We start from the raw sequence: 57,671 nt of genomic DNA, 5'->3' as shown, positions 1-57,671 counted from the left end.
ATAGCAAAATCTGCCCGCTCTAGGCCTAATCTAATATTGGTCGTTCTAGAGCCAGTATTATCGGTATGACCTACAACATTGCATGTGGCGCCATCTACCTTGTCTAGATAACGTGCTATCTTGGCCACTTTTTCACGTTGCTCAGGCGTTAAATTAATAGCTGCTTCACCCGTATTAAAATATAATACTAAGGGGTTCGCCTTGATATCATCATAAAGTGCTTTTAGCGCTTCGCCAGCATCTTCGGCCTGTGTATTAATTTCATAGGTAATTGGGCCCAAGAGCGTGTCCTCGAGAGGAATTAAATCATCCATCAATTTTCCGAACGTATTTGTCTGTGCAGAAGGAATACCTTGTGAAACAAAGTAGTTTTTTACTTTGTTTGCTCGGGCTAAGCCTAAGTTTGGGAAAGCCGTATTATTGGTTTCTTCACTTTTGTATAAGCCTGTGATGTTAATCACTTTGTTAGTGTTTTCTGCCAAATAACCCTTTAATCCTTCTATTCCACTGCCGATAGTATCGGATAGGGGAGTTAAAAAAGAGGCTGAGGAAAGTTTAAAATTGAAATTTTCTTGAACCTCAAAAGCGTAATCTCCATCTTTAAAAGAAAAGGGGAAAGTAGTGGCTTCTGGTTCTTTGGGAGGAACTATCTCTTCTTGTGCTGCTTCAGCATCAGTATCGGCCACTTGGGTTCCGCATTCACTGCAACAGCTTAGATAAAAATAGATTCCTGCTAAGATCGTAATGATCATACCTAATAGATAGGACAGGTTTCTAGTCATGTTAATAGTAATTAGTGTTTAAGACCCCAAAGTATTAAAAATCTCTTAAAAAAAGTTAAATTTTTCAAAGGAATTTCTTAGAAACCAATTAGTTGGATGAGAAAAGGAATCAACCCAATTTTTATTCTAGGCGCAAAAAAGGATAAAAAATGACCAAATACACAATTTTCTCTACAAGTTATATGAGTGTTAATTGACCTAAAACATAACAGTAAGAAATTAGAACAAAATTTTGGTAATAACCCTATTTCTCCCGACAAAGTTCCGGCACTGAGATAGGGTTTTCAAATATTAAGTTTGAGTTAGTTAAGTTGGTTTTAAACCGTTGTTCTTAGTGGGGCAGCGGTTTTACTTTTAAGAAGGCCATAGCCTTACCTGATAAAAAAGCTTCCCATCTAAAACTGAATAGGAAGCTTTTTTTAAAGTGTTATATGGTAATAAATATTACAAGTCAAACTTAATTCCCTGTGCTAGGGGCAGCTCTGTTGTATAGTTAATGGTGTTGGTTTGTCTACGCATATAAATTTTCCATGCATCAGAACCGCTTTCGCGGCCTCCCCCCGTTTCTTTTTCACCACCAAAAGCACCGCCAATCTCAGCTCCTGAAGTACCAATATTAACATTGGCGATACCACAATCGCTACCTGATGCAGATAAAAAACGCTCAGCTTCCCTTAGATTGTTTGTCATGATAGCCGAAGACAAGCCTTGTACAACACCGTTTTGTTGTGCAATGGCGTTTTCTACTTCACCAGAATACTTAAGCAAATATAATATCGGTGCAAAGGTCTCTTCTTGAACAATATTGAAGCTATTATCTGCTTCTACAATTGCAGGTTTTACATAACAACCACTTTCATAGCCATCTCCTGAGAGTATACCGCCTTCAACTAAAACAGACCCCCCTTCTTCTTTTGCTTTTTCTAAAGCATCCGTATACATTTTTGCTGCATCAGTGTCTATTAAAGGCCCGACATGATTGTTTTCATCTAAAGGATTTCCAATGCGAAGTTGCTTGTAGGCATCAACTACGGCGTTTTTAACATTATCGTAAACGGATTCATGAATAATTAATCTTCTGGTAGAGGTACAGCGTTGACCGGCCGTACCGACTGCTCCGAAAACAGCGCCTATAACCGTCATTTTTATATCTGCATCGGGGGTAACGATTATAGCATTGTTACCACCAAGTTCCAATAGTGATTTTCCCAATCTTGCAGCTACAGCCTGAGCAACTATTTTACCCATTCTTATAGAACCGGTTGCAGAAATTAAAGGAACTCTCTTATCATTGGTCATTAACTCACCTACTTTGTAATCACCATTTATCAAACATGAGATTCCTTCCGGTAAATTGTTTTGCTTTAAAACATGTGCAATAATATTTTGGCAGGCTACACCGCATAATGGTGTTTTTTCCGAAGGTTTCCAAACACAAACATCTCCGGAAATCCAGGCCAATGCGGTATTCCAAGCCCATACCGCTACCGGAAAGTTAAAGGCAGAAATAATACCTACAACACCAAGTGGGTGATACTGCTCGTACATGCGATGCCCCGGTCGTTCAGAATGCATGGTAAGGCCATGCAACTGCCTTGAAAGCCCTACGGCAAAATCGCAGATATCAATCATTTCTTGTACCTCTCCAAGACCTTCTTGATATGATTTACCCATTTCATAAGAGACCAATTTACCTAATGGTTCTTTAAGCTCTCTTAGTCTTTCTCCGAACTGACGGACCATCTCACCTCTTTGAGGTGCGGGCACCGAGCGCCAATCTATAAAGGCTTTAGTAGCTGTATTCAATACTTTTTCATAGTCATCTTTGGTGGTGCTTTTCACTTTTCCGATAAGCGAGCCATCGACCGGGGAATATGATTCAATCAACTCTCCAGAACCAAAATTATTGGAACCTGTTGAGGTTCCTGAATTGATTTCTTTTAGGCCAAGTTGTTCAAGGGCTTTGTCTAAGCCGAAAGTAGCTGCGATTTTTGACATTTTATAACTTTTAAAAAGTGTATTGTTAGATTTTTCACAAAACTACAAAGAATAGTATTGTTAGTTGCGAAGTAGGTAATTCAATATTTAGCGGATGAAAAGCCAAAGAACGATACCGATTAATGCTGGAACTGCCTGGACAAAGAATATTTTCTTTGACACCGAAAACCCGCCATAAATTCCCGCAATTGCAACGCAGGCAAGAAAAAATAAAGCCACGTTGGCCGCCCATAAGGGATTGCCTATAAAAATTGACCAAATTAGACCGGCAGCTAGAAAGCCATTATAGAGCCCTTGATTGGCAGCCATACTTTTGGTAGGCTCGAATAAGTCTGCAGGAAAGTTTCGAAATACCTTTTTCCCTTTCGTAGTCCAAGCAAACATCTCTAGCCATAAAAAATAGAAATGCATTAAGGCGACGATTACGGTTATAACTTTAGCTAATATGAGTATCATTCTTCTTTTTCAGAAAGGTATAAAATTATTCTCACAGCAGGTTTTTGCAAATAAAAAGGTCTGCATCACCACAGACCTTTTCTCCAAACCTCAATACTTAATTTAAAACATGTATCTATTTCTTAACCTTATTTATATCTTGAAAAATAATTGTGTGTAGTATAATTTCCCTTTGTCATCGGCCTTTACGCTTATAGTGGTATGTGTAAAGTCACCTTCTATTGCATCTCTATGTGATTTGCTGTTTAACCAGCCTTTTAATGCTTGTTCGGCTTTTGGATAGTTTTTGGCTACATTTTCTTTTACAACAGAGGCACCCGTTTCGTTAGCTACTCCATTTGCTCTTGAATTAAAGTTGTCATGGCTAATTTTTCCTTCAGCAATCATATAGCTATTATGCTCTTCGGCATACTTATAGGTTTCGTTGCTATATACCAATTTGGTCAAGCCCATTTCTTCTCTGTGTGAATTGATTGCTTCAAAAACTTCTTTCTCTACGGTAGAAGCATTTAGCGTTGTACTTTCTAATGCGGTGTTCTCATTTTCGTATAAGGCTTCTTCATTTTCTATTGAAGGTGACGAACAAGAAGCAAGAACAATTATAATAAGTAATAAAAAGATGTAATTTGATTTCATGATTTGGGGGAATCTTTGAATCGTTTTTGTTATTTTTTTGCTCAGCGAAACTACAACTGAACTCCACTTTACGCATTAAAAAACCTTTATCGTGGTTAAAAATTTCGATAAGCTGCAAAATAAGAACCTATAAGGGCTTATCGATGAAAGACAAGGGTTTTTTCATCGTTAAAAAGCTGCTTTTCATGGCATTTTTAACACTTTATCGCCGTTAATGCCCCTTTCAAGGATGTAAGAAAATACTTGCTATAGAGAAACTGCAAAAAACATCGTTCATTTACAACAATGTAGTATTCATTTTATTAGTTGAAGAAGATTTGTGTAAAGTAAAGGTCGCCCTCAGAATTTCTCTTTACACTAATTGCGGTATGCGTATAAATGTCTTCAATATTTTTTTTATGTGATTCGCTCTTTAACCAACCGTTGAAAACCGATTCTGCAGATGAATAATCTTTGGCTACATTTTCGCCAACCCTTTCTGCATTTGCTTCTGACGAAATTCTCGACGCCCGTCGATTAAAATTATCGTGGCTTAGACTGCCTTTCGCAATCATATAGTCATTATGTTCACCAGCATAAGTATAGGCAACCTCGTTGAAATTTAATTTATCTAGCCCTAGTGTACTTCTGTGAGAATTGACAAGTTCCATTATTTCGGCTTCTAATCTGGTGTCGTTAAGGGCCTCGACGGTATTGGGTTCTGCTAGTTCTTCGGTTGTGCAAGACAAGGCAAATAGTGCACATGTAAATAAAAGTAGTCTTAAAAATAGTGTCCTGCTCATTCGTATCTTACTTGATAGCGGCAGTTCATAATGAAGATATGGGGTAAACTTCAATGCTCTAAGAAGAGCAGGTTTAAATGTAGCCTCTTTGGCAAATTCAAACTAAGGTACTCTTGTGATTTTCGATGTAGTGTATGATTTATAGGAAGAAATACCTAATAAAGCTATTTTTTGGCCTCATCATCAACTTTTTCCTCTTTAAAAACCTGACTAAAAACAAAAGCGCCGATATCTCGAACTGGTCTATAAAGTATCGATTCATTCTGGGTGTCTTTATTAATAAAGTTAAAAGATGATGTCGCCTTTTCAAAAAACACGAGCATTGCGCCCAAAATTATAGCTACTTTCAAGGCCCCAAAAATTCCACCGGCAATTTTATTCAGAATCCCTAGCATGGCAAAATCTGCTATTTTGGTAAGTAATTTCCCTGCCAGGCCGACGAGTACAATTATGGCCACAAAAGTGATCAAGAAAGCCGTCACCTTAATATACTTTTCGTTCCATTCCATATTTTGCCATAGATAGTCCCCAGCGATATAAGAAAAGTGAATAGCGCCATAAATTCCGGCTACAAGGGCGACCAGAGAAGCAAGTTCTACAAAAAGGCCGTTTTTTAAGCCTTTATAAAGTCCCCACACGAGAAGAATGCCTAAAACGATGTCGAGAAAACTCATGATAATGGTGTTTTGAACAAATATAGGATATTGAATTTGTACCTTTGAATTTTATCTTTTTATGGCCAGAGATACAGTTTTAAAAGAACGATGGGATGTACTTGTAGAAAAACTTTCTGCGCAATTTGCAGATGGTGACCTGTTGGAGTTGGACGCTATTATTTATTTAGTAGGAGTACAAGAATTAGGGCAATATGAAAAAAAGTATAAGAAAGACGAAAAGGTAAATTTAATGCATATTGCAATTTGTAGATTACTCGAACCTTATGGGTATTATGAGTTCGATTTTTTTGATGACGATGGCTGGCCGCACTACAATATAAAGGCAGAACTACCTCCTTTAAAGGCCGGTGAGCAGACCGTTTTAATGAAAGAGGCGATTGTAAGTTATTTTTTAGAGAAAGAATATATTCAATAATGGAATTAAAAAAGCCTTACTACGCCGTGATTTTTACCAATACAAGAACATCAGGTGATAATGGTTACAGTGAAACCGCGATTAAAATGGAAAAGCTTGCCAGGGAACAACCCGGATTTTTAGATTTTGAAAGTGCTCGTTCGGGTTTAGGAATCGCGATAAGTTACTGGGAATCGCAAGAGGCCATCGTAAACTGGAAGGCTAATTTAGAACACCTTACGGCGCAAGACAGGGGCGTAAAAGAATGGTATTCTTGGTATAAAGTAAGGGTCTGTGTGGTAGAACGAGAATATGACTTTGGCCATAAGCCCAGTATGTAAGGGAACAAAAAATTAATAATAGCATAGTGTAGCATACATATTTTTGCATCTTTGTATAAAATTTATGAAAAAGAACAGCATGATTAGATTTTCTAACCTTGATCGAAAAGAAATTATTCAAGAACTTTCTACTCAAACTTATGATTTGGTTGTAATCGGCGGTGGAATAACAGGAGGGGGAATCGCCTTGGATGCAGCATCTAGGGGAATGAAAGTAGCTTTGGTAGAAAAGGGAGATTTTACTTCTGGTACCAGCAGTAAGTCGACCAAATTGATACATGGAGGTTTACGTTATCTAAAACAGTTCGATTTTTGGTTGGTAAAAGAGGTGGGTTCGGAGCGCGCCATTGTGCATAAATTGGCCCCACATTTGGTATTGCCCGAGAAAATGCTTCTACCCCTAATCGATGGTGGATCTTACGGTAAGTGGTTGACGTCTATTGGGCTCAAAGTCTATGATATTTTGGCTCAGGTGACGGGAGATGATAAAAGGCAAATGCTTGAAAAGAAAGAGGCCTTAAAACTAGAACCTCTTTTGCCTAAAAAGATTCTAAACGGTGCAGGTTATTATGCCGAGTACCGCACCGATGATGCAAGATTGACAATCGAAAATATTAAAACAAGCCTTAATTACGGTGCAAAGGCCTTAAACTATGCTGAAGTTGAGAATTTTATCTATGAAGATGAAAAAGTAGCCGGAGTACAGGTTATGGATGTGGCCACAGGCACACAGTTCAATATCAAGTCGAAATATGTAATAAGTGCCGCTGGCCCTTGGGTTGATGAGTTACGAAGTACTAACAATTCTAAAAAAGGAAAGCGCTTACATTTGACAAAAGGGGTACATCTGGTATTTCCTTTTGAAAAACTTCCAGTAAAACAATCCGTGTATTTCGATATTCCCGATGGTAGAATGATGTTTGCCATCCCTAGAGGAAAAATCACCTATGTTGGTACCACCGATACAAACTTTAATTTGGATAAGGACAATGTTAAAACAGATATCGCGGACGCCATTTATTTGATTTCGGCCGTGAATAATATGTTTCCGGATATCGAATTAGAATTGGATGATATCATTTCGTCATGGGCAGGTCTTAGGCCATTAATTCATGAAGAAGGTAAATCGGCTTCAGAGTTATCTCGTAAAGACGAGATCTTTACTTCAGATACTGGATTAGTGAGTATTGCAGGAGGAAAGCTTACAGGGTATCGTAAGATGGCCGAGCGTGTGGTAAATCGTATTTCGAAAAAAATGGAAGAAGAATATGATTTAGATTTCAAGGAATGTACTACGGATAAAATTCCGCTGTGTGGAAGTCAATTCAAAAAATTCAAACATGTTAAAAAGTATATCGAGGAAGTCTTTTCAAAAATAGAGCCCGATGGCTTTGTGCACTATGATGCTTGGTATCTCGTGACTAATTATGGAAAGCAGACCGAAGAAATACTTGAAGCGTATAAAACCTTCAAAAATAGTGATGCTGGGTTGCGGATGCTACGTGCAGAATTAAAATTTGGTATCGAAAATGAAATGGTTCTCAATCCTATGGATTTCTTTATTCGTAGAACCGGGCGTTTATATTTTGATATAGACAGTATTAGAACCTATATGGAACCTGTACTGGCAGATTTTAAAAAATCATATGACTACGATGATGCTGAAATTCTAAAGTTTAAGGAAAAGTTGGAAGAAGAGCTGGATTCCCACTCTAATTTCTCCCTAGAAAGGGCTTAATCAATTTTATCAGTTAACTTTTTAAAGACTTTTTTTGGGTTTTTATTTTCATACAGAATATCGTAAACCGCATTAATTATAGGAGTTTTACTTTTTTTCTTGTGCTTTTGATTAAGTAGATGTGCACTTTTGCTAGCGTAGTACCCTTCGGCAACCATATTCATTTCCATTTGGGCACTTTTTACAGTATAGCCCTTGCCGATCATATTACCGAACATACGATTACGGCTAAAAGTGGAATATCCGGTAACCAATAAATCTCCTAGATATGCAGAATTATTAATGTTTCGTTTCATTTTATGCACACGGTCAATGAAACGTTTCATTTCACGAATTGCATTGCTCATCAAAACACTTTGAAAATTGTCTCCATAGCCTAAGCCATGGGCAATACCAGCTGCAATTGCATAGATATTTTTTAGCATGGCGGCATATTCGGTACCAATAATGTCGTCTGATATTTTGGTCTTTATATAATGGCTTTGCAAATGAGAGGCGAGCAGTTTTGCTTTTTTTTCATCGGCACTGGCGATTGTAAGATAAGACAAACGTTCTAGAGCTACTTCTTCTGCATGGCAGGGTCCGGTAATGACACCAATATTTTCAAAAGGAATATTATAGTGGTCATGAAAGTGCTCTCCAACAATTAATCCGGTTTCTGGCACTATTCCCTTAATAGCCGAGAAAACAATTTTATTCTCGAGAGATACGGTCAGTTTTTTCAGTTCCGTCTCTAAAAAGGCCGATGGAATGGCAAAAACAAGTACTTCTGAGGCTGCTACGGCTTCATCTATTACATCGGTCAGCGTAATTCTTTCATTGTGTAGTTCCACAGAACTTAAATAATTGGGGTTATGCCCCTCTTTTCTGATATGTGCTATAGCATAGATACTTCGCATATACCAATGCACATCATCAGAATTTTCCGTTAACATTTTTACGATAGCTGTGGCCCAGCTACCACCCCCTAAAACTGTAATCTTCAAATGGAATGTATTAACATCGATTAAAGAGTTAAAGGTAGGTAAATCAAAAAGAATTCATATTAAGCATTGATTTTCAAATAGTTATGTTTTTTGGCATGATGCTTGAAATCGTATTATCAAATCATTAAAACCAAAAGATATGGGAACAAAAAAACTACTATTCGGATTATTAGGGATCGGACTTTTGGCAAGCTCTTGCTATACAGAAGTTATTTTAGATGATACTATAATTGTAGAGTCTGCTTTTAATACAGATCAGGCATTGCAGTCTTATGACTTATGGTATGTAGATATTAATGCAACTGAGGGCAATGGAGAAGTACCATTTTTGCAACGTGCATTCACCATTTCTTTTGATAGGGGCATTATTTATGCAAATAATAATATTGTTGGTATAGGCAAGACGGGTAATGGGCTTGGTATTGATGTTGGTTCATATTCAACATTAAGCGGAGTGGTAGATATTGACCATGATGTAGATGGTTTATGGGCGCTAGAGGTTTTTGCCGTAAACAATTCGACTTTAGAACTTTATGATGCACGCTCCAATACATCGTACTTTTTAAACGGGTATCGACGTAATAATTTTGATTACGACAGGGTGTTTTATGAAAATATAAACTTGTTTCTGCAAGAATATGGCGCATGGGAGAAAACTTTTACAAGTGAAGTTGGTGCAATAAATGAATTTGATGATGAAAATTACTTGCAGTTCTTTTCAGATAATGGAGGGTATTTTAGATCTTCAATAGACGCATCTAATACTCCTTTGCAGAATCTTCAGTGGGATTATGAGGGAGACTATGAAGTTTTTGATACCAATGATGAAACTTTAAAAACTTTAACACTCGATTATGACTTTTTGGGCAATGATTATTTTGAGTTGTACGTTATTGATGATAGTACAATTGAACTGTACCACGTTGCCAGTGAAACGGTTTATGAATTTGGAGGCAGAGGGTTTATTCAGTTCTTAAAATCAGATAGTAAAACAGGTAAAAAGCGTGTAAAATCTTCAAATAAAAAGATGAATGTAACGCGAAAACGTAAAATGTAAGGAATATAAATAGTCTACGACTATTAGAACAAGTTTTTTGGTTGGTTATTTAGTTAGGAACCGCTCCGAAGTGTCTAAGACTCGGGGCGGTTCTTTTTTTAAATAAGTTTTCCTAAATTCTGATGGATTCTCACCAGTGACTTTTTTGAAACTTCGATTAAAATACGAAAGGCTTTCAAAACCACATTCAAAACATGCTTCGGTCACATTTTTACCTTTTAAAAGTAATCGCTTTACCTGGCTTATGCGATATTGATTTAAAAACGCAATAAATGTACTTCCGGTAGCTTTTTTAAAATATCGACAGAACGCAGGTTTGGTCAAATTACATAGCGAAGCTACTTCTTCAAGTAAGATTTTAGACTGGTATTGTTCGTCAATAAAACCATAGATTTTACGGATTCTTTCTTGTTCTTTGCTACTATACTTATTAACAAATGGGGTTTTATGCAACAATTCAAATTCGTTGCTGCCGGCTAATAATTTTAAAAGATTCATAATGGTCATAAAGTAATCAAAAGGCTCAAGGGAGTGTAAGGTTTTCATGAGTTCTCCCACCTTCTTTTTAGTGGTTCCAAAGAATGCAATTCCATACTTAGACAGTTCCAGTAGCCTATCAATTTGGTGCAACTCTGGCAAACTGTCTAGTATCTTATCCCTAAAATTAGATTTAAAGTGTAGAACTTCTTTGCGATAGGTCGTTGTTACTCCGTGATCAAAGTTGAGGTGTGGTATATTGGCGCCGATTAAGACTAGGTCACTTTCGCTGTATTCTGATATGTGATTTCCTACATGTCTTTTTGCACTAGCTCCTTCAATATAAACAAGCTCAAGCTCTGGGTGAAAATGCCAATAAAATAAATGATTCAATTTAGGATTGTGCAAAAGTCTGAAGGGACTTTTAGCATCTGGGGAGATGGTTTCCAATTGAATTTTCATAAATGCCTTTTTATTAGATATAGCACAAAATTGTCATTAAAAATAAGTAATGATATTCAAAAAGTTAAAATAGTACAAATTTATGTCAATATTAGCATCAAATTGTAATGGTCACTCTACTACATTTGAACCAGTAAAACAAAACTTACGACTATGAAGAATGCTGAAAAATTAGAAATGGCAAATAAGGTGCATAAAGAGATTCCCGGAAATCCTTCTACGGCCACCACTAGTAAAAAAAGTTTAAATAAACGCTTTAATAAAGAAGCATTAAGAGTACTCTCTGAAGATGATTGGAGTTTTTGGATTCATAATGGATATATCGTTATTAAAAATGCGGTATCTAAAGAAAAAGCAAAGGCAACTGCAGATTTTCTTTGGGAATTTGACGAGAAAAATCCTAATGATCCTAGCACTTGGTACGCACCACCTCGAGCAGAAATGCAAATGAAGGAGTTAACGGGAACAGGAATGGTAGAGGTATACAATCATCAATATTTATGGAACAATAGGCAGACCCAAAGGGTATATGATGCATTTGTAGATATTTGGGGTACTGAAAAACTATGGGTCACTATTGATCGAGCAAACTTGAATTTTCCACAACGGCCTGGAGACAACAAAAAAGGATTTATCCATTGGGATTACGACCCTGAGACCAGACCGCAAAACGTTCAAGGTGTTCTCGCACTGGCCGATCAGACAGATGAGGATATGGGAGGTTTTCAATGTATCCCATGGCTATATAGAAATTATGATACCTGGAAGTTGACACAACCTGAAGACCGAAATCATTTTCAACCAAGTTTGGATGGTATAGAAGACAAGATTGTAAAGGTTAAAATGAATGCTAGAGATTTGTTGATTTTTAATAGCACAGAGCCCCACGGTATTAGACCTAACAAATCAAAGGATAAAGTGCGTATTGCTCAATATATTTCAATGATGCCTGCGGAAGAAGACAATGAGGCGTTACGCAATTGGCGTATTAATTCTTGGAAAAACAGAATTGCTCCAGAAGGCTATGCTTTTCCAGGCGACCCGAGAAATTGGGAGCAAACAAAATACGAAACTGCTAAATTAAGTCAGTTAGGAGAGAGGTTACTAGGATTAAAAACCTGGTAGTTTAGCAAATTCTTAAAAATTTGATTTTCTGATGCTTACTTAAGGAATAGTGTTATTTTTGCGCGCTTCAAACAGTACCCATGAAAAAGTACCTGAACCTATTCGATTTTAAACAAAAAGTAGATTACAAGACTGAAATCCTTTCAGGACTAACAGTTGCACTGGCTCTAGTTCCAGAAGCTATTGCTTTTGCACTTATTCCTGGATTTTCTCCATTAACAGGACTTTATGCCGCTTTTATTTTGGCGTTGGTGACCTCGATTTTAGGCGGTAGGCCAGGAATGATATCTGGTGCAACAGGGGCGGTAGCAGTTATTTTTGTTGGGCTAATTTTAGAATTAAAAAAAACTTTTCCAGGAATAGAACCAGAAACGATTTTGAACTATGTTTTTGCTACCGTTATTATTGCGGGAGCATTTCAGATTCTTGCTGGAATACTTCGATTAGGTAAGTTTATTCGTTTAGTACCGCATCCCGTGATGTTCGGATTTGTAAACGGTTTGGCCATTATCATCTTTATGGCCCAGTTTCCTAATTTTTATCAAAAAGGAACAGATGAACTGCTATCAGGTTCTTCGTTATATATTATGCTTGGCTTAACCCTATTGACCATGTTAATTATTTGGGGTTTACCAAAATTGACAAAAGCAGTACCATCTTCGTTAGTGGCCATTGTTATTGTTTCGGCAATAGTTTTAGGTTTTGGTGTAGACACGCTTACCGTTGCAGATACGATGCGTGAAGGAGAGACTATAAAAGGAGGATTTCCCCCGCTTTCCATTCCCCAGATACCGTTTACTTGGGAGACTTTTATGATTATTTTACCTTATGCAGGTATCGTAGCTGGTGTTGGCCTTATCGAAAGTTTACTGACCTTAAATATTATAGATGAAATCACCGAAACACGCGGCCGAGGTAATAAAGAGTGTGTTGCACAGGGAACGGCGAATATCCTTTCAGGGTTTTTATCCGGTATGGGTGGCTGTGCCATGATTGGGCAGAGTTTGATCAATACCTCTTCTGGTGCAAGGGCAAGACTATCTGGAATAACGGCAGCGGTAATGCTTCTAGTATTTATTATGTTTGGCAGTAGCCTTATTGAGCGCTTACCTATGGCAGCATTGGTAGGTCTAATGTTTATGGTGGCTATCGGAACTTTTGAATGGGCGAGTTTTAAGACCTTTCGTAAAATGCCCAATTCTGATGTTATTGTTATGATTTTGGTCACTTTAATAACTGCAATTACCCATAACCTTGCGGTTGCGGTTTTATTGGGGGTTATCATTTCGGCATTGGCCTATTCATGGGAGAATGCAAAACGCATTCGTGCCAGAAAACATGTTGATGAAGATGGTATAAAACATTATGAAATCTACGGCCCTTTATTTTTTGGATCCACCACCTTATTTGCCGAAAAGTTCGATATTCAAAACGACCCCGATGAGGTTATAATTGATTTCCAAGAAAGCCGTGTAGCTGATATGTCGGGTATTGAAGCATTAAATAAAATTACCGAGCGTTATGCAAATGCAGGTAAAAAAGTGCATTTAAGGCATTTGAGTAAAGACTGTGTGCGTTTGTTAAAAAATGCGGAAGACATTATAGAGGTCAACCTTATGGAAGATCCGACCTATAAAGTGGTTGCCGATAAAATTGTGACCAAATCAGAGGCCGACACCAATAATCCTTTTAAACTATGGGGATTATAACTTTCTAAGAAAACAAGCGATATAGCCCAAAAACAATTAGGCATAAGAGAAGGAGTGAAACTAGCCCCATTTTTATATTGTAGGCTTTATCTCTTTTAGCTTGAGCAATTATTTTATCCCGAATTTTTTGTTGCTCAAAAGGAGTGAGTTCTTTAAATCTAAGCTTAGTTTCGCCTGCATATCCTATATAGTCTTTTCGTAGTTCTTTAAAACTTTTCCTTTTTTTTAATAATGATCGGTTGTATTTAACAACTAACATTGGTTGACTAGCTGAACCCATAATCTTCTGCTTTTATTATGGGTAGTGAAAAAAGTGGTTTTGTTACAAGAGAAGATATTAATCCACTTTGGTTTTTCCTAAAAATACATTCACTTTTGGGTTTTGCGGATTGCCGTTGGCCCTTCGCATGGTAACGATTTGCCCCGTATGATGAATACAGTCAGACAGCATTCCATTAAGCATATTCCAATATGGAAAATCGGTTTGTTTGCCACCTCGCTCGAAAGTCACCTTAAAATCGGAAACTTCATTGGCGTTTTTGCCTTTAACAAGATTACTCGCTGCCTCCAGATTCTCCAAGGTTTTTTTTCGTAATTCTTCAAAAGAATAGCTACTAAAATCTTTGGGGCGGATACTTGGTTCTCCTTTTGGGGCTTCTAAAATCATTTCAGACATACCATAAATATGCTGTAAAGTTTCTAGAATAGTTCTTCCCTCCTTAGAAGCTTTATAGTCTAAATCTGCTTTTGTAAGGTCTTTTGTGGCCCAGTGAAATCGATACCCTAGACCATCAATCATTCTACCTATAACATTTCCGGTGGTGTAATCTGATGGCGCTTCGGGAATTTGTTCATATGGAACCTTCATATCTTGGGCTTCTAAATGATAAACTGATACAAGAACTACGATTAAAAATAATCTTTTCATATTTAGTTTTAATAATTTTACTGCCTACTGCCTACTGCCTACTGCCTACTGCCTACTGCCTACTGCCTACTGCCTACTGCCTACTGCCTACTGCCTACTGCCTACTGCCTACTGCCTACTGCCTACTGCCTACTGCCTACTGCCTACTGCCTACTGCCTCAAACTCCAAATTTCATAGAGCGGATCACCCTTACTGCTAAAACCAGAATGGTGCCAATCCCCTTCCTTTAATTCAAAATCAAATTGTAAACTAGCACCAACTCTAGAATCGTCCTTCGAAAAGAATTTAATATTCTCGGTGTATTTGCCATTAACGGTGGTGTAAGTGCCGCCACCAGTACCCATAAACTGCTTTGTTTCGGTATTGTATGCAATCCATTGAAAGCGAGTGCCAGAAAGTATTTTCATGGTTTTACGTGGTCTATTGGTATCCCTACTTTGAAACTCCCCATTACGTTTACGGCCAGACATTAACCAAGCTCCGGCAAGTGCACCTGGGCCACCACTATCTATGCGTTTTAGTTTAATATTATCACCTTTCAAGTGTAATGAATTAGCGGTGAGTTCTATCTCATAAGACTTGGTCTTGCCAATTCTATCAGGATTTTGGGAATCAAATTCAATTGTTTGGGAAATGGAATTACCATCAGTAGACCAACTCCCTCCAAATGTTGCCATAAAAGCACCTGTTTTAGTATTATACGCTGAGGCAACATGATGATTCTTAGAAAAAATAAATACAATTTTAAAGCCTTTTGTGATTGAATCGGTCTTTGCGGATTTCTCTGCTTCCCAAGCACCGATGAGAGACTGAGACTGCAGTGCACAAAACGAAAACAGTATGAATACTATTGAGAAAAAGGTTTTCATTTGGAGTTGCTTTTAATTAAAAATGCTGTTAAGCCAACCTTTTGGCAGCATAACAGCATTTAAATTAGGTAAAAAAGTTTTATAAAGTACGCAGATACTCGGCAACATCACGAGCTTCATCTTCACTTAAATTTTGATTGAGCATTATTGCGTTGTTATATTCTTTTAATAAGGCCTTTGCAATAGGATCTTCTTTTAACATGCCATCAGGGTTTAAAATCATGTTCATTACCCATTCTGGGCTCCGACGTTCGTACACTCCTTTCATAGCGGGCCCAATCATTCTGCCTTCTATCATATGGCAAGCTACACAGATGGCATTGAATTTGGCTTCTCCTCGAGCCGCCATTTCTGTATCGATATCAGCGGCAAAGTCCACATTTTTAATAGGCCCAACACCTTTGTTATCTAAATCTACCGGTACCCCGGCATTTTCCTCTTTTTTATCTGCAGATTTCGTTCGGCTTACCTCAAATCCGTCTTTCTTTTCTTCTTTCTTTCCGCCACAACTTGCTATAAAAGCTCCTAAGGCAATGAACAGAATTACTTTTTTCATCTTGCTTTTTGTTTAATCGTTACGTTGATTAGAGCCACTAATATAAGTCAAACTTTGCCCCTTAACAAAAGCAACTTTCTTTTTGTAACAATAAGCTACAACGAGTTTAAAAATTCTACTCCCCGCTTTTCGGCATAGCTAATATTTTTTCTTCCCCAAAAGCCTACATGTCCTCCAAAGTCAGGTACTTCTAGAAATAAATGGGAATTTTCAAGTGCTTCTTTATAGGGGTAGCATGCTTCACCCAAAAAAGAATCGTTCTTGGCATTTAAAATGAGACTGGGTATTTTAATGTTAGGTAAAAATTGTTGGCAACTACATTTTTCGTAATAGTCTAGCGCATCTACAAATCCGTGTGCTTTACTGGTATAGACATCATCAAAATCTTTTAAGGTAGTTATCGATTTAATATCGGTTTCTGATATTTTTTGAGGGAACAATTGCTTTTTTTCATGCAGTTTGGCCAGTAAGTGTTTTTTAAACCGTTGCGAGTAAATCGCATTTTTTGATTTTAACAATTCATCACTCGCACTTTTTAAACTGCATGGTACAGATACACCGACCGCACCTTTTAGTTGCGGTGGAATTTTATTGACCTCACCTAAATATTTAAGCAAAAGGTTGCCGCCGAGGCTATAGCCCATAAGAAAAATGGACTCGTAAAATTTTGTCTTTAACACATGCTGAATTACTTCTATCAAATCATCTGAAGCGCCAGAATGGTAGGTCCGGTATAATCGATTTTGTTCTCCACTGCATCCTCTTAAATTTATGGCACAAGCATCAAAACCGTTTTGATTGAATCTTTTCGCACTCCCCGTGATGTAATGACGTTGCGCGTTACCTTCAAGACCATGTATTAAAATAACTACTTTGTTCGTGTTTGACTTACTTTCACTCCAGTCTAAATCTAAAAAATCTCCATCGGCGAGTTCGATGCGCTCGCGTTTTTGTACCAGACCGTGAACCTTTCTAAAAACCCCGGAGTATATAGTAGAGAAATGACCATTTCTAAACGGAAATGGAGGTTTATAGTTAGAGGGAACTAAAGGCATTAGTACAATATATTATGTATTGGTTTTGTTTTTTCGGGAAGACTTTCCTCATCTAGCATGTCCCTTAAATCAATTTCTATGGTTTTGCAAAGTGCTGTCATAGGAACGTCATTAATACGGCCTTCAAAAGGATCTTCACTATTACTGCCTACTTTTTCCATGGTTGTAAAAATCCAAGAAATCAAAACTGAGAAGAAAATCATTAATACCATGTGCCACCAATTATTTCCTTGTTCCAAGGCTATCAGTTGAGACTCAAAAACATTCAATAGTCCAAAAGGAACCAAAAGCACAAAAATCCATGTAAAAACAGTGCTAAAATAGGCATATTGCCTAGGAAAAGGAGTGTTTTTAATGCGCTCGCACTTTCCCTGTAAGTTGTACATTTCTTCCAGATTATTATGAAAAACCTGTTTGTCAAACTCGGTTATTTTTTTTTCGGCCAACAACTGCTTTAGGTGAAGACCTTGATTTTTTATTAAATGGGTGGCCACATTTTTTCTTTCCTCCAAATCTGCTACTTCTTTTGGGTCAAGTAAGAGTTCAAAACCATTGCAGACAGGATTTCGCTCTCCATGCCTGTCGAACATACGTTCTACGGCACGATTTTCTTTTTTAGAAAAACTGTTGGGTTGGCGCAGTTGAATACGCAAGGCGTTGATCCATGCAATATGCCTGTAGATCAACGTTACCTGTGCGGCACGGTCATTTTCAACAAAACTCAAAACATTGTTCGCCCACGTGCGGGAGTAGTTCACGATACCGCCCCATATTTTACGCCCTTCCCAAAAACGATCATAACTTTGGCTGTTTTTAAAACCAATATAGAAAGCAACAGCAATTCCTATGACCGATAATGGCTGAAAGGGAATATCTATATGCTTCCATTCTAAGATGTGATAGAACGAAAAAATGACCCCGGCATATATGATAAAAAACAAGAGATTTTTCCAAGCAAAGCGCATGATTATGCCCCAGCTTATATTTCTTTTAATGTACATGGTTTGTGAATTGGTAGTTTAAAGCTCCAATTTACAAAAAGAACGGTCCAATTATTACTCTTTAGGAAAACGGTTTAAAAGTTTACCTTGCTCCTCAATTACCTCTTTAAATTCCGTTTTGAGATTACCAATTAGTTCAGCAACCGGAATTGTATTTTCTATAGTAGTTACCCCTTGCCCTGCGGACCAGATAGTTTTCCAGGCTTTGGCTTCGGTATCCAATTCTTTTCCAAAATCGATTTTGGTGTCTTTCTTTAAATCTTCTTCTGTAAGCCCTGCAGCTTTTAAGCTTGCAGCTAAAAAGTTGGCATGCACACCAGATATGGCCGCGGTATAGGTGACGTCACTGGCCCCTGCTGCTATAATCATATCTTTGTATTCTTGTGGTGCCTTGCTCTCATTGGCATTGATAAAGCGGGTGCCCATATATGCGAGATCTGCACCCATTTGCATTGCTGAAGCAATATCACGACCTGTAGATATACAACCTGAAAGTAAAATGGTCTTATCAAAGAATTTTTTAACCTCTGCGACTAAGCTCATCGGGTTTATGGTGCCTGCATGGCCACCTGCCCCGGCCGCGACCAATATTAAACCATCGACTCCCGCGCCAGCGGCTTTTTCTGCGTGGCGTTTTTTGATTACATCATGAAAAACCAATCCGCCATAACTATGTATGGCATCGATTACCATAGAAACAGCTCCTAGAGAGGTTATTACTAAAGGGACTTTGTGTTTTATACACAGTTTTACATCGGCCTCTAATCGTGGATTAGTAGGGTGAACAATAAGGTTTACCCCAAATGGAGCTGGTTTTTTACCCGTTTCCTCTTCGAATTTTTTTAATTCAGCTTTAATTTCAATAAGCCATTCTTCAAAACCTTCGCTGGTACGTTGGTTTAATGCCGGAAAAGTACCTACAATACCGTTTTTGCAACATTCGATTACCAGTTTAGGTCCGGAAATCAAGAACATAGGTGCGGCTACAGCTGGTAATGACAAATCGTTAATAAAGGAAGCTTTTTGACTCATTGTTATTAATTTAGATATATTCAAATCTAACGTATTTTTGTCAATTGTTATGCGTGCATAATAAACTTAACTTTGACGCTACGAATGGAAGCAAAAGTTAAGAATCAATAGTTAGAACAGAAAAGTTTAGTCTCTTGATTCTACTAGCGTAGCGGTCTAACATCTTAAATCTATGTTTTTAAAGGAATTTGAAATTCGTTGGAGTGATATTGATGCCAATCGGCATTTGGCCAATGCGGCTTACTTAAACTATACGGGGCATACTAGAATGTCGCATTTGGCGCAGTTGGGCTTTAACCAGAAAACAATGGCGAAGCACCAAATTGGCCCAGTGGTCTTCTATGAACATATCTATTATTTTAAAGAGGTCTTTATTGGTAAACCCATTAAAGTTTCTTCAGAATTAAAGGGTATGAGCGAGGATGGGATGTTCTTTGAGTTTCATCATGATTTCTACGATACGGACGGCAAAAATTTTGCCCATTCTGAAATGATGGGCGCTTGGATAGATCTTAAGGCCCGAAAACTGACCATTTTGCCCGATGAGTTTATGACAGCAGTTGATTTAATAGAACGGGCAGAAGACTTTAAATATTTAACCAAAGAAGATACCCGAAAGTTCGCCAGAACTCCTAAGGATTTGACTTAGACCTCTTGCTCGCCAAATACACGCCCAACAAGACCAAAGCTGCTGCACCGATTTTAACCGCTGTTAAGCTATCCTTTCCTGTAAGTAAAGCGAACAAAATTCCGAATAAGGGCTGTAAATAGATAAAAGCCCCTATAGTCGAAGCTTTAAGTTGTGTCATGGCAAAAATGTTAAAAAGATAGGTCATAAAGGTGGTACAAATGATGACAAAGGCTATCGTGCCATATGCCCAGAGCGGCATAGTACTCCACTTAATTTCAAGGACCTGGGGTAAACCGATAGGAATGTTAATAACAACCGCAATAAGAAAAAGCCATCGCATTAATGTGAAAGGGTGGTATTTTGCCAAAAGTGTTTTTGCAACGATTAGATAGCCTCCATAAGCTGTTGCGTTTACAATGAACAGTATATTACCAAAAGGAATATTAGGTGCATCTTGCCTTAGCTCGGCACCAAAAAGAACCAAGGCCAGGGCTCCAATAAAACCTAGGGCAATACCAAGACCTTTATTAAGGGTAATACGTTCTTTGAGGTACAATGCGGATAGTACAATTACAACGATAGGACTTATCGTCATTAAAACCGAACTGTTTATTGGGGTCGAGAGCTCAAGACCTTTAAAATAGGCCAGCATATTTACAACCATTCCCAATAACGAGGCCAAAACTATTCTGCCCCAATCTTTACGATCAATCTTTTCTTTTGGGCCTAAAAATGAAATGCTCCAAAAAAGAGCTGCAACCCCAATGACCCTAAGCAGAATAAATCCGAAGGGTTTAATATGGTCGGGCATTACCCCTTTAGCCACAGTGTGATTAATAGCATAGATGGTCGTCGCTGCAAGTGCCGCTAAAAAAGCAAGCGTACGTTTGCTCATTTATGTAAGGCTTCTTTAGCTGCTTCAACCTGCTTTTTAGCATTACCGATGAATATTTGGTTGTCAACAACGACCACCGGACGTTTTAGAAAAGTATAGTGTTCTAAAATAAGATTCTTGTAATCTTCTTCGCCCAATTCTTGGTTGTTCAGACCTCTTTGACGAAATAACATTGCCCTACGACTGAACAAAACCTCATAACTCTCGGTTAAAGCTCGCATTTCTTGTAGTTCATCTGGAGTCACACCTTTTGACTTTATCTCTCTTAGCTCAACACCATCAAGCGGTTCTAATTCTTTTAGGATTTTTTGACAGGTTTTGCAGGTTTCTAGATGGAATATTTTTTTCATTCAATATGTTATTTGGAATTGCAAAGTAACAGCTTTCCTATGTATTAAAAGAATTTAATGCCTAGCTTAAAGCAAGGTTTACTGCTTCTTGTGAGTGAATTAAAGTTGTATTAAAAGAAGGAAGAAATAACTCCTTATTAGGTATTAAAATAGGAAGTTCAGTACAACCTAAAATTACTCCTTCGGCACCCTTCTTTTGTAACTTTGAAATAATATTTAGACACTTTTCTTTTCCCTCTTTTGTGAACTTACCCTTAACTAGTTCATCATAAATTAAATCTTGAAGAAAATCTCTATCATTTTGTTCTGGCAATAAGACTTCAAGTTTATAATTATCCTCCAATTTTTTAGTATAAAAATCTTCTTCCATAGTAAATTTAGTGCCTAGCAGCGCTACTTTTTTGAGACCCTGTTTTTGGATAGCTTTACCAGTTGCTTCTGCAATATGAAGAAATGGAACTGTAATCGTTCCAGTTATAGCATCACTGACTAAATGAATGGTATTGGTACAAAGAATGACCATGTCTGCTCCAGCTTTTTCTAAAATAGAAGCGTGTTCACCCATTAGTTGACCAATTGCACTCCAATTACCCTCAAAACTCAATTTTTCAATCTCGGCAAAATCTACGGAGCTCATAATAATCTTTGCCGAATGTGTGCCACCTAGTTCTTGTTGTACTAATCTATTCATATATTCATAATATACTTTAGAGGATTCCCAACTCATACCCCCAATCAATCCGATTGTTTTCATAGTTATTTTGTTTTTGACATTTCTTCGGCCCCCAATATCTTTAGACTTAAAAACCAATTTAAAATAGCCTTTAGGGTAAGCCAACTTTTTGACTCTTCTTGTGTCGAACAACAAATTTCCGTTGTATTCATTTTTAGATTTCGCTAATTATAGATATGTTTATTTAAAAAATTACAATTCTTTACTTAAGCTTTGGGTATATGCTTTTATGACCTCTTCATTTCTTCTGTAATAGGTCCATTTTCCGTGCCTAGTAGGGATTACCAATTTGGCATTCTGCATGGAATTTAAATATGTTGAAATTGTAGATTGGGATAAACCAGTTTTATCTTGAATAAAACCTACACAAACCCCATCATCAAAATGGTCGATATCTTGATGAGGCGGAAAATTGTCCTCTGGATTTTTCAGCCATTTTAAAATATCAACCCGGGTTTGGTTTGCCAAAATCTTGCTTATTTCTACTATATTCACAGGGTAAAGATAATAATTATATTTATATATCTAGAATATTAGATATGTTTTAACATTAAAAGCAGCATTCTTGGAAACCCAATTCACAATTATCACTCAAAACCGGAAATTACTTTATCATTTTTTAAAACATACCCCACAAGAAGAATTGTTTAAAATACCTGAAGGATTTAACAACAACATTTGGTGGAATATTGCCCATGTGGTGGTCACAGAACAAAAATTGGTTTATGGATTGAGTCGATTACCACTTAACATTTCTAAAGTATTGGTGGAAAAGTATCAGAAAGGTACTGCACCTAAAGGGCACCCACCTGCAACCGAAGTGGAAGAAATCAAAAAATTACTTTTTTCACTTCCAGAAAAAACAAAATCGGATTATAATAATGGTATGTTCACGGATTTTAAAAGTTATATGACCACTCCCAAAGTAGAATTGAACTCTGTAGAAGATGCTATTGCCTTTAATGCATTTCATGAAGGGTTGCACCTTGGCAGCATTATGGCCTTGGCAAGAGTATTAAAGGTGTAGTTTTTATTTTAAGAAAGCACTTCGACAGGCTCAGTTTCACGCATAGTACTTGAAACTAAATTAGCACCCTGTACTTTTCTTTTAAGAACTGATTGGCATCCGTATAAGGAATTAGCAATTCAATCGCCCCATCGGCGTATGAAGCGACTTCGTACTGGTTGTAAATAAGTTGAATGCCTTCTTTGGTGAACCCTAAGTTTTTGGGTAGGTGAAAAACTTCACCAGAAAACATAAATCCCGTAGCGTTTATGGAGCCTTGTTCCGGAATTTCTTGATCATTTCTAAACTTTATTTCGGCAAAATCAATAAAACCTTCCAAATCTTTAAAAAGCTGGTAGTTTTCTAGTTCTACACTTTTTTCTTTATCGAAATTCAAAAAAATAGATTCGCTATGCCCATGGGCCCCACCAGTATAAGTATAGGTGTCTAAAATTATCGATAGCAAGAATGCGTTCTCGTAACGTATTTCTCCATTCGCCTTTGCTTCCCAGCCAATAGCTTCGTCATTAAATTCGTTCTTAAAACTTTGGTAGCCCTTACTAAATGAGGCCATGGCCTGTTCTACTGTATTTACATTACTACTATCCTCAAATTTTAAATGGTAGATGAGTTCTTCGTTGATTAAAGTATTAACTTTTTTGGCAATTCTTGTTTCGTTTAAAGCCCTAGGGATGGTAATATTAATTTTTGGGCAGTCATTGCAAGAATTATTTTTAAGTTCTGTAGTTTCGAACGTAAGCTTTGCTTCTTTTTCACAACCAATCAGAAGCAATATTATTAATAGGAAAACGGAAAGGTTTTTCATTAGGGCAAGTTAGATGTCAAAAATAAGCACTTGTCTTCAGTTATGGTAAGATTGATTACTCCAAAACTTAACAATACCTTTGTAATCATAATTTTATAGAATGAGCAAACAAGATTTAAAATTCAATAGTAAAACAATTCACGGAGGTCAAGAGCCAGATGCAGCTTATGGAGCAGTAATGCCGCCAATTTATCAAACCTCTACATATGCCCAAAGTACCCCTGGGGGTCATAAAGGATTTGAGTATTCACGAAGTGCCAACCCAACAAGAACAGCTTTGGAGAATTCGTTGGCCAGTATTGAAAATGGTTCGTATGGATTAGCTTTTGCAAGTGGATTGGCAGCTATCGATGCGGTAGTAAAATTGTTGAATCCTGGAGATGAGGTGGTTTCTACCAATGATCTCTACGGTGGCAGCTATCGAATTTTTAAGCAGATTTTTGAAAAATATGGGATCACCTTCCATTTTATAGGCATGCAATCCCTAGATAAAATAGAAGCTAAAATCAATGCAAACACCAAACTGATTTGGGTAGAAACACCGACCAACCCGATGATGAATGTTATTGATATTAAAGGAGTTTCTGCTTTGGCAAAAAAGCATGACTTGTTGTTGGCTGTAGATAATACTTTTGCTACACCCTATTTACAAAGACCTTTAGATTTGGGGGCAGATATTGTGATGCATTCCGCTACCAAATATTTAGGTGGCCATAGCGATGTTGTGGTAGGTGCTTTAGTTGTTAAAGACAAAGATTTGGCAGATAAATTATATTTTATCCAGAATGCCAGTGGTGCGGTTTGTGGCCCTATGGACAGTTTTTTAACCCTTCGCGGAATAAAGACGCTTCATGTGCGAATGCAGCGGCATTGTGAAAATGGAAAGGCGGTAGCAGCGTATTTGGCGAATCACCCTAAAATTGGAAAAGTGTACTGGCCTGGTTTTGAAAGTCACCCGAACCATGATGTGGCCAAGAGTCAAATGGATGATTTTGGTGGTATGATTTCTTTTGTGCCTAACGGTAGCAGTTATGAAGATGCTATCAAGATTGTAGAAAAACTAGAGATTTTTACGCTCGCCGAGTCACTCGGTGGAGTAGAAAGTTTGGCAGGTCATCCGGCGAGCATGACGCATGCAAGTATCCCGAAAGAAGAGCGTGAAAAGAGTGGTGTTGTAGATGCCTTAATAAGGCTTAGTGTTGGTATTGAAGATGCAGATGACCTTATTGCAGATTTAGAGCAGGCAATAGGCTAATCTTTTTTTGAAATATTTTCAAAAATAAGGTCTTCAAATTATACAAATAGCATAATTTTGCCGTTGAATTCCTAATTCAATAAAATATGCCCTTTTAAGGGTTAACAAATTATCAATCCTTTATGGAAGCAAAGATTAAAGCATTTATGGATGAGGTGAAGTCTAGAAATGGACACGAACCTGAATTTATTCAAGCTGTACAAGAGGTTGCAGAAACTGTAATTCCGTACATCGCGAAGCACAAAATTTATAACGGCAAGAATATTCTTTTACGAATGGTTGAGCCAGAACGCTTATTATCGTTTAGAGTGGCATGGGTAGATGATAATGGTGAAATTCATGTAAACCGCGGATACCGCATACAGATGAACTCTGCCATTGGCCCATACAAAGGAGGACTTCGTTTTCACCCTACGGTAAATGCAAGTGTATTAAAGTTTTTGGCTTTTGAACAAGTCTTTAAAAACAGTTTAACTACACTACCCATGGGTGGTGGTAAAGGAGGTTCGGATTTTGACCCTAAAGGAAAATCTGATGATGAGGTAATGCGCTTTTGCCATGCCTTTATGTTAGAATTGAATAGACATATAGGGCCTAATACCGATGTACCTGCCGGTGATATTGGTGTCGGAGCACGCGAAATTGGTTTCCTTTTCGGAATGTATAAGAAAATCAGAAATGAATTTACCGGGGTATTAACAGGTAAAGGTCGCTCTTGGGGCGGTTCTTTAATTCGCCCAGAAGCTACAGGTTACGGCACCGTTTATTTTGCCGATAGTATGCTGAAAACCAAAGGAGAATCTTTTAAAGGTAAAAAGGTTGTAATCTCAGGTTCAGGTAATGTTGCGCAATATGCTGCGGAAAAAGTATTGCAGCTTGGCGGTAAAGTATCGACACTTTCAGATTCTGGAGGATATATTCATGATAATGACGGTATTGATGCCGAAAAACTGGCTTTTGTGATGGATTTAAAGAACAACCGTCGCGGAAGAATTTCTGAGTATGCCGATAAATACGATTCAGCTACTTACCATGCTGGAAAAACGCCTTGGGAAGTGGCATGTGATATTGCATTACCCTGTGCTACACAAAATGAACTAGGCGGAGACGATGCCAAGACACTAATTAAAAATGGTTGTATATGCGTAGCAGAAGGTGCTAATATGCCATCGACACCTGAAGCTATTCATGAGTTCCACGAGGCGAGAATACTTTTCGCACCTGGTAAAGCTTCAAACGCTGGTGGGGTTGCTACTTCAGGGTTAGAAATGTCACAAAACTCTCTTCGTATTAGTTGGTCTCGTGAAGAGGTAGACCAAAGATTGAAAGACATTATGGAAGATATCCACAATTCTTGCGTAGAATTTGGAAAAGACGCTGACGGTTATTGCAACTACGTTAAAGGGGCAAATATCGCCGGATTCGTAAAAGTGGCCGATGCGATGCTAGCACAAGGTGTAATATAGGTTACCCTAAAAGATTGATTAAATGGCACAAGGATAATTCCTTTGTGCCATTTTTTGTACCTTCATTTTATATAAAATTATACCTTATGCGAACTATATTGGTTGTTTTAGCCACACTATCCATGTGTTCTTTACTTGGTCAAAAACCGACGAAACCAATATTCAACCAAAAGTCTTACCCCAAATTTAGGATAATGGATTCTTTGACGATAGGATCAAAGGACTCAAACTATATGAATGACTTATTCAATTTGCAAAAGAATGATAAAGTATTGGCGCAAAGCAACAATAGTATGCCGGTTTTTAAACCTAGCTACAATAATACTATGCCTATACATAAAATAGATACTGCCAGTATCTATTTTATAAGAGTTTATCCGAACACCAAAGACTAGCATGTTTCGCATGATGATATGCAGGTAACTACCAAAGCAATTATACTTTCGTCATTAAAATATGGCGATACCAGCCTTATTGTAAAAGCATTTACGCAATCAGACGGCTTAAAATCGTATCTCCTCAAGGGAGTTCTGGCTTCGAAAAAAGGAAAATTAAAAACCGCCTATTTTCAACCTTTAACACAGTTAGAATTAACGGCAAGCCATAAAAATAAAGGGACTTTAGAAACCATTAGGGAGGTTAAAGTATTATACCCTTATAAGACTTTGCACACCAATATTGTAAAGAATAGTTTGGTGCTTTTTTTAGCCGAAATGTTGGGCAGCAGTATTCAAGAAGAACAGCAAGACACGGGTTTATACGATTATCTCGAAAATAGTTTTCGGTGGTTGGATCGTAATGAAAAAATTGCCGATTTTCACTTGTTGTTTTTAGTGAATCTGACCAAGTTTTTGGGCTTCTATCCAGAGGAATCAGAGGGTACAGCAGCCTATTTCGATTTGTTAGAGGGGCAATTTGTTTCGAGCCCTACATTGAACCCTTTAATTGAAAATGAAAATACGACATATTTCAAAAAACTTTTGGGCATAAAATTTGATGCACTTAAAGAGATAAGAATAACCAAAGGTGTCCGTGAATCACTTTTAAAATCAGTAATTCTCTATTTTGAATTACATTTGCACGGATTTAGAAAACCCAAGTCTTTGGCCGTTTTAAATGCAGTTTTTGACTAGTATGCGCAATGTAGCTCTGCTTATTTTTTTCCTTCTAGTTTCTTTAGCGACCATGGCCCAACAGGCGGTTGTTTTAGATGCCGATTCTGGCAATGAGATAGTCAATGTTGCTGTTTTTAATCAAGATAAATCAAAAACAGCGGTCACCGATTTTGACGGTAGCTGCGACCTTTTCATTTTTGGCAAAAACGAGCGTATTACCTTTAAACACATAAGTTATGAGGCTATTACAACCACTATTGCCCAACTTTCAAAAAGAGGAAATCGGGTTTATCTAAATTTAAAACCGGAACAATTAGAAGAGGTGGTGATGTCTGTTTCAAAGTGGGAACAACAACGCAAAGATGTCCCACAAAAAATAGTGGCTATAGACGCTAGGACTATTGCGTTTACAAACCCGCAAACCTCAGCGGACCTATTACAAAATAGTGGTAAGGTCTTTGTTCAAAAGAGTCAGTTAGGCGGTGGCAGCCCTTTAATTAGAGGTTTTGCAACCAATCGATTACTACTCTCTGTAGACGGCGTACGTATGAACAACGCCATTTTTAGGGGCGGAAATGTTCAAAACGTTATTTCGATAGACCCTTTTACCATTAAGAATACCGAAATTATATTTGGCCCAGGTTCTGTTATTTATGGTAGTGACGCCATTGGTGGGGTAATGAATTTTTTTACGCAAGACCCTAGGTTTTCATATACCGATAGCCTTACTTTTTCAGGTAAGGCGGCCTATCGGTTTGCTACTGCAAATAATGAGAATACCGTACACCTAGATTTTAACTTGGGGCACCAAACTTGGGCCTCGTACACTAGTTTCACTTACAATAGTTTTGGTGATTTAATGATGGGTGAACATGGCCCTGACTCGTATTTGCGAAACAATTTTGTCGCCCGTGAAAATGGTCAAGACATCTTGGTACAGAATAACGACCCTAAAAAACAAGTGCCTTCGGGCTATGACCAGATTAATTTTCTTCAAAAATTTAGATATCGACCTAACAGAAATTGGAATTATGATTTAGGCCTGTATTATTCCGAAACTTCTGATTATTCACGTTACGACCGTCTAATTAGACCAGACGACGCTGGTACTGGCCTTCGTTCTGCAGAGTGGTTCTACGGTCCGCAAAAATGGTTTATGACCAATTTGCGAGCAACGCAGCAGGGAAAAAATCGGTTTTACGATGGTTTAAAAATTACGGCGGCTTATCAGTTTTTTGAAGAAAGTAGAATTAGTAGAAACTTTCAAGAAGTTGTTCGAAATACGACAACCGAACAGGTAGATGCCCTATCGTTAAACCTTGATTTTGAAAACAAGAAAATCGGGAATCTTCGTTTGTATTATGGTGCCGAATATATTTTTAATAAAATAGGCTCTACCGGGCAAAATCTAAACATTGATACAGGTGAAATCTCGGGTGCAGTTTCTAGACATCCGGATGGTTCTACTTGGCAGACGCTGGCGGGTTATATTAATGGAGAGTATCAAATTCAGCCCAATCTGACCCTGTTATCAGGATTGCGATACAGCCAGGTTTATGTAAATGCTGATTTTGATACTACCTTTTTTCCCTTTCCTTTTGAGGAGGCCAGCGTAAGCTCTGGGGCACTTACAGGTAGTTTGGGTATGAGTTGGTTTCCAAAAGCTGATTTACAGATTACTTTAAACGGATCAACTGGTTTTAGGGCACCAAATATTGATGATATTGGAAAGGTTTTTGATTCTGAACCTGGTTCGGTAGTAGTGCCAAACCCTGATTTGGTTTCAGAATATGCATACAATGCGGAGCTAGGGGTAAGTAAGAATTTTAATGATAAATTGGTGTTGAAAGGTGCCGCTTTTTACACCTATTTGGTAGACGCTTTGGTGCGTAGGGATTTTGAGTTCAATGGGCAGTCTCAAATTGAATATAATGGCGAATTGAGCAATGTACAGGCCATACAGAATGCTGCCAAAGCCTATGTATATGGCTTTGAGTTTGGCGTGGAGGCTTTTATGAACGAGAATTGGTCTTTCTTAGGGAATTTGACTTTAACTGAGGGTGTAGAAGAGGATGATGATGGAACCGATTCTGCTGCACGCCACGTCGCCCCGACCTTTGCAGATGCCCACCTAGTATGGAAAAACCAGAAACTTAAGGCAGATTTTTTCTTGAACTATAATGGCGAAATCCCTTTTGCAGATTTGGCCATTTCAGAACGTAACAAGCCTTTTATTTATGCCAGTGACCAAAACGGCAACCCTTTTTCACCATCTTGGTATACGCTTAACTTTCGCTCGCAGTACCAGATTTCGAATGCCTTAAAAACAACATTGAGTTTAGAGAATATTACGAATCAACGTTACCGAACATACTCTTCCGGTATTGTAGCACCGGGCACAAATTTGATTTTGGGGCTAGGGTATACGTTCTAAAAACAAAAACCCCAACCAATAAAGGCTAGGGTTTTTAAATGATTTGGAACAAAAGTGTTTAGTGGTCGTCAGTCGCTTCCTCTACTTCTTTCGCTACTTTATTAGCGGCATCTTTTACTTCATCACCGGCTTTGGTCATGGCATCTTTAGCGTCAGCACCCATTTTTTCGGCACCTTCTTTTAAGTTTTCACCAGCTTTTTTAATGCTATCCATGGCACTTTCAGCTCCTTCTTTCATTTCCTCTCCAACTTCTTTTGCTTTATCCATTGCATTTTCACCAGCTTCTTTAAGATCGTCTCCGGCTTCTTTTAAGTTGTCACCAGCTTCTTCTAATGCACTTTCTGTTGCCTCGGCAGCGTCTTCAGCTTTCTTTTCTACCTCTTTACAAGAAGTTAAAACAGAAGCTGTCATTGATAATGCCAATACGGCAAGAAATACTTTTTTCATTTTTAATAGTTTTTGTGTTTGTTATGGTACATATACGGTTAAAAATAGGTTTTAGATGTAAACCGTTACATATTAGACACATTATACGCATTTAGGTCACTGAATACGATTGAAATCCATCTAAATTTTTATTTTTGCAAACTTGGAATTCTTGAAGAAAGCCTATATGAAGTTTGCAGAGTATAAAGGATTGAACTTGCCAAAAGTGGCCGATGAAATATTGGACTACTGGAAGGAGAATAACATCTTCGAAAAAAGTGTCGCTACACGTGAGGGTAAGAAAAGTTATGTCTTTTACGAAGGGCCACCTTCGGCAAACGGAATGCCAGGTATTCATCACGTAATGGCACGTACCATAAAGGATATTTTCCCTAGGTATAAAACAATGAAGGGCTTTCAGGTAAAGCGCAAGGCGGGTTGGGATACGCATGGTCTGCCCATAGAACTTGGTGTAGAAAAAGAACTGGGTATTACCAAAGAAGATATAGGTGCTAAAATTTCTGTTGAAGAATATAATGCTGCTTGTAAAAAAGCGGTGATGCGCTACACCGATGTGTGGAACGAGATGACCGAAAAAGTAGGCTATTGGGTAGATATGGATGATCCATACATTACCTACAAGTCGAAATACATGGAATCTGTTTGGTGGTTGCTGAAACAGATTTATGACAAGGGTTTAATTTATAAAGGCTACACCATTCAGCCTTATTCTCCAAAAGCGGGAACCGGTTTAAGCTCACATGAGTTGAATCAGCCTGGAACGTATCAAGATGTAACGGATACAACAGTAACCGCCCAATTTAAAGCGGTTGAAAGTACTTTGCCAGAATTCTTAAAAAGATTTGACCATTTACATTTCTTGGCTTGGACGACAACGCCATGGACCTTACCAAGTAATACGGCATTGACTGTTGGCGCTAAAATTGATTATGTGGTGGTGGCAACATACAACCAATATACTTTTGAGCCAGTACATGTAATCTTGGCCAAAAATTTGGTAAACAAGCAATTTACAGGAAAGTATGAGCAGACCGACGATGTTGCGGTACTTTCTGGTTATTCTAAGGAAAACAAAAAAATACCTTATCTAATCGCTGCCGAGTGTAAAGGGGCAGACCTTTTAGAAATTAGATATGAGCAACTAATAGATTATGCTTCTCCATACCAAAACGCTGAAAATGCGTTTCGGGTTATTGCTGGCGATTTTGTTACCACTGAAGATGGTACCGGTATTGTGCATACCGCACCTACATTTGGAGCAGATGATGCCCTGGTGGCTAAATTGGCAAAGCCAGAAGTACCGCCTTTATTGGTGCTGGATGAAAGTAAAAATCCGGTTCCGCTCGTTGACTTGCAGGGCAAGTTTAGACCTGAACTTAAGGAGTTTGGGGGTAAATACGTAAAGAACGAGTATTATAATGATGGCGAAGCTCCTGAACGATCTATCGATGTAGAAATCGCCATTAAGTTAAAAGAAGAGAACAAGGCTTTTAAGGTAGAAAAGTATGTACACAGTTACCCTAACTGTTGGCGTACCGATAAGCCCATTTTATATTATCCTCTAGATTCATGGTTCATCAAAATAACGGATGTCAAAGACCGAATGTTCGAACTCAATGAAACTATTAATTGGAAACCAAAATCAACTGGTGAAGGCCGTTTTGGCAATTGGTTGGCCAATGCGAATGACTGGAATCTTTCACGCTCGCGCTATTGGGGTATTCCATTGCCTATTTGGCGTACAGAAGATGGTTCGGAACAATTAATGATTGGCTCGGTTTCGGAACTTAAGGCCGAAATGGCAAAAGCTATAGAAGCAGGAGTTCTTGAAAAAGACATTTTTGAAGACTTTGTTGTGGGTGACATGAGTGAAGCGAACTACGATAAAATCGATCTACATAAAAACATTGTAGACCAAATAACATTGGTTTCTTCTTCTGGTAAGTCTATGAAGCGTGAGTCTGACCTTATTGATGTTTGGTTCGATAGTGGTTCAATGCCCTATGCGCAATGGCATTATCCTTTTGAGAATAAGGATTTGATTGATAAAGGAGAGACTTTTCCGGCAGATTTTATAGCGGAAGGTGTAGACCAAACTAGAGGTTGGTTCTATACTTTGCATGCGATAGGGACCATGGTTTTTGATGCTGTGGCGTACAAGAACGTGGTATCGAACGGACTTGTATTGGATAAAGAAGGTAAGAAGATGTCCAAACGTTTGGGTAACGCGGTTGACCCCTTTGTTACCCTGCCAGAACACGGCGCAGACGCTACGCGTTGGTATATGATTTCCAATGCCAATCCGTGGGATAATTTAAAATTTGATATCGACGGTATCGTTGAAGTAAAACGAAAGTTTTTTGGCACACTTTATAACACCTATTCGTTCTTTTCTTTATACGCAAATATTGATGAGTTCAGTTATGCCGAAAAAGAAATTGAATTGGCCGATAGACCAGAGTTGGATCAATGGATATTGTCTGAATTGAATACCATAATTCAAAAAGTGGATGAAGCCTATAATGACTACGAGCCAACCAGGGCTGCACGTGTTATTTCAGACTTCGTACAAGAAAACTTAAGCAATTGGTATGTACGTTTGAGCAGAAGACGTTTCTGGAAAGGTGATTATCAGCATGATAAAATTTCGGCATACCAGACTTTGTATAGCTGTTTAAAAACGGTTGCAAAATTATCGGCACCGATCGCTCCATTCTTTATGGACAGATTGTATAAAGATTTGGATGCAGTTACCGGTAAAGAGGGCTTTGAAAGTGTGCATTTGGCAAACTTCCCGGCTTTTGATAAAACAATGGTAAATGCCAATCTAGAAAGTAAAATGCAGACGGCACAAAAGATTTCATCTTTAGTTTTATCCATCCGTCAGAAAGAAAAAATCAAGGTTCGCCAGCCCTTACAAAAGATAATGGTGCCTGTTTTAAATGATTCGCAACGGTCCGAAATCGAAGCAGTTGTAGATCTTATTAAATCAGAAGTCAATGTAAAGGAAATAGAACTGATGGATGATGCATCAGGAATTCTAGTGAAGCAAATAAAACCTAATTTTAAAGTTTTGGGACCAAAATTTGGCAAAGACATGAAGGCCGTAGCCAATGCAGTCAATGCTTTACAAAAGGAAGATATCCAAAAAATCGAGCAGGAAGGCGAAATAACGCTGGAATTGGATAATAAAAGTATTAATTTACAGTTGTCTGATGTAGAAATCTTCTCTCAAGACATCGAAGGATGGTTGGTAGCGACTTCTGGTCCGTTAACAGTCGCCTTGGACGTTACAATTGACGAAAGTCTTAAAAATGAGGGAATTGCTAGAGAATTGGTAAATAGAATCCAGAATTTAAGAAAAGAATCTGGTTTTGAGGTTACCGATAAAATAGATTTAAAAATATTAAAGGATGGTTTTATCGAAAAAGCCATTGCGGCTAACGAGACATATTTAAAGAGCGAAACACTAACAGCAGAACTAGTATATGAAGAACGTTTAGAAGAAGGCACGGAAATTGCTTTCGATGACGTGAACACTAAATTGTTTATCCAAAAACACTAAAAATGGCACAAGATTTAAAAGTTAGATACTCAGATAAAGACCTTGGGGAGTTTAAGGTCTTAATCGAAGAAAAAATAGAAAAGGCAAAGAATCACTTAGAGTTGTTGAAAAGCGCCTATATGAACGATGGTAATAACGGTACTGATGATACTTCACCTACCTTTAAAGCTTTTGAAGAGGGTTCTGAAACCATGAGCAAAGAGGCTAATACGCAATTAGCTATAAGACAAGAGAAGTTTATTCGTGATTTAAAGAACGCTTTGCTCAGAATTGAGAACAAAACCTATGGTATTTGCCGTGTAACCGGTAAGCTGATTAATAAAGAGCGCCTTAAACTAGTTCCTCACGCGACATTGAGCATTGAGGCCAAAAATATGCAGAAATAATAAAAACGCCTTAGGGCGTTTTTTTGTTGATGAGGATTCTATTAGTAGTTATAACAGTTTTGCTTTTAACCCATTCGTTGATGGGGCAAAAAACAATCCGTAAAACGATTATAAATTCTGAAAAGCAGTCCATACAAGTTGACACCAAAAATTGTTATCTGGTTACGCTAGAAACTTCTAAAGAGAGCGAGTTAAAAGTAGAGGCGAGTATAGAGGGGGAATATGAAAAAGATTTGGCTGTAAAGATTGAAGAAGATGGGGCTAACGTACTAGTAAGTGCGGACTTTTTGCCCAATTTTGTTGCCCCAAACGATAAGTTAAGTGCGCATAAGGTAATTTCTATTTCACTCAAAATTACGATTCCCAGTTATTGTAATGTAAATGTCTATGGCACAAACAGTAAAGTATTGGCTTCGGGGAAATACAAGTACTTAAAAGTAAGTTCCGATACAGGGGATTGCAGTATGGTTAATGTTGTTGAAAATGTAGAAGTAAAGACACAGAAAGGAACAATTAACATTACTGCAAAAGAAGGAAAAATAACGGCAGAAAGTACTTATGGTAAGGTGCAATTAGCAAAAATTCCCACAGGAAATTCAAGTTACAGACTTGTCTCCGTAGAAGGGGATATCTACGTAAATAAAACCGATTAATATGGCTATTTTTGCCCCAGTTATCAAATAGAAATGAATTTAAAGAAATCTATTTTACTTATTGTTATCATCTTGGTCATAGACCAATTGAGCAAAATATATATTAAAACAAATTTTGTTTTAGGCGAATCTGTTCAGGTTTTTAGCTGGTTTAAAATTTTGTTTATTGAAAACGAAGGGGCTGCTTGGGGTACAAAGCTTAGCGATATTCTACCTATTTCTGAGTCATTAGGAAAATTGTTTTTAACCATATTCCGTTTATTCGCGATTTTCGGTATAGGGTATTGGCTTTTTGATATCATCAAAAAGAAATCTCCCAAAGTACTGATACTTGCCGTATCCTTGATTTTTGCTGGGGCCTTGGGTAATATTATAGACTCTGTTTTTTACGGACTGTTGTTTAATGACAGTAATAACCAAGTTGCCGAATTGTTTTCTAATGAACCTTACGGTAATATCTTTTATGGAAAAGTGGTAGACATGCTGTACTTTCCTTTGATTGATACTACTTGGCCAGAATGGGTGCCTCGTGTTGGAGGTAAAAACTTTCGATTTTTCGAACCTATTTTTAATATCGCGGATACTGCGATAAGCACTGGGGTCGGAATTTTGATTTTCTTTAATAAAAGAGCCTTCGCAAAGACAGAAAGTTAAAATTCATATACTTTTTCTGGTGTAACGCAGTAGTCTAAAGGTATGTCATGCTTGTCAACATCTTCGATTTCCCTTTCAGCTTCAAAAAAAGATAGCCCTATTTTTAAGACATTGGCATTGCATTTTTCGAGAAATGTATCGTAAAACCCTTTTCCGTATCCTACTCTATTTCCTTTTAAATCAAAAGCAAGTAGGGGGATAAAAACAACTTCTAGTTGTTTTTCATCAATAAGAATACCATTTACGGGTTCTGGAATATTCCATTTGTTTTTTTTGAGCAGTGTGCTGTCGGTAAGAAGAAAATGCTCCAGTTGCTTTTCTCCCACTGTTTTAGGTACAATAACATTTTTATCCTTACCATGAAGCAAGGTTAAAAGATAAGAGGTATCAACCTCTTTACTTTCGGTAATGGTCAAGAAAACATGATAATAAAAAAAACTCCAAATATTCATTTGGAGTATATTATTGGAAATTTTTAAACTCTGACTTTGTATGGTTTCGAAACTAAGTTTTCTCCTTTTGTTTCGGTAGGCCTCTCTAAGTTCAATTTTTCGCATCTAACTTCTTAAAATAGAAGATACTGTTGGGGGCAGTTTAAGATAAGTTCTACTCTCTCGTTGAGACAGCAAAGTAGATTTTGAAGAAAAGCATCAAAATCAGATACATACCTAAAACAATTAAATAGTTTTCCATAGGGGGTAACTTTAATTTGATTTAAATATAAAGAAAAATTTTACATACAACCTATGAACTGCGCAATTTTATCGTTGAATTACACTTTTTTTTGTAGTTTTTTTAAGAAAAAGAAAATTAATTCTTCAGTTTAATGTAATAGTTAACAACAACATACTATGTATTTAGGTTTTGTAAACCACATGTAATTCTAAGGTTATCACATTGATTTTTGAGTTAAAAAATTAAAAACGATTCATGCTTTTTTAAAAAGGTAGTAATTTAACCAAGTGTACTGCACCTTAAATTTCTTAAAGCTCACATGGTACATTTACCGATTGAAGTTCAAATAAGTTCGTTGCCCAATAGCCCCGGTGTTTATCAGTTTTACGATGAATCCGATACTATTATTTATGTAGGTAAGGCTAAAAATCTCAAGAAACGGGTGTCATCATACTTTACCAAAAACCACGAATATGGAAAGACGCGGGTATTGGTGAAAAAAATAAGGTCTATCAAGCATATTGTAGTAGCTACCGAATCAGATGCATTACTACTTGAAAATAATTTTATTAAAAAATACCAACCTAGGTATAATGTGTTGCTTAAAGACGATAAGTCTTACCCCTGGATTTGTATAAAAAATGAGCGTTTCCCTCGGATATTTCCAACCAGAAAGTTGATTAAGGATGGGTCGGAATATTTTGGTCCGTACACGAGTATGAAGACGGTAAAGACACTTTTGGATTTGATTAAAAGTGTTTATCCACTAAGAACATGTAATTATGACCTTTCGGAGGAGAAAATAAATGCTGGCAAGTACAAGCGATGTCTTGAGTTTCATTTGGGTAATTGTAAAGCACCGTGTGAAAATTTGCAAGAAGCCGTCGAATATCACAAACAAATAGATGATATTAGAGACATCATCAAGGGAAACTTTAAAAGCTCATTACTCTATTTTAAACATCAGATGAAAACGCTCGCAGCAGAAATGGAGTTTGAAAAAGCGCAGCGTATCAAAGAGAAAATAGAAGTATTGGAAAACTACCAGGTAAAATCGACAGTTGTCAATCCTAAAATTAGCAATGTTGATATTTTCTCTATTTTTTCTGATGAGACCCATGCCTACGTGAATTTTTTACAAGTTTCTCACGGATTAATTATAAGATCACACACCCTAGAAATAAAAAAGAAACTAGAAGAAACAGATGAAGAGTTATTGCAATTGGCCATCGTTGAACTGCGCCAACGTTTTAAATCTGATTCTAAAGAATTGTACCTGCCTTTTGCCGTTGAAGTGGATAAGGATGTTAAGATTACTATCCCAAAATTAGGAGATAAGAAAAAACTATTGGATCTATCAACCCGAAATGCCAAATTCTTCAGGCAAGAGCGCTTTAAGCAAATAAAAATAGTAGACCCAGATCGCCACGCCAAACGTATCATGGCACAAATCAAGTCCGACTTAAGGTTGTCCGAAGCCCCAACACATATAGAGTGTTTTGACAACTCTAATATTCAAGGAACTAATCCCGTAGCGGCCTGTGTTGTTTTTAGAGACGGTAAGCCGGCAAAGAAAGAGTACCGCCATTATAATATAAAGACGGTTGAAGGTCCAGATGATTTTGCCTCAATGGAAGAGGTCGTATTTAGAAGGTATAAAAGACTGTTGAACGAGGCTCAAGATTTGCCACAGTTAATTGTAATTGACGGTGGCAAAGGGCAATTATCATCAGCACTAAAGAGCCTAGACATTTTAGGTTTAAGAGGTAAAATTGCTATTATAGGTATAGCCAAGCGGTTGGAAGAAATCTATTTTCCTGAAGACCCGATTCCTCTATACCTAGATAAAAAATCCGAAACGCTAAAAATTATCCAACAACTTCGTAACGAGGCGCACCGTTTTGGTATTTCTTTTCACAGAAATAAGCGAAGTAAAGCAGCCATTAATTCAGAGCTGGAAAAGATTGAAGGTATAGGCGGGAAAACCGCTGAGCAATTGCTTAAAAGTTTTAAATCGGTAAAAAGAATACGCGAGGCATCAATAGATAATCTGGCAAAGTCAATAGGTATGGCCAAAGCCAAAAAAGTTTATGAATCATTTCATTAAGAATGGAATTCGAATGAAGAAAAAGATAACACTTCTTTTACTTTTAGTATGTACTTTGGTATGCTCACAAGAAGAACCTAAAGTTGGGCTTGTACTAAGCGGTGGAGGTGCAAAAGGGCTAGCACATATCGGGGCGCTAAAAATAATTGAAGAAGCTGGGGTAGAGATAGATTATATAGGCGGCACCAGTATGGGTGCTATAGTGGGTGCCTTGTATGCTTCGGGCTATACGGCTAATGAATTGGATTCGATATTTAAATCAACAGATTTTTCAAAGCTAATTCAAGATAATGTGCCGAGAGGGGCAAAATCATTTTATGAAAAGGACGATTCTGAGCGCTATGCTCTAGGTTTGCCTTTTGATAACTTTAAAGTTTCCTTTCCAGAAGCGATATCCGGAGGGCAAAATATCTACAATGAATTCGTTCGCTTATTGTTCCATGTAAAGGATATAAGAGATTTTAATAAACTTCCAATCCCTTTTTTATGTATCGCTACCAACGTTGAGACCGGCGATCCTATATTGTTAGATAGTGGCTACTTGCCTGAAGCTATTATGGCAAGTGGTACATTACCTTCTCTATTTGAACCAACAGAGTTGGATGGTAAAATATTTATAGATGGGGGTGTGGTCAATAACTATCCAATAGATGAGGTTAAAAATCTAGGAGCAGATGTTATTATTGGTATCGATGTGCAAGATGCTTTGGCCAAAAGAGAATCTTTATCATCGGCAACGGAAGTTTTATTGCAAATAAATAATTACCGTACCGTAAATGATATGGTTAAAAAAAGGGAAGAAACAGACATCTATATTCAACCCAATATCGAAGATTTTTCAGTAATTGATTTTGAAAAGGGATCAACAATTATTGAGATAGGGGAAATTGGGGCAAAAGAAAAATGGATGGATTTAAAGGCCTTGGCGGAAAAAAAACAATCGAAACGGGCAAATCGAATTATAGGAAAAAGTATGGATAGCCTCAGTATCAATAGATTGATTATAGAAGGCAACAATAGATACACCAGAGGATATATCAAAGGAAAGCTGCGTTTTAATCTTGCAGATAAAATTCCGTTCGAGAAATTAAAGCAGGGAATTAATAACCTTGCTGCAACGGGTAATTTTAAAGCGATACGGTACGAGTTGGTCTCAAATGGTCTTGGTACAGATTTGATCTTGAAATTAAAAGAGAATGCCACCAAGATGTATATTAAAATGAGCGCTCATTATGATGATTTATATAAAAGTGCGGCTTTGTTGAACATTACCAGAAAAAACCTATTGCTAAAAGATGATGTGGCGTCATTTGATTTTATTTTGGGCGATCATGTGCGCTACAATTTTCAGTACTACTTAGATAAAGGGTTTTACTGGAGTTTTGGGGTAAATTCGAATTTTAATGACTTTGATAAAGAGGTTGATTTTGGTCTTATACGTTCAAATTTTGATGTGCCCGATGACCCAAATATCAGCGAAATCAATCTTGATGTAACAGACTTGACCAATCAAGTATATCTGCAAACTGTTTTAAAAGAAGAATTTGCTTTTAGCATTGGTCTTGAACATAAATTGTTGCGCTATAGTACAAGAACTTTAAATAATAATATAGGCGCACTAGCAGCTGTTCCTCCTCCTACTGATCGTACTTTTTTTGAAAACAGCAACTATTTTAGCACCTACGGAAAGTTAAAACTCGATACTTATGATGACAAGTACTTTCCGACTAAAGGATTATATTTTGATGGAGATTTTCACTATTACATACTTTCTTCTGATTTTAATAATAATTTTAAGGATTTTTCGATAACCAAGGCACGCATGGGAGGGGCATTTACATGGCTCAAAAATTTGACCTTAAATATTGAAACTGAGGGTGGCTTTAAGTTAGGGACCTCGAATGTATCTTCTTTCGATTTTATTTTAGGAGGATTTGGCAGTGAACCGACTCACAACTTTATTCCCTTTTTCGGGTATGATTTTTTATCACTCCCGGGCAATAGTTTCGTAAAGGCTTACGCCAGGTTGGACTACGAATTCGCTCCAAAAAATCATGCACTTTTTACCGCCAACGTTGCAAATGTAGATGATGACCTATTCAGAACGGGAGAGTGGTTTACAGAACCTAATTTTTCAGGTTATGGCATCGGTTATGGGTTCGAATCTTTCCTTGGCCCTTTGCAGATTTATTATTCATGGTCGCCACAACGGAATGAGAGCGAAGTCCTTTTTAGCATTGGGTATTGGTTTTAGCAAAATATTATCCTAAAAAATGGTAATTATTCTTAAAAGAAAACCAACTATGGTCAAGCTAAGTTAAAGTACGTTAAAACCTGAGATTTCTAAGTTAAGCTGTCATACATTTGTATAACAAGAGGGGTGGTTCCCTCACTACTTTAAGTATTGGTTTTTCATAATTTAAAGTTTGGTTGGTTATTTAGAGAAAGCCCTGATGTAAGCATCAGGGCTTTTTTTGTACAATACTTTGGAATAACTTTTGTTTTAGTAAAAGTAAATGTGCGAATAAAGCCATTTTATATAGTATTTTTAATGTTAGTTTATCTGCTATGAAAAAACTTACTTTCATCATTATTTCATTTTTGATGCTGGGTGTTTCAGCACAACAGAAACCTGCCTACAAGGCTGGTGAGTGGTTGAAGTTCAGAATTCACTATGGCATTTTTAATGCAAGTTTTGCCACTCTAAAACTTACCTCAGAAAACTTAAATGGAACGCCGGTTTATCATGCCGTGGGCAAAGGTAGAACTACTGGTATGGCAAGATGGTTTTTTAAGGTCGATGATAGGTATGAAAGCTATTTTGATAAGTATAACAGCAAACCCTATCGTTTTGTCAGAAAAATAGACGAGGGGGGCTATACTAAGGATATTGAAATAAATTTCGACTACGATAAATCATCCGCTTTACTTGAAGATAAAAAGAACAAGAAAGATTATAATATTGCGATTAATCACAAGGTGCAAGATTTAATTTCGGCCTCATATTATCTTAGAAGTAATTATGATCTTGAAGACTTTAAAGTGGGAGAAAGTATCAGTATTGATATGTTGTATGATGATGACGGAATGTACAAGTTCAAATTAAAATTTTTAGGTACTGAAGTGGTTAAAACCAAGTATGGAAAAGTAGACTGCTTAAAATTTAGGCCTTATGTACAATCAGGCAGGGTTTTTAAAGAGCAAGAAAGCTTAACTTTGTGGGTATCGAACGATTTAAATAAGATTCCTATTCGTATAAAGGCAGATTTGGCCGTAGGCTCGATCAAAGCAGATTTAGATGGATATAATGGACTTAAAAATCAGTTCAAGATAATTATGAAGTGATCACTAAATGAAGAAAGACGAGCTAATTGAGTCCCAAATCAACAAGCTTGAAGAAAAGTTTAAAAATTCAGGACAAGACCTTAGCTCTTACCTCGACGGTCTACTTTACCAAAGGTATTTAACCTATTGGGACTATATTCATCTAGATACGCTTCTAAGTATACAGGTGCCCAAAACACACTTTCCTGATGAGGAGATTTTTATCATGTACCATCAAATTACCGAGCTGTATTTCAAGCTTATTTTGCATGAACAGAAACAGTTGGTAGAAGATAAATCACAAGATCTTGAGTTTTTTATAAACAAGGTGCATCGTATCAATAGTTATTACAAAGCACTGACCTCTTCTTTTAGTATTATGATAAAGGGGATGGACCGTGAACAATTTTTACGTTATCGAATGGCGCTGCTTCCTGCAAGTGGCTTTCAATCTGCGCAATACAGAATGATCGAGATTTACGCCACACCTATGGAAAATTTGGTGCATCACACGCAAAGGGCTGATTTTTCTGTTGCAAATTCTATTGAGGAATTATATGAACACATCTATTGGAAAAAGGGCGCGACGGATATTACTACCGGTGAAAAAACACTTACTTTAAAACAGTTTGAATTTAGATATACCCCAAGATTATTAAGAATTGCCAACCAAGTGAAGGGTAATACGATGTATAGTAAATACCTTAATCTTCCCTCAAAATCAAAGGAGAACAAAGAATTAATCGAGGTCTTGAAAGAATTGGATGTGAACGCCAATGTTAATTGGCCACTAATGCACATGGGTTCCGCATACCGTTATCTGGGTAAGGATAAAGCACCTGTTGATGCCACTGGGGGCACTAATTGGAAAGCGTATTTACCTCCAAGTTTTCAGAAAATAATATTTTTCCCAAATTTGCATTCAGAAATGGAGTTGAATACCTGGGGGAAACAGTGGGTAGATCATATTTTTAATCCAAATAATAAAGCGTAAAATGCATAAATATTGGGGCGCTATTTTAGCATTGACCATCTTTATATCATGTAAAGAAAACAAACCTGTGCAACCAAAAGAAATTGCACAAATACCTATTGAAGAGCCGGTTGTAAAAAGGTTTGGATTCGATTTTGACGGGTACAGCATTGTTCAAGATACTGTTCGCAACGGTGATAGTTTTGGTCAATTAATGCTAAAGAACAATGTAGATTATGAAAAAGTAATTACCATTTCTGAAAAGTTCAGAGATACTTTCGATGTTCGAAAGATTAATGTTGGCAAGCCCTATTTTATTTTAAAATCTAAAGATTCTTTAGAAAAGGCCCAAGTATTCATTTATCAGAATGACAAGATAAATTATACTGTTTTTGACTTACAAGATTCGGCAAAAGTCTATAGGAGTAAAAGAAGGGTAAGTTATAAGGAGCGGGAAATAGCGGGGGAGATCAAGAATTCACTATCTCTTGATATGGATTCTTTAGGTGTTGACTATAATGTGACCTTGAATTTAGCCGATATTTATGCTTGGACTATTGATTTCTTTAGGCTAGAAAAAGGGGATAAGTTCAAAATTATTTATGATGAGCGCTACATTAATGATTCTATTTATGCTGGCGTTGGGCCTATAAAAGCAGCCTATTTTAAACATAAGGGCAAGCCTATTTATGCATTTCCCTACGTGGCAGATTCTTTAAAAAGCCTCACAGATTATTACGACCAAGATGCAAATAACCTTCGAAGTACTTTTTTAAAGGCGCCTATTAAATTTAACTATCGCTTGTCTTCAAGATATAATTTAAGAAGACGAATTGCCTATTATGGCTATAAAGTTAGGCCTCATAAAGGCACTGATTATGCAGCGGCAATTGGAACGCCTATAGTGGCCACAGCAGATGGTACCGTAACGGAGTCTAGAAGAAGAGGGGGTAACGGCAAGTATGTTAAGATAAAACACAATGGAACCTATAGTACACAGTACTTGCATATGAAGGCTCAAAAGGTGAAAAAAGGGGAATATGTCAGGCAAGGTGATGTGATTGGATGGGTAGGGATGACAGGCAATACAGGTGGCCCCCATGTTTGTTATCGTTTTTGGAAAAATGGCAGGCAAGTTGATCCTCTTCGAGAAAAATTACCCTCAGCTGATCCAATAGTCGATTCTTTACGAACCGCTTATTTAGAACATATTGAACCGATTAAGACACAGTTAGATTGTATTGAATATCAAGAACCCAAAGGACAAGAAGAAGATTTAATCACACTTAACCAACAAGATGACACTACCAAAAATCAATCCGACAGCAACTAAGGCTTGGTCAGAACTTGCTTCACACTTTGAAGCTTCAAAAGAAAAACAGTTAAAAGATTTATTTCTTCAAGACCACAAAAGAGCGGCAAAGTTTGCTATTGAATGGAAAGATTTCTACGTAGATTTTTCAAAAAACAGAATTACTGATGAGACCCTATCATTGTTGCTGCAACTGGCCGATGAGGTAGGCCTCAAAGAAGCTATTAGCAGTTATTATAGTGGCGAAAAAATAAACCAAACAGAAGACAGGTCTGTCTTGCATACGGCTTTAAGAGCTAAAAAAGGAGATGCAATTCTTGTTGATGGAGTTAATGTGGTGCCCGAAGTTTATGGGGTAAAAGAACATATAAAAGTTTTTAGCCAGGCTATTATATCAGGTGAGAAAACCGGATTTACAGGAAAAGCCTTCACAGATGTCGTTAACATTGGCATTGGAGGCTCAGACCTGGGGCCTGCAATGGTCACGGAATCCCTTAAGTTCTATAAAAATCATTTAAAGCTTCATTTTGTAAGTAATGTTGATGGCGACCATGTAAATGAAGTGCTCAAAGAACTTAATGCAGAGACCACTTTATTTGTTGTTGTTTCTAAAACTTTTACTACGGAAGAAACCCTTAGCAACGCCACCACGATTAAAGAGTGGTTTTTAAAATATGCCTCACAAAAAGATATTGCTGCGCATTTTGCTGCGGTGTCTACCAATACTGAAAAGATCGAGGAATTCGGAATTGCCCAAGAGAATGTTTTTCCAATGTGGGATTGGGTAGGGGGGCGTTTTTCACTATGGAGCGCCGTAGGCTTATCAATCGCTTTAGCTGTTGGGTATGAAAACTTTGATGAACTATTGGCAGGAGCTAACGAAATGGATGTCCATTTTAAAGAAGCTGACTTCAAAGAAAATATCCCCGTAATACTGGCACTGTTAAGTGTTTGGTATAATAATTTTTACGGTGCGGAAACAGAAGCTATTATACCTTACACCCAATATTTAAGTCGTTTTTCAGCATACTTGCAGCAAGGGATAATGGAAAGTAATGGTAAAAGTGTTGATCGTGAAGGAAACAAAATTCCTTACCAGACAGGTACTATAATTTGGGGCGAACCAGGCACAAATTCACAACATGCATTCTTTCAATTAATTCATCAGGGAACAAAAGTGATTCCGACCGACTTTATTGGTTTTAAGTATTCCTTACATGGAAATAAGGGTCATCACAACAAACTAATGGCCAATTTCTTTGCTCAAACCGAGGCATTGATGAACGGAAAAACAAAAGCCGAAGTAGTAGAGGAACTTAAATCCAATGGTTTAGAACACGACGCTATTGCTAAGTTGGCCAATTTTAAAGTATTTGAAGGAAATAAACCTACCAATACCATATTAATAGAAAAACTTACTCCGAAAACCCTTGGGGCTTTAATAGCTATGTACGAGCATAAAATTTTTGTTCAGGGGATTATTTGGAACATATTTAGTTTTGATCAATGGGGTGTAGAATTGGGCAAACAACTTGCCAAAAACACATTAAAGGATATTGAAAATTCAGATATCGGTAATCATGATTCCTCTACAATGACACTTTTACAAAAATTTAAGAATTAATTCACTTTTTAACAAGCTCAGATTAGTTATAAACAATTGCCTAGTAAGCTTTTAACAAGTTTTGCGTATTACATATCTTAACGTTAGTTTAACACTGCAAAAAGTTTAAAACAAGACTTTTGCAGAGCTAATAAAACAATTAAACACTCAAAACAAATGAAAAAAATTTACTTGGTTATTGTAGCGCTTTTTATTGGTGTTACAGCATTTTCACAGGGGGTTACCACATCTGCAATAGGTGGTAAGATAACTGACAATGCTGGGGAGCCCCTTCCTGGCGCAAGTATTGTTGCTGTTCATACACCTTCAGGTACTGTGTATGGAGCTGCAACAGATTTTGATGGTTTCTACCGAATCTCAGGTATGCGTACCGGAGGTCCTTACACGGTAACGATTTCTTATGTTGGTTTTAATGAAGATGTCAAAGAAGGTGTCTATTTAAATCTTGGTTCAACAGTTAGAATTAGCTCTCAAATGGTAGAATCGGCTACTGCACTTGATGAAGTAGTGGTTACTGCTGTTTCTAATGGGGTATTTGGATCGAACAAAACAGGGACTGAGACCAACATTTCACAACGTCAAGTAGCTACTACTCCAGCAGCTTCACGTTCTATTGCAGATTTTGTTCGTTTAACACCTCAAGCGCAATTGAGTGAGGGTGATGACGGGTTTTCCATCTCTTTGGCTGGGCAGAACAACCGTTATAACGCAATCTATATTGATGGTGCTGTTAATAATGATGTCTTTGGTTTGGCAGGTTCTGGTACTAATGGTGGGCAAACAGGGGTGAATCCACTTTCTGTTGATGCTATTGAAACGTTTCAAATCAACATTGCACCTTTTGATGTTAGGCAGTCTGGTTTCTCAGGAGGTTCTATAAACGCGATAACACGTTCAGGCTCTAATGAATTTGAAGGTTCTGCATACTATTTTACCAGAAATGAAAGTTTGGTTGGTAAAACACCAGGAGCATTAATAAACGAAGGTGATGAGCGTGAAAAAGTAGATGATTTTTCTGCAAACACTTATGGCGTTCGTTTGGGTGGACCACTTATAGAGGATAAGTTATTCTTTTTTGTAAACTATGAAAGAAATGAGACGGAAACTCCTCAGCCATTTACATTCAGTAATTATACGGGTCGCGCATCAGAAGCTGATTTGACTAATTTGAGAAATTTTGTTCAAACTACGTATGATTATGATATTGGTATTTTTGATAATAATACTAGAACTTTAGAAAGTAATACTTTGGTTGCTAAGTTAGATTGGAATATTAATCAAGACCATAATCTATCTTTAAGACATAGCTATGTTGGTGCTGATAATTTGGAAGCACGTAACTCTGGTAACAGAACTATTGGCTTCCTAAATGGTTCTGAATCTTTTGTGTCCAATACCAATTCTACTGCATTGGAATTAAACTCTAGATTTGGCAACAAATTTTCTAATAATTTGGTTGTTGGTTACACTACTGTGCGTGATGATAGAGATCCTTTAGGAAATCCTTTTCCAACCGTTGGAATTCAAGATGGAGACGGTTTTATAAATTTTGGTGCTGAACCTTTTTCAACTGCTAACTTGTTGAATACTGATTACTTAACAATCTCAAACAATTTTGAAATCTACGCTGGTCGTCATACGGTTACTTTAGGTGCGAACGCCGAATTTGCAGATGTTAAAAATTTGTTTTTCGCTTTTAACTTTGGCAGCTATACCTATGAGGATATTTTTGATACGGATGGCAATCTTGTTTCTTCAGGATTGAATGAATTTTTAAATAACAGAGAACCAGAAGAGTTTCAGCACGGGTATTCATTAGTTGGCAGCACTGCAGTTGGAGACGAATCTGACGGTTCTGCTGATTTTAAAACGTCGCAATATGGATTTTACGTGCAAGATGATTTTGCCGTAACCGATGATTTTAAATTAAGTTTTGGAGCGAGAATAGATCTTCCGGTATGGAAATCAGGTCCTGTAAATGAAGATTTCAATACAACTACTGTTGGTATCTTAGAAGCGGCTGGTAAAGATTTACAGGGTGCTCGTGTGGGTCAGGAAATCAGTAATGCGGTTTTCTCTCCACGTTTAGGATTCAATTGGGATGTAAATGGAAACAGAACGACCCAGATAAGAGGTGGTTTAGGGGTATTTACGTCAAGACTTCCTTTGGTATGGCCAGGCGGTACATACAACAATAATGGTATTACCGGTGGATTCTCAGGTTTCTTTAACACGAATGTTACTGAGTTCAATCCAGATGTTAATGACCAAACAAGAGCTGTAGAGCCAGGCACAGGAGGGTTAAGTGGTAACGTAGATTTAATAGCTGCTGATTTTAAATTACCCCAAGTAGCTAAATTTAATATTGCTATTGACCAAAAGCTTCCTTTCTGGGGATTGATAGCTTCTGCAGATTTCTTATATACGGATGTTATCACAGATATCTATTATGAAAACTTAAACATTCCTGCTTCTGTAGGTAATTACGGAGGTGCTGATAACAGACCATTCTATACTAGAAGTTTTGGTGACTTGTTGGACAATACCTATGGTAGAATCATTTTAGCTTCCAATACAGGAGGAGGTAATGCCACCAACGCAACGTTTACTTTGAGAAAACCTTTTGAAAATGGCTTTGCTGGTTCTGTTTCGTATACCTATGGGGAATCTAACAAGATTTTTGATGGTACATCTTCTCAGAACAGCTCCCAATGGAGAAACATCCAAACAGTAAATGGAAAGAACTCAAATATACCTGTAAGTCGTTCTGATTTTGCTCTAGGCAATCGTATAGTCGCTAACGCATCTTACCAGTTGAGTTGGAATGATAATGTTAAAACTACTTTTTCATTATTGTATCAAGGTTTTCAAGGATCACCGTATAGTTTCACTTACAGACCTACCAGAGGTAATGAATTATTAAACGATGACTCAAGGGATAATGCTTTAATATATATTCCAGCAGATGCAAGTGAAATACAGTTCGCCGGTACTCCAGAAGAACAGGCCTCACAATGGCAACAGCTAGATACATTCATTAACAGTATCGATCATTTGCGTGAAAATAGGGGTGGTTATGCTGAACGTAATGGAGAAAGAGGACCATGGAGTCATATTGTTGATTTTAAACTATTACAGGATTTTTCCTTCAACATGGGTGATAAGAAACATACTTTTCAGTTGTCTGCTGATATTTTCAACTTAACGAATTTATTGAATAAGGATTGGGGTCGCTTAAAAAGAGTTGGGAGTAATATAAACCCTTTAACGACTGTCGATACTGATGGGACACCTACTTTTATTATAAACCAAGGCGTTATGGATGACAATGGTAATCCTGATTTTACGGAGTTTGATGATCAAGGAATTCAATCTTCTAGATGGCAAGCGCAGTTAGGTATAAGATACATATTCAACTAAGAAAACTATTTTATAAGTTTAAAACCCCACTAAAAGTGGGGTTTTTTCTTTTAAAGAATTCGTACATTTAGACATCAAAATGCTACTATGGAAATTATAAAAAATCTTCACTCTTACTTTGCTTATGTTGTACTTGCTATTTTAGTTTTAGCTGTTATCAATGCTTTTGCTGGTTGGTTAGGGAAACGAGAGTTTCGATTTGATAAGGACCTGAGAGTAAGTCTTTTTGCACTTATTTTAAGCCACATACAGTTAGTAGTGGGCTTAATACTATATTTTACCTCGGTTAATGGATTAAAAGCCATACAAACCTTAGGAATGGGTGGCTTAAACGCACCAGCAAGATTACTTGCTTTAGAGCACCCATTAATAAATATTATAGCACTTGCTTTAATTACTATAGGGTGGTCACGTCATAAAAAGAAAACAGAAGATACCGCTAAATTTAAAAGTATTGCCATATTCTACGGACTTGGCCTTTTATTGATTTTAAGCCGTATTCCATGGTCTCAATGGTTTAACTAATTATTTGACTACAGTAATTTTAAAGTCGATTTTAGAATCAACATCATACGCCGCAAAAGGTTCAACGATTTGTTCGACACCATTATAGGTAGCTGATAACACATCTAGTAAAAATAACCCACATTCATCGGCGGCGCCATGCTTTAAATCGATTACTAAGGTGTCGTTTTCGTTTTCATTCAGTTTTATGACCCAAGTATTTTCTCCTTCTGGGCCTAAAAGCTCTAAAACGATAATATCTTTGACCGATTCTGGCAGGTTAGGTATTTTAGATTCATCAAAAACTACAGGGCGGATGACAAAACCATCTTTCTCGGCACTAATGTCAAGCCCAGGGTAGGTATCGTTAGCAATGAGATTTGTTCCATTGGCGTCTACCAATTCAACATACATTGACTGAACAATGACATCAACACTACTGCCATCGGGCAAAGCACATGGTACACCATCATCACTTTGGTTACATGAGATACTGACCAAAAAGGCCATTAAATACAAGCCTGCTTTTTTCATAGCTCTTTTCTCACAAGATGCAAAAAGTTTGCAGCGTTGCGTAAGGCACACAATTATTTATATGCTTTTATGAGATATAGATATATAGGAAAATGATCGGCATAGCCACCTTGGTACGTTGTGCCCACGTAGGTTCTATAGGGATAGCTTTTGTATCTGCCGCTTGCAGTTTTTAAATATGGTGGTGCAAATACGCCAGCTTTCCAAAAAGAGTATTCATCTTTTTCTTTGTCAATAAGGTTTGATGTAAAAAAGAACTGATCGAACAGATTCCATTTGTCCCTGTAGGCCAAAGTACCGACGCCATTTCTAAACAGTTTTTCCATGGGGTTGAATAAAGACAGACTATCCAATTGTTTTATTTTTCCTTTGGTTTTCAATACTTTTTTAAAACTTGTATCACGAGGGTCATCATTAAAATCTCCCATACTAATAATCTTGGCATAAGGTTCTATATCTTGAATAGAATCAATTATTCTTCTGTTCAATTCTGCCGCTTTTCTTCTATAGGGTTTACTGCGAGCTTCACCGCCACTTCTAGATGGCCAATGGTTCACGATAAAGAATATTAGTTCTTCATCTAAAAGGCCATTGACAACAAGTTGGTCTCTAGTATAATCTCTATAACCTTCTTCATTAAATAAGAGTAGTCTATGGCTTTTGAAAGAAGTGGGTAGAAATGAAGCTTTCTTGTATAACAAGGCGACATCTATACCTCTTTCATCCGGAGAGTCTAAATGGATGATTCCATAATCGTTTTGTTTGAGATTTTTATGCTGTACCAAATCATTGAGCACATTTTTATTTTCTACTTCGCATAAGCCAATTATATCTGGTGAGGTTTTGGTTAGTTCTTTTCCAATTTCTGAAAGCACTTTAGAAACATGTTCAATTTTCTTTTCGTAACGTTTTTGGGTCCATTTGTAACTCCCTTCAGGGGTTCTTTCATCATCAAAAATCAATGTGTCATTAACAATGTCAAATAGATTTTCAACATTGTAAAAGGCAACAGTTTTTATTTTAAAGGTCTTTTTAGCTTGACTAAAAACTAGAAAGGGAATACATGTTATTAGTAATAATAGAACTCTCATTGTAAAATAAAAATAAGGTAACATTTCAAATTTTTATTCTAAGTCCAAGGAATTTCTTACATTTTAGGTATCATTAAAGTACAGATTGCCATTTGTATGCGCTTATTTTTCATTCTTTTTTGTGTAACATCATTGGTTTATGCACAAGAACCGACTCGTCTTTTCGGAAGCATACAAAAAGATGGCACGAGTACTCCTCTAAAAGAAGCTTTAGTATCAATTGAGGGCACTAGCGAGACAAGCTTATCAAATGACAAAGGTCTTTTTGAAATGGTTACCTTATTAAAAGGAGCTTATATTCTTCGTATTTCAGCTCCTTATTTCGATACTAAACGCATACCTATTGTTTTGGAAGGACAAAGTTTAGACTTGGGTTTAATTTCTTTGAGCAGTGATATAACTGTCGAACAAACGGATAATTTGATTACTCTTACGGAATCTGATTTGTCGGATGACGACGAAACAGTCTCCTTGTCTGCCGGCATTCTGCAGGCAACAAGAGATGTTTTTCTGAATAGGGCAGCTTTTGATTTTGGTCAGGCTTTCTTTAGGGTACGGGGTTACGATTCTAGAAATGGACAGGTACTTATTAATGGAATTCGGATGAACAAGTTTTTTGACGGCCGTCCGCAATGGAATAATTGGGGCGGTCTTAATGATGTAATCAGAAATCAACAATTCACAAATGGATTAACTCCTTCTGACTATACTTTCGGGGGAATATTAGGAAATACGAACATTGATATGCGGCCTTCTAAATTTAGACCAGGTATTCGTTTGTCGACCTCTGCTTCAAATAGAACTTATGCGGGTCGTTTAATGGCGACATATACATCTAGAACTAATGGCAATGGGCTTTCGTATTCTTTTTCTGCGTCAAGAAGATGGGCTAAAGAAGGCTATATAGATGGAACTTTATACGATGCCTATTCTTTCTTTGGAGCAATAGAATATGAGCTTAACGATGAGAATAGTATTGTGCTCACAAGCATATTGGCAAAAAATAGACGTGGGCGTTCTTCTGCAATTACAGAGGAAGTATTTGAGTTGGTCGGTAATAAGTACAACCCTTATTGGGGAGAGCAAAGTGGAGCGATTAGAAATTCTAGAGAGCGAAACATTTCTGAACCGATTGTAATGTTCAATTATCATTTTAAGTCTGAAAAATTAAACATAATCAGCGGTTTGGCATATCAATTCGGAACAAATGCCCGTAGCAGGTTAGGCTATTTTAATGCCCCAAATCCAGAGCCGACTTATTATAGGTATTTGCCAAGTTTTTATATCAATAACCCAATAGGGGCCGACTTTACAAATGCGGCGCTTGCCCGTGAAGGTTTTTTAAGAAACGGACAAGTCAATTGGGCAAACTTGTATCAGGCGAATTCTAATGGAAAGGCTGCTTATGTCTATTACAACGACACTGTTGATGACCGGCAAATTTCATTTTCAACTGCGGCAAACCTAAATTTGAATTCAGGTTTTAAACTTGATTTTGGTGTCAACTATCAAAAATTAAGTTCAAACAATTATGCTGAAATTCAGGATTTATTAGGCGCTGACTTTCATGAGGATATCGACCCTTTTTCGAATACCCAGAACGACAGAAACGGCTCTCTTGAGAAAACAGAGAAAGATATTTTCAATTACAACTATGAAATCGATGCAACGCTATTAAATGCTTTTACACAGTTCGGATTTGAGAAGAATAGCTGGCAAGGTTTTGTTTCTGGCGAAATTTCAAAAACGAATTATCAAAGAACAGGAATCTTTCAGAACGAAAGATTCGTTGAAAACTCTAGCGGTGAAAGTGAAGTCGTTGATTTTTCAAACTTGGGTTTAAAGGCAGGTGTAACCTATAAAATATCTGGAAGACATTGGATAGAAACAAATGCTGCATATATTCAAAGAGCACCAGTTTTGCAAAATGTATTTATTAACCCAAGGGAGAACAATGCAGTAGTGCCCAATATTGAGAACGAAACGGTTTCAACCCTCGATATCAACTATTTTTTGCGACTACCCGATTTAACAGGCAGACTTTCGGCCTTCTATACTCGATTTCAGAATACAACGGATATCAATTTCTTTTTTGTAGATTCTGGGGTAGGCTCAGATTTCGTACAAGAGGTTCTTACAGATTTGGATAGATTACACGCAGGTGTTGAGCTTGGCCTAGAATATCAACTTTCATCACAGGTAAAACTTTCAGCAGTTGCCAATGTTGCAAAATATTTATACGCTAGTAATCCGTCGGTCACTATAAATTTTGACACTGCTGGGGCAGAAGAAGAGGTTTTGGATATTTCAGGGAATATAGATTTAGGCGCAGCAAATATAAAGGACTATAAATTGGCCCAAGGTCCTCAAAAGGCTTTTGCTTTAGGGGTGGAGTACCGCGACCCAAAATATTGGTGGATTGCCGCTACTGCAAATTATTTGGGTAACAATTATGCCAATATTTCTACAATTACGAGAACGCAAAGCTTTTTTCTAGATCCAGAAACTGGCGAGGCTTTCCCCAATGCCACACGAGAAAATGTTGCTAGTCTTTTAAAACAGTCTAGACTTGATGACTTTTACTTACTGAATCTAGTGGGCGGAAAATCATGGTTAATAGATGGTAAGTATATAAGCATATTTATGAGTATTAATAATGCTTTTGATGCTGTATTTAGAACTGGAGGCTATGAACAAAGTAGAAATGGCAACTTTGGGCAGCTGCAACAAGATAGTTTAAGAGACAATTCGTCTTTTGCGCCAAAGTATTGGTACGGGTTCGGTAGAACGTATTTTCTAAATCTGGCAGTCAGTTTTTGAAATGAATAAAGCTTAAGTTTAAAAAAGAATGAACAGGCAAATAACTTTTCTGATACCAATGTTGCTTTTTCTCATAAATTCTTGTGTTAAGAATACAGAATTTAATGAGATTTCCAATGCTTGTTCAGACGATTTAGTTGTCAATGCTTCATTTTCTCAGATAAAGGAATTGTATAACGGAGAACTGCTTCAGATTCAGGAAGATTTGATTATTGAAGGTTATGTGCTATCATCCGATAAATCAGGTAATTTTTTCAGTGTTCTTCATTTTCAAGATAACCCTAGCAATCCAACTGAAGGATTTCAAATTGAAGTTGATTTAAGAGAATCTCATTTATTTTTTGAAGTTGGCAGCAAAATAATCATCAAACTTAAAGGCCTTTACCTAGGGCAAAGCAGAGGAGTCTTTAAACTAGGTGGAACATTTGCCGCTTTTGGCACTACTTCAGTCGGAAGACTACCAGCATTGAAAATACCTGAGCATATTTTTTTAAGTTGCGAAGATACAGCTACCATTACACCGAAAGTAACCGCTATTCAAAATTTAAATGAAACCCTGGTCAATACGCTTGTGCAGCTAGATAGTCTGGAATTTAGAATTGCTGATTTTGGACTTCCATTTGCTGAAGTTAGGGAAGAAACCGAACGAATAGTAACAGATTGCAAAGGCAATGAATTGCTAATGCTCAACTCCGGATTTGCTGATTTTCAATCAGAGATACTCCCAGAAAATAACGGCAGTATCATAGGCGTTTTATTGCAGGAGGGAGATGATTTTAAACTAGCCATTAGAAGTTTAGAAGACTTAAGTTTTGAAAATGAACGCTGCGTAGAACCGGTAACCGAATTTACATCTACATCTATCTTTATTTCAGAATTGGCGGATCCAAACAACAATGCAGAGGCTCGCTTTGTAGAGTTATATAATGCCGATGATGAACCTTTAGATTTAAATGGATGGACGCTTAGAAGGTATACCAATGCCAACACAGAAATAAGTTCAACCATAGATTTAACTGGCAATATCATCGAGGCCAGAAGCACGTTACTAATTTCACCAAACGGTGCCGAGTTTGAATTGGTCTATGGTTTTTTGCCAGACATAGCGGTCTCTACAAATAGTCCGGCAGATTCTAATGGAGATGATAATTTAGAATTGGTTGACCCCTTCGGTACTGTAATCGATGTTTTTGGGGTTATCGGTGAAGATGGCTCAGGTACAAATCACGAATTTGAAGACGGTAGAGCCTTTAGAAATTTAGAAGTCGTTCAAGCAAGTTCAATATACACCTTTTCAGAATGGACTGTTTTTAACGACACAGGTGGCAATGGAACAACAAATATGCCCCAAAATGCGCCTGAAGATTTCACGCCAGGGCTCAGGGAATGAAAATTTACAAATGGTAAATGGTCTGGTCTATTAACCTATTGCTTCTAATATTTCGTTGAGCTGTTTCGGTAATATAGGTTTTAAGATATAGTTGTTGACCAACTCAAATTGTTTGGCCCGCTGAAGGTCTGATGGATCAACGGAAGAACTCACTACATAAAGTAGTATTTTACCCTTATTTAGGTTTGGAATTTTGGTAAATTCCTCCAAAAAATCCCAACCATTCATAATAGGCATGTTAATATCCAAAAAGATAATCTCTGGTAGACTCTTACCTTCAAGAAGATAGCTTTGCATAGCATCGATAGCTTCTTTACCATTTTTAAAAACGATGATATCGTCACAAAAACGAACTTCTTGCATTATTCTTCGTGTGCCATAGATAAATATATCATCATCGTCAATGATACAGGCAGAATTTACTTTTTTCATAAGACAGGTTTTTCATATTTCATAATAAATGTTGTTCCCACATCCACGCTGCTTTCGATATCGATTTTACCACGCATGGCCTCTATTTGATTTTTTGTAATAAAAAGCCCTATGCCTTTGGCATCTTTATGGTTGTGAAAGGTTTTGAACATGCCAAAGACACGAGTTCCATAACGCCCTAGATCTAAACCTAAACCGTTGTCACTGAACTTCACTATTATATTTCCGTTTTTTTCTTCAGAAGTCACCGTAATTTTCAATTTACGTTTTGGCGAGCAATATTTCATTGCATTGGTAAAAAGATTTAATAGAATACTATCTAAATATGCAGGTACCACATTGACCAAGTGTTTTTTAGGCACCTTTATTTTTAAAACAGGGTTCATCTCATCTATTTGAGCTTCGAGATTTCTTAAAGCCCCATAGATGGCTTTATTCAGGTTTACTGGCTTCATTTTTTCTAAGGTGCTCGTACGTACTTGAACAACTTCATTTAAATGTGCAACTGTTTCTGTTAGACCGCCAGAAGCAGAGTGCAGCATTTCCTTAATTTTGTTTACTTCATCTAAATCGTTCTCCTTCATCAAAAAGTCTATCAACATCGACATATTGGTAGAATGCGAACGTAGATTGTGTGATACGATGTGTGCAAAATTTAATAGACTTTGGTTTTGTTCACGTGTAACTTGCAAATAATCTTTAAGCTTGCGTTCGCTTTCGACCATTTTGGTGACATCTACAATTTGTGATATAAAATGCAAAAGATGACCTTCTACACCATAAACTGCGGTTACGGTTAAAAGTACATGTACAACGTTTCCATTTTTGTGATGGTAGCGTTTATTTATTTGATAGCTTTCGGTCTTACCATTAATGAGGTCATGTAATAAGTTGATATCTTTTTCAAGATCTTCTGGGTGGGTAATATCTTGAAAAGTGATGTCTATAAGTTCTTCTTTACTGTAACCTAGGCTTTCACATAAACTGGTGTTTACCTGCATCCATCTGCCATCGAGACCGACCAAGGCCATACCTATAGATGAGTTTTCAAAAGCCCCGACAAAAGATTCTTCACTGCGTTGCAATTGAAGTTGCGTGGTTTTCAAGTCTGTGACATCCCAGTTTGTACCTAACATCCTTAGAGGATTACCCTTATCATCTCTTTTGACCGTGGCAAAAGCTTTGATGTGGAATATATTGCCGCTTGGTTTTATAATTCTAAAAGTGGTGTCAAATTCCTTTTCCCCTTTGATGGCCATTTCCAATTCTCTTTGACCTCGTTCTCTGTCATCAGGGTGAATACTTTTTTCCCACGCATCTACAGCACCCGAAAAGTCTTCTCGCTTTATGCCGTATAATGCGAACATATTGTCATCCCATATTAATTCGTTTTCTGCAATATTATACTGCCATATCCCTATTTTGGCCTCCTTTGTTGCGAGTGTCAAACGTTCAGAAGCCTCATTAAACCTTAATTCTGACCTCTTTTTTTCGTCAATATCTTGAAAAGTGCCGAAAATACGCACAGGTTCTCCGTTGACTCTTTCTACCTCTCCTTTGGCTCTGACCCAAACTTCACGACCATTGACAGTTACAATGATCAGTTCGGTATCCCACGGTTTTCCAGTGGCAATTGCAGTATTTACAAGTTTTGATATATGATCGCGATGTTCCCCCTCTTTATAAAAATTAATTCCTTCCTCTAAGGTAGGCTCATAATCTTTTGCGGCTTCGTGAATTTCTTTGGTAATATCTGACCATATTACAGTGTTGGTAGCTATCTCTACTTCCCAGTACCCAATTCTGGCAACTTCAGTTGCTTTATTAATGAGTTCCTCTTTTTTCTTTTCTGATGTAATATCTTCTAATGACACAAAATGGTGGTCGGTTTCAGAAATTAAAACTGGTTTAACGCTCCATTTAAACCATTTTTTCGCCCCGTTTTCAAGAACAAATTCATCTTGATAAAACTCTTTGGTCTTAGCA

At 37.3% G+C, this 57,671-nt stretch carries 53 protein-coding genes (2 of these 53 only partly in view); 27 read left to right on the top strand and 26 right to left on the bottom strand.

Translation table 11 applies throughout. From position 1 onward, the window contains the following. The 6 genes from ACZ1GR_RS09025 to ACZ1GR_RS09000 form a co-directional block, all read right to left on the bottom strand. Positions 1-752: the 5' portion of an OmpA family protein gene (locus tag ACZ1GR_RS09025; RefSeq protein ID WP_472608673.1), read on the bottom strand. The gene continues 136 nt to the left of window position 1, outside the view; only the first 752 of its 888 coding nucleotides appear in the window; it begins with the start codon at positions 750-752; the stop codon falls past the left edge of the window. Positions 753-1,226: 474 nt separating this feature from the next. Further along, a complete protein-coding gene (gene amaB / locus ACZ1GR_RS09020) occupies positions 1,227-2,780 on the bottom strand; it encodes an L-piperidine-6-carboxylate dehydrogenase (protein ID WP_472608672.1) in 1,554 nt (517 codons plus the stop codon). A gap of 87 nt (positions 2,781-2,867) precedes the next feature. Then, a complete protein-coding gene (locus ACZ1GR_RS09015) occupies positions 2,868-3,236 on the bottom strand; it encodes a DUF1304 domain-containing protein (protein ID WP_472608671.1) in 369 nt (122 codons plus the stop codon). Between the two features lie 132 nt (positions 3,237-3,368). Further along, positions 3,369-3,872, bottom strand: a complete 504-nt coding sequence (locus ACZ1GR_RS09010; protein WP_472608670.1) for a CAP domain-containing protein — start codon at positions 3,870-3,872, stop codon at positions 3,369-3,371. 302 nt (positions 3,873-4,174) lie between these two features. Beyond that, positions 4,175-4,654, bottom strand: coding sequence for a CAP domain-containing protein (locus tag ACZ1GR_RS09005; protein WP_472608669.1), 480 nt, complete (start codon positions 4,652-4,654; stop codon positions 4,175-4,177). A gap of 164 nt (positions 4,655-4,818) precedes the next feature. Continuing rightward, positions 4,819-5,328: a CvpA family protein gene (locus ACZ1GR_RS09000; protein WP_472608668.1), complete on the bottom strand. Its 510-nt coding sequence runs from the start codon at positions 5,326-5,328 to the stop codon at positions 4,819-4,821. A gap of 61 nt (positions 5,329-5,389) precedes the next feature. Here ACZ1GR_RS09000 and ACZ1GR_RS08995 point away from each other — a divergent pair, with 61 nt between their 5' ends. The 3 genes from ACZ1GR_RS08995 (at position 5,390) to ACZ1GR_RS08985 (ending at position 7,804) form a co-directional block, all read left to right on the top strand. Continuing rightward, positions 5,390-5,746 carry a hypothetical protein gene (locus ACZ1GR_RS08995; protein ID WP_472608667.1) on the top strand — a complete coding sequence of 119 codons (357 nt, stop codon included), beginning with the start codon at positions 5,390-5,392 and terminating at the stop codon, positions 5,744-5,746. Further along, entirely contained in the window at positions 5,746-6,066 is a 321-nt protein-coding gene (locus ACZ1GR_RS08990) for an antibiotic biosynthesis monooxygenase family protein (RefSeq protein WP_472608666.1), read from the top strand. Before ACZ1GR_RS08995 ends, ACZ1GR_RS08990 begins: the two co-directional genes overlap by 1 nt. Before the next feature lie 79 nt (positions 6,067-6,145). Next, positions 6,146-7,804, top strand: a complete 1,659-nt coding sequence (locus ACZ1GR_RS08985) for a glycerol-3-phosphate dehydrogenase/oxidase (protein ID WP_472608665.1) — start codon at positions 6,146-6,148, stop codon at positions 7,802-7,804. Here ACZ1GR_RS08985 and ACZ1GR_RS08980 read toward each other — a convergent pair. Beyond that, positions 7,801-8,790 (bottom strand): NAD(P)H-dependent glycerol-3-phosphate dehydrogenase, encoded by a 990-nt coding sequence (locus ACZ1GR_RS08980; RefSeq protein WP_472608664.1) that lies wholly within the window; start codon positions 8,788-8,790, stop codon positions 7,801-7,803. The genes ACZ1GR_RS08985 and ACZ1GR_RS08980 overlap by 4 nt on opposite strands. A 139-nt stretch (positions 8,791-8,929) precedes the next feature. On the opposite strand from ACZ1GR_RS08980, the gene ACZ1GR_RS08975 reads away from it, so the two are divergent. Next, positions 8,930-9,847, top strand: coding sequence for a nicotinic acid mononucleotide adenyltransferase (locus ACZ1GR_RS08975; RefSeq protein WP_472608663.1), 918 nt, complete (start codon positions 8,930-8,932; stop codon positions 9,845-9,847). A 45-nt stretch (positions 9,848-9,892) separates the two neighbouring features. Here ACZ1GR_RS08975 and ACZ1GR_RS08970 read toward each other — a convergent pair whose 3' ends face one another. Further along, positions 9,893-10,786 carry an AraC family transcriptional regulator gene (locus tag ACZ1GR_RS08970; protein ID WP_472608662.1) on the bottom strand — a complete coding sequence of 298 codons (894 nt, stop codon included), beginning with the start codon at positions 10,784-10,786 and terminating at the stop codon, positions 9,893-9,895. Positions 10,787-10,939: 153 nt separating this feature from the next. Here ACZ1GR_RS08970 and ACZ1GR_RS08965 point away from each other — a divergent pair, with 153 nt between their 5' ends. Together ACZ1GR_RS08965 and ACZ1GR_RS08960 are read left to right on the top strand one after the other, a co-directional pair. Next, a complete protein-coding gene (locus ACZ1GR_RS08965; RefSeq protein ID WP_472608661.1) occupies positions 10,940-11,911 on the top strand; it encodes a phytanoyl-CoA dioxygenase family protein in 972 nt (323 codons plus the stop codon). 80 nt (positions 11,912-11,991) lie between these two features. Next, positions 11,992-13,620, top strand: coding sequence for a SulP family inorganic anion transporter (locus ACZ1GR_RS08960; protein WP_472611786.1), 1,629 nt, complete (start codon positions 11,992-11,994; stop codon positions 13,618-13,620). 4 nt (positions 13,621-13,624) lie between these two features. On the opposite strand, the gene ACZ1GR_RS08955 is transcribed toward ACZ1GR_RS08960, so the two are convergent. From ACZ1GR_RS08955 to ACZ1GR_RS08925, 7 genes are all read right to left on the bottom strand, one after another. Beyond that, positions 13,625-13,900 (bottom strand): hypothetical protein, encoded by a 276-nt coding sequence (locus tag ACZ1GR_RS08955; RefSeq protein ID WP_472611785.1) that lies wholly within the window; start codon positions 13,898-13,900, stop codon positions 13,625-13,627. A 57-nt stretch (positions 13,901-13,957) separates the two neighbouring features. Next, positions 13,958-14,548 carry a DinB family protein gene (locus ACZ1GR_RS08950; RefSeq protein ID WP_472611784.1) on the bottom strand — a complete coding sequence of 197 codons (591 nt, stop codon included), beginning with the start codon at positions 14,546-14,548 and terminating at the stop codon, positions 13,958-13,960. Positions 14,549-14,698: 150 nt separating this feature from the next. Continuing rightward, entirely contained in the window at positions 14,699-15,418 is a 720-nt protein-coding gene (locus ACZ1GR_RS08945) for a membrane or secreted protein (protein ID WP_472611783.1), read from the bottom strand. A gap of 79 nt (positions 15,419-15,497) precedes the next feature. After that, complete coding sequence (locus ACZ1GR_RS08940) at positions 15,498-15,974, bottom strand: c-type cytochrome (RefSeq protein WP_472611782.1); 477 nt, start codon at positions 15,972-15,974, stop codon at positions 15,498-15,500. Between the two features lie 95 nt (positions 15,975-16,069). Further along, complete coding sequence (locus ACZ1GR_RS08935) at positions 16,070-17,029, bottom strand: YheT family hydrolase (RefSeq protein WP_472611781.1); 960 nt, start codon at positions 17,027-17,029, stop codon at positions 16,070-16,072. Then, positions 17,029-18,030: a bestrophin family protein gene (locus tag ACZ1GR_RS08930; RefSeq protein WP_472611780.1), complete on the bottom strand. Its 1,002-nt coding sequence runs from the start codon at positions 18,028-18,030 to the stop codon at positions 17,029-17,031. Before ACZ1GR_RS08930 ends, ACZ1GR_RS08935 begins: the two co-directional genes overlap by 1 nt. A 54-nt stretch (positions 18,031-18,084) precedes the next feature. Further along, positions 18,085-19,062 (bottom strand): NAD(P)H-dependent flavin oxidoreductase, encoded by a 978-nt coding sequence (locus ACZ1GR_RS08925; RefSeq protein ID WP_472611779.1) that lies wholly within the window; start codon positions 19,060-19,062, stop codon positions 18,085-18,087. Between the two features lie 172 nt (positions 19,063-19,234). On the opposite strand from ACZ1GR_RS08925, the gene ACZ1GR_RS08920 reads away from it, so the two are divergent. Beyond that, positions 19,235-19,711: an acyl-CoA thioesterase gene (locus ACZ1GR_RS08920; RefSeq protein ID WP_472611778.1), complete on the top strand. Its 477-nt coding sequence runs from the start codon at positions 19,235-19,237 to the stop codon at positions 19,709-19,711. Here the strand turns inward: ACZ1GR_RS08920 and ACZ1GR_RS08915 are convergent. The 4 genes from ACZ1GR_RS08915 to ACZ1GR_RS08900 form a co-directional block, all read right to left on the bottom strand. Continuing rightward, positions 19,695-20,588, bottom strand: a complete 894-nt coding sequence (locus tag ACZ1GR_RS08915; protein WP_472611777.1) for a DMT family transporter — start codon at positions 20,586-20,588, stop codon at positions 19,695-19,697. The genes ACZ1GR_RS08920 and ACZ1GR_RS08915 overlap by 17 nt on opposite strands. Continuing rightward, a complete protein-coding gene (locus ACZ1GR_RS08910; RefSeq protein WP_472611776.1) occupies positions 20,585-20,938 on the bottom strand; it encodes an arsenate reductase family protein in 354 nt (117 codons plus the stop codon). Before ACZ1GR_RS08910 ends, ACZ1GR_RS08915 begins: the two co-directional genes overlap by 4 nt. 61 nt (positions 20,939-20,999) lie before the next feature. Beyond that, positions 21,000-21,692, bottom strand: coding sequence for an aspartate/glutamate racemase family protein (locus ACZ1GR_RS08905; RefSeq protein ID WP_472611775.1), 693 nt, complete (start codon positions 21,690-21,692; stop codon positions 21,000-21,002). 171 nt (positions 21,693-21,863) lie between these two features. Continuing rightward, entirely contained in the window at positions 21,864-22,139 is a 276-nt protein-coding gene (locus ACZ1GR_RS08900) for an ArsR/SmtB family transcription factor (RefSeq protein WP_472611774.1), read from the bottom strand. A 97-nt stretch (positions 22,140-22,236) separates the two neighbouring features. Here ACZ1GR_RS08900 and ACZ1GR_RS08895 point away from each other — a divergent pair, with 97 nt between their 5' ends. After that, positions 22,237-22,698, top strand: coding sequence for a DinB family protein (locus tag ACZ1GR_RS08895; protein WP_472611773.1), 462 nt, complete (start codon positions 22,237-22,239; stop codon positions 22,696-22,698). Positions 22,699-22,753: 55 nt separating this feature from the next. On the opposite strand, the gene ACZ1GR_RS08890 is transcribed toward ACZ1GR_RS08895, so the two are convergent. Further along, a complete protein-coding gene (locus ACZ1GR_RS08890) occupies positions 22,754-23,503 on the bottom strand; it encodes a DUF3298 and DUF4163 domain-containing protein (RefSeq protein WP_472611772.1) in 750 nt (249 codons plus the stop codon). 100 nt (positions 23,504-23,603) lie between these two features. Here ACZ1GR_RS08890 and ACZ1GR_RS08885 point away from each other — a divergent pair, with 100 nt between their 5' ends. From ACZ1GR_RS08885 to ACZ1GR_RS08865, 5 genes are all read left to right on the top strand, one after another. Continuing rightward, entirely contained in the window at positions 23,604-24,758 is a 1,155-nt protein-coding gene (locus ACZ1GR_RS08885) for a cystathionine gamma-synthase (RefSeq protein WP_472611771.1), read from the top strand. A 122-nt stretch (positions 24,759-24,880) separates the two neighbouring features. Then, the gene (gene gdhA, locus ACZ1GR_RS08880; RefSeq protein ID WP_377766177.1) at positions 24,881-26,224 is read left to right on the top strand and encodes an NADP-specific glutamate dehydrogenase; all 1,344 of its coding nucleotides are present in this window, start codon (positions 24,881-24,883) and stop codon (positions 26,222-26,224) included. 194 nt (positions 26,225-26,418) lie between these two features. Beyond that, positions 26,419-26,619 (top strand): hypothetical protein, encoded by a 201-nt coding sequence (locus tag ACZ1GR_RS08875; RefSeq protein ID WP_472611770.1) that lies wholly within the window; start codon positions 26,419-26,421, stop codon positions 26,617-26,619. An 18-nt stretch (positions 26,620-26,637) separates the two neighbouring features. Then, positions 26,638-27,357, top strand: a complete 720-nt coding sequence (gene recO / locus ACZ1GR_RS08870) for a DNA repair protein RecO (protein ID WP_472611769.1) — start codon at positions 26,638-26,640, stop codon at positions 27,355-27,357. Beyond that, positions 27,341-29,773, top strand: coding sequence for a TonB-dependent receptor (locus ACZ1GR_RS08865; protein WP_472611768.1), 2,433 nt, complete (start codon positions 27,341-27,343; stop codon positions 29,771-29,773). Before recO ends, ACZ1GR_RS08865 begins: the two co-directional genes overlap by 17 nt. Positions 29,774-29,831: 58 nt before the next feature. Here ACZ1GR_RS08865 and ACZ1GR_RS08860 read toward each other — a convergent pair whose 3' ends face one another. Then, the gene (locus ACZ1GR_RS08860; protein ID WP_377766173.1) at positions 29,832-30,221 is read right to left on the bottom strand and encodes a hypothetical protein; all 390 of its coding nucleotides are present in this window, start codon (positions 30,219-30,221) and stop codon (positions 29,832-29,834) included. Positions 30,222-30,387: 166 nt separating this feature from the next. Between ACZ1GR_RS08860 and ileS the strand changes: the two genes are divergently transcribed. The 4 genes from ileS to ACZ1GR_RS08840 all read left to right on the top strand — a co-directional run bounded on the left by ileS (position 30,388) and on the right by ACZ1GR_RS08840 (position 35,479). Next, positions 30,388-33,786 carry an isoleucine--tRNA ligase gene (ileS, locus tag ACZ1GR_RS08855; RefSeq protein ID WP_472611809.1) on the top strand — a complete coding sequence of 1,133 codons (3,399 nt, stop codon included), beginning with the start codon at positions 30,388-30,390 and terminating at the stop codon, positions 33,784-33,786. Positions 33,787-33,788: 2 nt separating this feature from the next. Continuing rightward, complete coding sequence (locus tag ACZ1GR_RS08850; RefSeq protein ID WP_472611767.1) at positions 33,789-34,172, top strand: TraR/DksA family transcriptional regulator; 384 nt, start codon at positions 33,789-33,791, stop codon at positions 34,170-34,172. An 80-nt stretch (positions 34,173-34,252) separates the two neighbouring features. Then, positions 34,253-34,825 (top strand): hypothetical protein, encoded by a 573-nt coding sequence (locus tag ACZ1GR_RS08845; protein WP_472611766.1) that lies wholly within the window; start codon positions 34,253-34,255, stop codon positions 34,823-34,825. 33 nt (positions 34,826-34,858) lie between these two features. After that, positions 34,859-35,479, top strand: a complete 621-nt coding sequence (locus ACZ1GR_RS08840; RefSeq protein WP_472611765.1) for a lipoprotein signal peptidase — start codon at positions 34,859-34,861, stop codon at positions 35,477-35,479. On the opposite strand, the gene ACZ1GR_RS08835 is transcribed toward ACZ1GR_RS08840, so the two are convergent. Continuing rightward, positions 35,476-36,036, bottom strand: coding sequence for a 5-formyltetrahydrofolate cyclo-ligase (locus ACZ1GR_RS08835; RefSeq protein WP_472611764.1), 561 nt, complete (start codon positions 36,034-36,036; stop codon positions 35,476-35,478). The two genes, ACZ1GR_RS08840 and ACZ1GR_RS08835, sit on opposite strands and share 4 nt — an antisense overlap. 437 nt (positions 36,037-36,473) lie before the next feature. On the opposite strand from ACZ1GR_RS08835, the gene uvrC reads away from it, so the two are divergent. The 8 genes from uvrC to ACZ1GR_RS08795 all read left to right on the top strand — a co-directional run bounded on the left by uvrC (position 36,474) and on the right by ACZ1GR_RS08795 (position 49,439). Continuing rightward, entirely contained in the window at positions 36,474-38,261 is a 1,788-nt protein-coding gene (gene uvrC, locus ACZ1GR_RS08830) for an excinuclease ABC subunit UvrC (protein WP_472611763.1), read from the top strand. 13 nt (positions 38,262-38,274) lie between these two features. Beyond that, positions 38,275-40,515: a patatin-like phospholipase family protein gene (locus ACZ1GR_RS08825; RefSeq protein WP_472611808.1), complete on the top strand. Its 2,241-nt coding sequence runs from the start codon at positions 38,275-38,277 to the stop codon at positions 40,513-40,515. 314 nt (positions 40,516-40,829) lie between these two features. Then, positions 40,830-41,606: a DUF3108 domain-containing protein gene (locus ACZ1GR_RS08820; protein ID WP_472611762.1), complete on the top strand. Its 777-nt coding sequence runs from the start codon at positions 40,830-40,832 to the stop codon at positions 41,604-41,606. A gap of 7 nt (positions 41,607-41,613) precedes the next feature. Continuing rightward, positions 41,614-42,579: a tryptophan 2,3-dioxygenase family protein gene (locus tag ACZ1GR_RS08815; protein ID WP_472611761.1), complete on the top strand. Its 966-nt coding sequence runs from the start codon at positions 41,614-41,616 to the stop codon at positions 42,577-42,579. Between the two features lies 1 nt (position 42,580). Further along, a complete protein-coding gene (locus ACZ1GR_RS08810; protein WP_472611760.1) occupies positions 42,581-43,891 on the top strand; it encodes a peptidoglycan DD-metalloendopeptidase family protein in 1,311 nt (436 codons plus the stop codon). Then, the gene (gene pgi, locus ACZ1GR_RS08805) at positions 43,857-45,494 is read left to right on the top strand and encodes a glucose-6-phosphate isomerase (RefSeq protein ID WP_472611759.1); all 1,638 of its coding nucleotides are present in this window, start codon (positions 43,857-43,859) and stop codon (positions 45,492-45,494) included. The genes ACZ1GR_RS08810 and pgi overlap by 35 nt, the downstream gene beginning before the upstream one ends. Positions 45,495-45,650: 156 nt before the next feature. After that, positions 45,651-48,914, top strand: coding sequence for a TonB-dependent receptor (locus ACZ1GR_RS08800; RefSeq protein WP_472611758.1), 3,264 nt, complete (start codon positions 45,651-45,653; stop codon positions 48,912-48,914). A gap of 87 nt (positions 48,915-49,001) precedes the next feature. Further along, positions 49,002-49,439, top strand: coding sequence for a hypothetical protein (locus ACZ1GR_RS08795; RefSeq protein ID WP_472611757.1), 438 nt, complete (start codon positions 49,002-49,004; stop codon positions 49,437-49,439). Here the strand turns inward: ACZ1GR_RS08795 and ACZ1GR_RS08790 are convergent, their stop codons facing one another. Both ACZ1GR_RS08790 and ACZ1GR_RS08785 read right to left on the bottom strand, forming a co-directional pair. Beyond that, positions 49,440-49,952, bottom strand: coding sequence for a hypothetical protein (locus ACZ1GR_RS08790; RefSeq protein WP_472611756.1), 513 nt, complete (start codon positions 49,950-49,952; stop codon positions 49,440-49,442). It lies immediately after the preceding gene. 53 nt (positions 49,953-50,005) lie between these two features. Beyond that, complete coding sequence (locus ACZ1GR_RS08785) at positions 50,006-51,043, bottom strand: endonuclease/exonuclease/phosphatase family protein (RefSeq protein ID WP_472611755.1); 1,038 nt, start codon at positions 51,041-51,043, stop codon at positions 50,006-50,008. Between the two features lie 96 nt (positions 51,044-51,139). Between ACZ1GR_RS08785 and ACZ1GR_RS08780 the strand changes: the two genes are divergently transcribed. Together ACZ1GR_RS08780 and ACZ1GR_RS08775 are read left to right on the top strand one after the other, a co-directional pair. Further along, entirely contained in the window at positions 51,140-53,863 is a 2,724-nt protein-coding gene (locus ACZ1GR_RS08780; RefSeq protein WP_472611754.1) for a TonB-dependent receptor, read from the top strand. A gap of 28 nt (positions 53,864-53,891) precedes the next feature. Further along, positions 53,892-55,253: a DUF5689 domain-containing protein gene (locus tag ACZ1GR_RS08775; protein ID WP_472611753.1), complete on the top strand. Its 1,362-nt coding sequence runs from the start codon at positions 53,892-53,894 to the stop codon at positions 55,251-55,253. Between the two features lie 30 nt (positions 55,254-55,283). Here ACZ1GR_RS08775 and ACZ1GR_RS08770 read toward each other — a convergent pair whose 3' ends face one another. Both ACZ1GR_RS08770 and ACZ1GR_RS08765 read right to left on the bottom strand, forming a co-directional pair. Further along, positions 55,284-55,685: a response regulator gene (locus ACZ1GR_RS08770; RefSeq protein ID WP_472611752.1), complete on the bottom strand. Its 402-nt coding sequence runs from the start codon at positions 55,683-55,685 to the stop codon at positions 55,284-55,286. Further along, positions 55,682-57,671, bottom strand: the 3' portion of a protein-coding gene (locus ACZ1GR_RS08765; protein WP_472611751.1) for a PAS domain-containing sensor histidine kinase. It continues 215 nt past the right edge of the window; only the last 1,990 of its 2,205 coding nucleotides appear in the window; its start codon lies off the right edge, out of view — the gene reads right to left on this strand; it ends in the stop codon at positions 55,682-55,684. Before ACZ1GR_RS08765 ends, ACZ1GR_RS08770 begins: the two co-directional genes overlap by 4 nt.

It is taken from the genome of Croceitalea sp. W27 (genome assembly GCF_055693185.1).
Note: the sequence above shows the minus strand (reverse complement) of the source record. Positions and strands in the feature narration are given on the sequence as shown.

Bases quoted from the DNA above. Each gene is read 5' to 3' on its own strand.
- ACZ1GR_RS08780 (WP_472611754.1), top strand. From the start codon at position 51,140: ATGCGCTTATTTTTCATTCTTTTTTGTGTAACATCATTGGTTTATGCA.
- ACZ1GR_RS09005 (WP_472608669.1), bottom strand. From the start codon at position 4,654: ATGAGCAGGACACTATTTTTAAGACTACTTTTATTTACATGTGCACTA.
- ACZ1GR_RS08970 (WP_472608662.1), bottom strand. From the start codon at position 10,786: ATGAAAATTCAATTGGAAACCATCTCCCCAGATGCTAAAAGTCCCTTC.
- ACZ1GR_RS08775 (WP_472611753.1), top strand. From the start codon at position 53,892: ATGAACAGGCAAATAACTTTTCTGATACCAATGTTGCTTTTTCTCATA.
- uvrC (WP_472611763.1), top strand. From the start codon at position 36,474: ATGGTACATTTACCGATTGAAGTTCAAATAAGTTCGTTGCCCAATAGC.
- ACZ1GR_RS08820 (WP_472611762.1), top strand. From the start codon at position 40,830: ATGAAAAAACTTACTTTCATCATTATTTCATTTTTGATGCTGGGTGTT.
- amaB (WP_472608672.1), bottom strand. From the start codon at position 2,780: ATGTCAAAAATCGCAGCTACTTTCGGCTTAGACAAAGCCCTTGAACAA.
- ACZ1GR_RS08885 (WP_472611771.1), top strand. From the start codon at position 23,604: ATGAGCAAACAAGATTTAAAATTCAATAGTAAAACAATTCACGGAGGT.
- ACZ1GR_RS08955 (WP_472611785.1), bottom strand. From the start codon at position 13,900: ATGGGTTCAGCTAGTCAACCAATGTTAGTTGTTAAATACAACCGATCA.
- ACZ1GR_RS08990 (WP_472608666.1), top strand. From the start codon at position 5,746: ATGGAATTAAAAAAGCCTTACTACGCCGTGATTTTTACCAATACAAGA.
- ACZ1GR_RS08770 (WP_472611752.1), bottom strand. From the start codon at position 55,685: ATGAAAAAAGTAAATTCTGCCTGTATCATTGACGATGATGATATATTT.
- ACZ1GR_RS08940 (WP_472611782.1), bottom strand. From the start codon at position 15,974: ATGAAAAAAGTAATTCTGTTCATTGCCTTAGGAGCTTTTATAGCAAGT.
- ACZ1GR_RS08790 (WP_472611756.1), bottom strand. From the start codon at position 49,952: ATGAAAAAAGCAGGCTTGTATTTAATGGCCTTTTTGGTCAGTATCTCA.
- ACZ1GR_RS08845 (WP_472611766.1), top strand. From the start codon at position 34,253: ATGGGGCAAAAAACAATCCGTAAAACGATTATAAATTCTGAAAAGCAG.
- ACZ1GR_RS08935 (WP_472611781.1), bottom strand. From the start codon at position 17,029: ATGCCTTTAGTTCCCTCTAACTATAAACCTCCATTTCCGTTTAGAAAT.
- ACZ1GR_RS08840 (WP_472611765.1), top strand. From the start codon at position 34,859: ATGAATTTAAAGAAATCTATTTTACTTATTGTTATCATCTTGGTCATA.
- ACZ1GR_RS08800 (WP_472611758.1), top strand. From the start codon at position 45,651: ATGAAAAAAATTTACTTGGTTATTGTAGCGCTTTTTATTGGTGTTACA.
- ACZ1GR_RS09000 (WP_472608668.1), bottom strand. From the start codon at position 5,328: ATGAGTTTTCTCGACATCGTTTTAGGCATTCTTCTCGTGTGGGGACTT.
- ileS (WP_472611809.1), top strand. From the start codon at position 30,388: ATGAAGTTTGCAGAGTATAAAGGATTGAACTTGCCAAAAGTGGCCGAT.
- ACZ1GR_RS09015 (WP_472608671.1), bottom strand. From the start codon at position 3,236: ATGATACTCATATTAGCTAAAGTTATAACCGTAATCGTCGCCTTAATG.
- ACZ1GR_RS08920 (WP_472611778.1), top strand. From the start codon at position 19,235: ATGTTTTTAAAGGAATTTGAAATTCGTTGGAGTGATATTGATGCCAAT.
- pgi (WP_472611759.1), top strand. From the start codon at position 43,857: ATGACACTACCAAAAATCAATCCGACAGCAACTAAGGCTTGGTCAGAA.
- ACZ1GR_RS08930 (WP_472611780.1), bottom strand. From the start codon at position 18,030: ATGTACATTAAAAGAAATATAAGCTGGGGCATAATCATGCGCTTTGCT.
- ACZ1GR_RS08950 (WP_472611784.1), bottom strand. From the start codon at position 14,548: ATGAAAAGATTATTTTTAATCGTAGTTCTTGTATCAGTTTATCATTTA.
- ACZ1GR_RS08825 (WP_472611808.1), top strand. From the start codon at position 38,275: ATGAAGAAAAAGATAACACTTCTTTTACTTTTAGTATGTACTTTGGTA.
- ACZ1GR_RS08875 (WP_472611770.1), top strand. From the start codon at position 26,419: ATGGATTCTTTGACGATAGGATCAAAGGACTCAAACTATATGAATGAC.
- gdhA (WP_377766177.1), top strand. From the start codon at position 24,881: ATGGAAGCAAAGATTAAAGCATTTATGGATGAGGTGAAGTCTAGAAAT.
- ACZ1GR_RS08860 (WP_377766173.1), bottom strand. From the start codon at position 30,221: ATGAAAAAAGTATTTCTTGCCGTATTGGCATTATCAATGACAGCTTCT.
- ACZ1GR_RS08925 (WP_472611779.1), bottom strand. From the start codon at position 19,062: ATGAGTCAAAAAGCTTCCTTTATTAACGATTTGTCATTACCAGCTGTA.
- ACZ1GR_RS08815 (WP_472611761.1), top strand. From the start codon at position 41,614: ATGAAGAAAGACGAGCTAATTGAGTCCCAAATCAACAAGCTTGAAGAA.
- ACZ1GR_RS08945 (WP_472611783.1), bottom strand. From the start codon at position 15,418: ATGAAAACCTTTTTCTCAATAGTATTCATACTGTTTTCGTTTTGTGCA.
- ACZ1GR_RS08850 (WP_472611767.1), top strand. From the start codon at position 33,789: ATGGCACAAGATTTAAAAGTTAGATACTCAGATAAAGACCTTGGGGAG.
- ACZ1GR_RS08890 (WP_472611772.1), bottom strand. From the start codon at position 23,503: ATGAAAAACCTTTCCGTTTTCCTATTAATAATATTGCTTCTGATTGGT.
- ACZ1GR_RS08985 (WP_472608665.1), top strand. From the start codon at position 6,146: ATGATTAGATTTTCTAACCTTGATCGAAAAGAAATTATTCAAGAACTT.
- ACZ1GR_RS08835 (WP_472611764.1), bottom strand. From the start codon at position 36,036: ATGCGAAAAATTGAACTTAGAGAGGCCTACCGAAACAAAAGGAGAAAA.
- ACZ1GR_RS09010 (WP_472608670.1), bottom strand. From the start codon at position 3,872: ATGAAATCAAATTACATCTTTTTATTACTTATTATAATTGTTCTTGCT.
- ACZ1GR_RS08810 (WP_472611760.1), top strand. From the start codon at position 42,581: ATGCATAAATATTGGGGCGCTATTTTAGCATTGACCATCTTTATATCA.
- recO (WP_472611769.1), top strand. From the start codon at position 26,638: ATGCAGGTAACTACCAAAGCAATTATACTTTCGTCATTAAAATATGGC.
- ACZ1GR_RS08995 (WP_472608667.1), top strand. From the start codon at position 5,390: ATGGCCAGAGATACAGTTTTAAAAGAACGATGGGATGTACTTGTAGAA.
- ACZ1GR_RS08905 (WP_472611775.1), bottom strand. From the start codon at position 21,692: ATGAAAACAATCGGATTGATTGGGGGTATGAGTTGGGAATCCTCTAAA.
- ACZ1GR_RS08965 (WP_472608661.1), top strand. From the start codon at position 10,940: ATGAAGAATGCTGAAAAATTAGAAATGGCAAATAAGGTGCATAAAGAG.
- ACZ1GR_RS08960 (WP_472611786.1), top strand. From the start codon at position 11,992: ATGAAAAAGTACCTGAACCTATTCGATTTTAAACAAAAAGTAGATTAC.
- ACZ1GR_RS08975 (WP_472608663.1), top strand. From the start codon at position 8,930: ATGGGAACAAAAAAACTACTATTCGGATTATTAGGGATCGGACTTTTG.
- ACZ1GR_RS08910 (WP_472611776.1), bottom strand. From the start codon at position 20,938: ATGAAAAAAATATTCCATCTAGAAACCTGCAAAACCTGTCAAAAAATC.
- ACZ1GR_RS08785 (WP_472611755.1), bottom strand. From the start codon at position 51,043: ATGAGAGTTCTATTATTACTAATAACATGTATTCCCTTTCTAGTTTTT.
- ACZ1GR_RS08795 (WP_472611757.1), top strand. From the start codon at position 49,002: ATGGAAATTATAAAAAATCTTCACTCTTACTTTGCTTATGTTGTACTT.
- ACZ1GR_RS08915 (WP_472611777.1), bottom strand. From the start codon at position 20,588: ATGAGCAAACGTACGCTTGCTTTTTTAGCGGCACTTGCAGCGACGACC.
- ACZ1GR_RS08865 (WP_472611768.1), top strand. From the start codon at position 27,341: ATGCAGTTTTTGACTAGTATGCGCAATGTAGCTCTGCTTATTTTTTTC.